Annotated in this window: 49 protein-coding genes and 3 pseudogenes; 23 read left to right on the top strand and 29 right to left on the bottom strand. The window is 70.7% G+C overall.

Annotated features, from left to right (window positions below; translation table 11 throughout):
* Positions 1–167 precede the first annotated feature (167 nt).
* Positions 168–1,553 (top strand): IS1380 family transposase, encoded by a 1,386-nt coding sequence (locus KUTG_RS31590; RefSeq protein WP_043715283.1) that lies wholly within the window; start codon positions 168–170, stop codon positions 1,551–1,553.
* A gap of 125 nt (positions 1,554–1,678) precedes the next feature.
* Here the strand turns inward: KUTG_RS31590 and KUTG_RS31585 are convergent, their stop codons facing one another.
* Complete coding sequence (locus KUTG_RS31585) at positions 1,679–2,107, bottom strand: hypothetical protein (RefSeq protein WP_157494887.1); 429 nt, start codon at positions 2,105–2,107, stop codon at positions 1,679–1,681.
* A 151-nt stretch (positions 2,108–2,258) separates the two neighbouring features.
* On the opposite strand from KUTG_RS31585, the gene KUTG_RS31580 reads away from it, so the two are divergent.
* Both KUTG_RS31580 and KUTG_RS31575 read left to right on the top strand, forming a co-directional pair.
* Complete coding sequence (locus tag KUTG_RS31580; RefSeq protein WP_043721932.1) at positions 2,259–4,748, top strand: glycosyltransferase; 2,490 nt, start codon at positions 2,259–2,261, stop codon at positions 4,746–4,748.
* On the top strand, positions 4,741–5,826 hold the full coding sequence (locus tag KUTG_RS31575) for a glycosyltransferase family 4 protein (RefSeq protein WP_043721930.1): 1,086 nt from the start codon (positions 4,741–4,743) through the stop codon (positions 5,824–5,826). Before KUTG_RS31580 ends, KUTG_RS31575 begins: the two co-directional genes overlap by 8 nt.
* A 510-nt stretch (positions 5,827–6,336) precedes the next feature.
* Here KUTG_RS31575 and KUTG_RS31570 read toward each other — a convergent pair.
* Positions 6,337–7,020: pseudogene (locus KUTG_RS31570) on the bottom strand (NAD(P)-dependent oxidoreductase); the annotation flags it as partial.
* A 4-nt stretch (positions 7,021–7,024) separates the two neighbouring features.
* Entirely contained in the window at positions 7,025–8,017 is a 993-nt protein-coding gene (gene rfbB / locus KUTG_RS31565) for a dTDP-glucose 4,6-dehydratase (RefSeq protein ID WP_043721929.1), read from the bottom strand.
* Between the two features lie 160 nt (positions 8,018–8,177).
* Between rfbB and KUTG_RS31560 the strand changes: the two genes are divergently transcribed.
* Genes KUTG_RS31560 through KUTG_RS31550 form a run of 3 tightly spaced genes read left to right on the top strand, consistent with a single transcriptional unit; the run spans position 8,178 to position 11,589 of the window.
* Positions 8,178–9,707 (top strand): LCP family protein, encoded by a 1,530-nt coding sequence (locus KUTG_RS31560; protein WP_043721928.1) that lies wholly within the window; start codon positions 8,178–8,180, stop codon positions 9,705–9,707.
* A 9-nt stretch (positions 9,708–9,716) separates the two neighbouring features.
* Positions 9,717–10,868 carry an LCP family protein gene (locus KUTG_RS31555; RefSeq protein ID WP_052395623.1) on the top strand — a complete coding sequence of 384 codons (1,152 nt, stop codon included), beginning with the start codon at positions 9,717–9,719 and terminating at the stop codon, positions 10,866–10,868.
* A 10-nt stretch (positions 10,869–10,878) separates the two neighbouring features.
* Positions 10,879–11,589 (top strand): TIGR03089 family protein, encoded by a 711-nt coding sequence (locus KUTG_RS31550; RefSeq protein ID WP_043721927.1) that lies wholly within the window; start codon positions 10,879–10,881, stop codon positions 11,587–11,589.
* 7 nt (positions 11,590–11,596) lie between these two features.
* Here the strand turns inward: KUTG_RS31550 and KUTG_RS31545 are convergent, their stop codons facing one another.
* The 9 genes from KUTG_RS31545 to KUTG_RS31505 form a co-directional block, all read right to left on the bottom strand.
* Positions 11,597–12,031, bottom strand: a complete 435-nt coding sequence (locus tag KUTG_RS31545; protein WP_043721926.1) for a DoxX family protein — start codon at positions 12,029–12,031, stop codon at positions 11,597–11,599.
* Between the two features lie 305 nt (positions 12,032–12,336).
* Positions 12,337–13,500 (bottom strand): acyl-CoA dehydrogenase, encoded by a 1,164-nt coding sequence (locus KUTG_RS31540; protein WP_043721923.1) that lies wholly within the window; start codon positions 13,498–13,500, stop codon positions 12,337–12,339.
* A 54-nt stretch (positions 13,501–13,554) separates the two neighbouring features.
* Positions 13,555–14,040, bottom strand: a complete 486-nt coding sequence (purE, locus tag KUTG_RS31535) for a 5-(carboxyamino)imidazole ribonucleotide mutase (RefSeq protein WP_043731280.1) — start codon at positions 14,038–14,040, stop codon at positions 13,555–13,557.
* 23 nt (positions 14,041–14,063) lie between these two features.
* On the bottom strand, positions 14,064–15,257 hold the full coding sequence (locus tag KUTG_RS31530) for a 5-(carboxyamino)imidazole ribonucleotide synthase (protein ID WP_043721922.1): 1,194 nt from the start codon (positions 15,255–15,257) through the stop codon (positions 14,064–14,066).
* Between the two features lie 7 nt (positions 15,258–15,264).
* On the bottom strand, positions 15,265–16,176 hold the full coding sequence (locus KUTG_RS31525; RefSeq protein WP_043721919.1) for a hypothetical protein: 912 nt from the start codon (positions 16,174–16,176) through the stop codon (positions 15,265–15,267).
* Complete coding sequence (locus tag KUTG_RS31520) at positions 16,173–17,033, bottom strand: hypothetical protein (RefSeq protein ID WP_043721916.1); 861 nt, start codon at positions 17,031–17,033, stop codon at positions 16,173–16,175. Before KUTG_RS31520 ends, KUTG_RS31525 begins: the two co-directional genes overlap by 4 nt.
* Positions 17,030–17,866 carry an ABC transporter ATP-binding protein gene (locus KUTG_RS31515; protein WP_043721914.1) on the bottom strand — a complete coding sequence of 279 codons (837 nt, stop codon included), beginning with the start codon at positions 17,864–17,866 and terminating at the stop codon, positions 17,030–17,032. The genes KUTG_RS31520 and KUTG_RS31515 overlap by 4 nt, the downstream gene beginning before the upstream one ends.
* Positions 17,863–18,249 carry a GntR family transcriptional regulator gene (locus tag KUTG_RS31510; protein WP_043721912.1) on the bottom strand — a complete coding sequence of 129 codons (387 nt, stop codon included), beginning with the start codon at positions 18,247–18,249 and terminating at the stop codon, positions 17,863–17,865. Before KUTG_RS31510 ends, KUTG_RS31515 begins: the two co-directional genes overlap by 4 nt.
* Positions 18,250–18,413: 164 nt before the next feature.
* Positions 18,414–19,214: a hypothetical protein gene (locus KUTG_RS31505; RefSeq protein ID WP_052395622.1), complete on the bottom strand. Its 801-nt coding sequence runs from the start codon at positions 19,212–19,214 to the stop codon at positions 18,414–18,416.
* Between the two features lie 71 nt (positions 19,215–19,285).
* On the opposite strand from KUTG_RS31505, the pseudogene KUTG_RS64115 reads away from it, so the two are divergent.
* Positions 19,286–20,035, top strand: a pseudogene (locus KUTG_RS64115) (RNA polymerase sigma factor); the annotation flags it as partial.
* Between the two features lie 242 nt (positions 20,036–20,277).
* Here KUTG_RS64115 and KUTG_RS64110 read toward each other — a convergent pair.
* Positions 20,278–20,547 carry a hypothetical protein gene (locus KUTG_RS64110; RefSeq protein ID WP_232241062.1) on the bottom strand — a complete coding sequence of 90 codons (270 nt, stop codon included), beginning with the start codon at positions 20,545–20,547 and terminating at the stop codon, positions 20,278–20,280.
* Positions 20,548–20,594: 47 nt separating this feature from the next.
* Between KUTG_RS64110 and KUTG_RS64105 the strand changes: the two genes are divergently transcribed.
* The 3 genes from KUTG_RS64105 (at position 20,595) to KUTG_RS31490 (ending at position 22,808) form a co-directional block, all read left to right on the top strand.
* Complete coding sequence (locus KUTG_RS64105; protein WP_232241061.1) at positions 20,595–21,578, top strand: COG1361 family protein; 984 nt, start codon at positions 20,595–20,597, stop codon at positions 21,576–21,578.
* Positions 21,579–21,757: 179 nt separating this feature from the next.
* Positions 21,758–22,252, top strand: a complete 495-nt coding sequence (locus KUTG_RS31495; protein WP_084581400.1) for a GtrA family protein — start codon at positions 21,758–21,760, stop codon at positions 22,250–22,252.
* A 46-nt stretch (positions 22,253–22,298) separates the two neighbouring features.
* A complete protein-coding gene (locus KUTG_RS31490; RefSeq protein ID WP_052395621.1) occupies positions 22,299–22,808 on the top strand; it encodes a GtrA family protein in 510 nt (169 codons plus the stop codon).
* 95 nt (positions 22,809–22,903) lie between these two features.
* Here the strand turns inward: KUTG_RS31490 and KUTG_RS31485 are convergent, their stop codons facing one another.
* The 3 genes from KUTG_RS31485 to KUTG_RS31475 form a co-directional block, all read right to left on the bottom strand.
* Positions 22,904–23,506 (bottom strand): DUF3800 domain-containing protein, encoded by a 603-nt coding sequence (locus KUTG_RS31485; protein WP_043721908.1) that lies wholly within the window; start codon positions 23,504–23,506, stop codon positions 22,904–22,906.
* A 105-nt stretch (positions 23,507–23,611) separates the two neighbouring features.
* Entirely contained in the window at positions 23,612–24,892 is a 1,281-nt protein-coding gene (locus KUTG_RS31480) for an ATP-binding protein (RefSeq protein WP_043721906.1), read from the bottom strand.
* Positions 24,893–24,896: 4 nt separating this feature from the next.
* Positions 24,897–25,571, bottom strand: a complete 675-nt coding sequence (locus KUTG_RS31475) for a response regulator transcription factor (RefSeq protein ID WP_043721904.1) — start codon at positions 25,569–25,571, stop codon at positions 24,897–24,899.
* Positions 25,572–25,603: 32 nt separating this feature from the next.
* Here KUTG_RS31475 and hisN point away from each other — a divergent pair, with 32 nt between their 5' ends.
* Positions 25,604–26,386 carry a histidinol-phosphatase gene (hisN, locus tag KUTG_RS31470; RefSeq protein WP_043721903.1) on the top strand — a complete coding sequence of 261 codons (783 nt, stop codon included), beginning with the start codon at positions 25,604–25,606 and terminating at the stop codon, positions 26,384–26,386.
* On the opposite strand, the gene KUTG_RS31465 is transcribed toward hisN, so the two are convergent.
* The 3 genes from KUTG_RS31465 to KUTG_RS64100 are packed head-to-tail and all read right to left on the bottom strand — an operon-like array spanning position 26,383 to position 27,616.
* Positions 26,383–26,706 (bottom strand): hypothetical protein, encoded by a 324-nt coding sequence (locus KUTG_RS31465; protein ID WP_052395620.1) that lies wholly within the window; start codon positions 26,704–26,706, stop codon positions 26,383–26,385. The two genes, hisN and KUTG_RS31465, sit on opposite strands and share 4 nt — an antisense overlap.
* Positions 26,703–27,440, bottom strand: a complete 738-nt coding sequence (locus KUTG_RS31460; protein WP_052395619.1) for a TNT domain-containing protein — start codon at positions 27,438–27,440, stop codon at positions 26,703–26,705. The genes KUTG_RS31465 and KUTG_RS31460 overlap by 4 nt, the downstream gene beginning before the upstream one ends.
* Complete coding sequence (locus KUTG_RS64100; protein WP_043721900.1) at positions 27,437–27,616, bottom strand: hypothetical protein; 180 nt, start codon at positions 27,614–27,616, stop codon at positions 27,437–27,439. Before KUTG_RS64100 ends, KUTG_RS31460 begins: the two co-directional genes overlap by 4 nt.
* A gap of 991 nt (positions 27,617–28,607) precedes the next feature.
* Here KUTG_RS64100 and KUTG_RS31445 point away from each other — a divergent pair.
* Positions 28,608–28,868 carry a hypothetical protein gene (locus tag KUTG_RS31445; protein WP_043721897.1) on the top strand — a complete coding sequence of 87 codons (261 nt, stop codon included), beginning with the start codon at positions 28,608–28,610 and terminating at the stop codon, positions 28,866–28,868.
* A gap of 6 nt (positions 28,869–28,874) precedes the next feature.
* On the opposite strand, the gene KUTG_RS31440 is transcribed toward KUTG_RS31445, so the two are convergent.
* Both KUTG_RS31440 and KUTG_RS31435 read right to left on the bottom strand, forming a co-directional pair.
* Positions 28,875–29,186: a hypothetical protein gene (locus KUTG_RS31440; RefSeq protein WP_052395618.1), complete on the bottom strand. Its 312-nt coding sequence runs from the start codon at positions 29,184–29,186 to the stop codon at positions 28,875–28,877.
* Positions 29,183–29,632 carry a YbaB/EbfC family nucleoid-associated protein gene (locus KUTG_RS31435; RefSeq protein ID WP_232241059.1) on the bottom strand — a complete coding sequence of 150 codons (450 nt, stop codon included), beginning with the start codon at positions 29,630–29,632 and terminating at the stop codon, positions 29,183–29,185. The genes KUTG_RS31440 and KUTG_RS31435 overlap by 4 nt, the downstream gene beginning before the upstream one ends.
* 87 nt (positions 29,633–29,719) lie before the next feature.
* Between KUTG_RS31435 and KUTG_RS31430 the strand changes: the two genes are divergently transcribed.
* Both KUTG_RS31430 and KUTG_RS31425 read left to right on the top strand, forming a co-directional pair.
* Positions 29,720–30,157 carry a MaoC family dehydratase gene (locus KUTG_RS31430; protein WP_043721894.1) on the top strand — a complete coding sequence of 146 codons (438 nt, stop codon included), beginning with the start codon at positions 29,720–29,722 and terminating at the stop codon, positions 30,155–30,157.
* A gap of 86 nt (positions 30,158–30,243) precedes the next feature.
* Positions 30,244–31,419: a serine hydrolase domain-containing protein gene (locus KUTG_RS31425; RefSeq protein WP_043721892.1), complete on the top strand. Its 1,176-nt coding sequence runs from the start codon at positions 30,244–30,246 to the stop codon at positions 31,417–31,419.
* Here the strand turns inward: KUTG_RS31425 and KUTG_RS31420 are convergent.
* The 7 genes from KUTG_RS31420 to KUTG_RS31390 form a co-directional block, all read right to left on the bottom strand.
* Positions 31,400–31,996, bottom strand: coding sequence for an adenosylcobinamide amidohydrolase (locus KUTG_RS31420; protein WP_043721889.1), 597 nt, complete (start codon positions 31,994–31,996; stop codon positions 31,400–31,402). The genes KUTG_RS31425 and KUTG_RS31420 overlap by 20 nt on opposite strands.
* On the bottom strand, positions 31,993–32,589 hold the full coding sequence (locus tag KUTG_RS31415) for a GNAT family N-acetyltransferase (RefSeq protein ID WP_043721886.1): 597 nt from the start codon (positions 32,587–32,589) through the stop codon (positions 31,993–31,995). Before KUTG_RS31415 ends, KUTG_RS31420 begins: the two co-directional genes overlap by 4 nt.
* Positions 32,586–33,515 carry a hydroxymethylglutaryl-CoA lyase gene (locus KUTG_RS31410; RefSeq protein ID WP_043721884.1) on the bottom strand — a complete coding sequence of 310 codons (930 nt, stop codon included), beginning with the start codon at positions 33,513–33,515 and terminating at the stop codon, positions 32,586–32,588. The genes KUTG_RS31415 and KUTG_RS31410 overlap by 4 nt, the downstream gene beginning before the upstream one ends.
* Entirely contained in the window at positions 33,512–34,039 is a 528-nt protein-coding gene (locus tag KUTG_RS31405; protein WP_043721882.1) for a PH domain-containing protein, read from the bottom strand. The genes KUTG_RS31410 and KUTG_RS31405 overlap by 4 nt, the downstream gene beginning before the upstream one ends.
* A 44-nt stretch (positions 34,040–34,083) precedes the next feature.
* On the bottom strand, positions 34,084–34,890 hold the full coding sequence (locus KUTG_RS31400; RefSeq protein ID WP_043721880.1) for a biotin--[acetyl-CoA-carboxylase] ligase: 807 nt from the start codon (positions 34,888–34,890) through the stop codon (positions 34,084–34,086).
* A 73-nt stretch (positions 34,891–34,963) separates the two neighbouring features.
* Positions 34,964–35,425 carry a hypothetical protein gene (locus tag KUTG_RS31395; protein WP_043731266.1) on the bottom strand — a complete coding sequence of 154 codons (462 nt, stop codon included), beginning with the start codon at positions 35,423–35,425 and terminating at the stop codon, positions 34,964–34,966.
* An 11-nt stretch (positions 35,426–35,436) separates the two neighbouring features.
* Positions 35,437–36,060: a hypothetical protein gene (locus KUTG_RS31390; RefSeq protein WP_043721879.1), complete on the bottom strand. Its 624-nt coding sequence runs from the start codon at positions 36,058–36,060 to the stop codon at positions 35,437–35,439.
* Between the two features lie 187 nt (positions 36,061–36,247).
* Here KUTG_RS31390 and KUTG_RS31385 point away from each other — a divergent pair, with 187 nt between their 5' ends.
* The 5 genes from KUTG_RS31385 to KUTG_RS31365 are packed head-to-tail and all read left to right on the top strand — an operon-like array spanning position 36,248 to position 41,137.
* Positions 36,248–36,655: a hypothetical protein gene (locus KUTG_RS31385; protein ID WP_157494886.1), complete on the top strand. Its 408-nt coding sequence runs from the start codon at positions 36,248–36,250 to the stop codon at positions 36,653–36,655.
* A gap of 54 nt (positions 36,656–36,709) precedes the next feature.
* Complete coding sequence (locus KUTG_RS31380) at positions 36,710–38,347, top strand: acyl-CoA carboxylase subunit beta (protein ID WP_043721875.1); 1,638 nt, start codon at positions 36,710–36,712, stop codon at positions 38,345–38,347.
* Complete coding sequence (locus KUTG_RS31375; protein ID WP_232241057.1) at positions 38,344–38,562, top strand: acyl-CoA carboxylase subunit epsilon; 219 nt, start codon at positions 38,344–38,346, stop codon at positions 38,560–38,562. Before KUTG_RS31380 ends, KUTG_RS31375 begins: the two co-directional genes overlap by 4 nt.
* 59 nt (positions 38,563–38,621) lie before the next feature.
* Positions 38,622–40,451 (top strand): Xaa-Pro dipeptidyl-peptidase, encoded by a 1,830-nt coding sequence (locus tag KUTG_RS31370; RefSeq protein WP_232241056.1) that lies wholly within the window; start codon positions 38,622–38,624, stop codon positions 40,449–40,451.
* Between the two features lie 53 nt (positions 40,452–40,504).
* Entirely contained in the window at positions 40,505–41,137 is a 633-nt protein-coding gene (locus KUTG_RS31365) for a Maf family protein (protein ID WP_043721871.1), read from the top strand.
* Here the strand turns inward: KUTG_RS31365 and KUTG_RS31360 are convergent.
* Positions 41,132–41,833, bottom strand: a complete 702-nt coding sequence (locus tag KUTG_RS31360; protein WP_157494885.1) for a hypothetical protein — start codon at positions 41,831–41,833, stop codon at positions 41,132–41,134. The two genes, KUTG_RS31365 and KUTG_RS31360, sit on opposite strands and share 6 nt — an antisense overlap.
* 168 nt (positions 41,834–42,001) lie before the next feature.
* Between KUTG_RS31360 and KUTG_RS31355 the strand changes: the two genes are divergently transcribed.
* The 4 genes and pseudogenes from KUTG_RS31355 to KUTG_RS61865 form a co-directional block, all read left to right on the top strand.
* Positions 42,002–43,789 (top strand): acetyl/propionyl/methylcrotonyl-CoA carboxylase subunit alpha, encoded by a 1,788-nt coding sequence (locus tag KUTG_RS31355; protein WP_043721867.1) that lies wholly within the window; start codon positions 42,002–42,004, stop codon positions 43,787–43,789.
* A gap of 50 nt (positions 43,790–43,839) precedes the next feature.
* Positions 43,840–44,373: a DUF1707 SHOCT-like domain-containing protein gene (locus tag KUTG_RS31350; RefSeq protein WP_043721865.1), complete on the top strand. Its 534-nt coding sequence runs from the start codon at positions 43,840–43,842 to the stop codon at positions 44,371–44,373.
* Between the two features lie 16 nt (positions 44,374–44,389).
* Positions 44,390–44,629, top strand: coding sequence for a hypothetical protein (locus tag KUTG_RS31345; RefSeq protein WP_043731262.1), 240 nt, complete (start codon positions 44,390–44,392; stop codon positions 44,627–44,629).
* 10 nt (positions 44,630–44,639) lie between these two features.
* A pseudogene (locus KUTG_RS61865) lies at positions 44,640–44,931 on the top strand (GNAT family N-acetyltransferase); the annotation flags it as partial.

Here is a 44,931-nt window from a genome sequence, read left to right as displayed (position 1 = left end):
GAGCAGCTTCCGGCGGTTCACGCCGCCACCTTCTTAGCCTCGATCCACCGGTGATCTTGGTGATCTCGGGCCGCGAGGTGTGGCGTGAACAGGGAAATGCCCTCCAGGTGAGGATAATCGGTCTTGCTGAAGGAACGATCCATCCCGACCGAGAGGGCATCTCCGAGGTGCGATTATGTCATAGCGCCGTGCGAGTGGGCGCGGTGTTCGATGATCCGAATCTGGTGGCGTCGGCCGGTGTCGTGCCAGTGATGCGACTGGCCGAGCAGGCCGGCCTGCACGACCTGGTCGAGGACCGGGTGCGGATACCGGAATCGGCAGGGGCGAACCCCGCGGCGAAGGTCGGCTCGATCGTGGCCGGGATGCTCACCGGCGCCGACAGCATCGACGACCTGGACGTGGTCCGGCACGGCGGGATGGGCCGGTTGTTCACCGGAGCACGCGCACCGTCCACAGTGGGCACCTTCCTGCGCGCGTTCACCTGGGGACACGCCCGGCAACTGGAGTCGGTGGCCCGACAGATCACCATCGGCCTGGCCTCGCGGACTCCGCTGCTGCCCGGCGCCGAACAGATGATGTTTCTCGATGCGGATTCGACGTTGGGTGAGGTGTTCGGGCACGCCAAGCAGGGCGCGGCGTTCGGACACGCGAAGGTGGGCGGCTATGTCGTGCGGTTACGGGGCTATCACCCGCTGATCGCCACGCTGTCCACCCCCACCGCGGCGCCAGTGATCGCCGCCACCCGGCTGCGAGCGGGCAACGCCGGCTCGGCACGGGGCGCGGCCAGCATGGCACGAGAACTGATCAGTGTGGCCCGTGGCTGTGGCGGCCAACCGGGACGGATGCTGTTTCGCGGCGATTCGGCCTTCTACGTCGGCGAGTTGATCACCGCCTGCCGGCAGGCGGGCGTGGCGGTGTCGGTCACGATCAACCAGTACCCCTCGGTGGTCGCCGCGATCGCCGGAGTCCAGGAGTCGGCGTGGATGCCGATCCGCTACCCGAAAGCGGTGTGGGACGCCCAGACCCAAGCGTGGATCAGTGACGCGGAGATCGCCGAGACCCCGTTCACCGCCTTCGCCGCGGACAAGCAGCACCGGGTGGTCGGACGGCTGGTGGTGCGACGGGTCCGCGACCAGAACCACCTCGACGCGTTGTTCCCGGTCTGGCGGTGTCACGCCTTTTTCACCACCAGCACCGCCGAGTTGGTCGAGGCCGAAGCAACCCACCGCCAGCACGCGGTCATCGAGCACGTCAACGACGACCTCAAACACGGCCCGCTGGCGCACTTCCCGTCGGGGTGCTTCGCCGCGAACGCCGCCTGGCTGACCTGCGCGGCGATCGCGTTCAACCTCACCCGCGCCGCTGGCTGCCTGGCTGGCGGACACTGCGCCAAAGCCCGCATCGCCACGCTGCGCCGTCAGCTGATCAACGTTCCCGCCCGCATCGCGCACCGGGCACGCCGGCTGATCCTGCACCTACCCCAGCACTGGCCCTGGGAACCGGCCTGGCTGGCACTGTCGGCAACCGCCCACGCCCCGCCCAGGACTGCCTGATCAGCATCCCGCCTTCTCAAGGCTCGACCGGAGACCCTGTCGTGGAAAGCTGGACAGACCAGCGGTTTCCGGCTGCCCACAGCCGCGAGCAAGATCGCTGACGCAGCCACTTCACGAAACCAAGATCACCAGCAATCTAGACCGGTGGATCGAGGCTTAGCGAACAGGGTGCGGACCGACGGCTGCATCGCGGCGACGAACAAGCCCACCAGCACCACGGCCTGGGCGCCCATCAGCGTCTCCATCCAGAGCGGGAACTGCCCGGTGCTGATGGCGTAGGCCAGGCCCAGGGAGCCGACCACGGCGATGACCACCACGCGGATGTAGGTGGCGCGGCTGCCGGCCCGCAGCTTGCGGGCGATGCCGACGTAGATCAGCGACACCAGGGACACCGCCACCGGGCGGATCCAGGTTGTGTTCTCGAACACGCTGTAGGCCTCCGCGCTGCCGTGCGCCTGGTAGGCGACGAGCTGGGCGTAGAAGACGAAGGTCAGCACGGCCTGGAGCAGCGCGAGTCCGAGATTCACGTACAGCAGGTTGATCACCCTGGTCATGACCCCTCCTTTGCTTGATTGAGCCGCTTCTTGCTCGGCTAAGCAAAACATAGCTCGGACGAGCATGGGGGAGCAATCGGGGTTTACCCTGATCTCGGCACGCACAGGTCCGTAGTGCAGGCTTGTGTCTCACGTACGGAGGGAGACAAGCGTGTCGGAGGGGGTAACCCAGCCGTCGGTGTCGGTTGTCGTCGTCAACTACCGCGGCGTCGAGGACACCCTGACCTGCCTGCGCGCGCTGCGCACGGAGCTGGACTACCCGGCCGACCGCCTCCAGCTGGTCTGCGTCGACAACAACTCCGGCGACGGCAGCGCCGAACGCCTGCGCGACGAGCCTGGCGTGACGTTCGTCCAGGCCCCCGACAACCTCGGCTTCGCCGGCGGCTGCAACCTCGGCGTCCAGCACGCGACCGGCGAGGTGCTGGCCTTCCTCAACAACGACGCCCGTCCGCACGCCGACTGGGTCGCCGCCGCGGTGGAGACGCTGCGCGCGCACCCGACCGTCGGCGCGGTCGCCAGCAAGGTGCTGGACTGGGAGGGCAAGCTGATCGACTTCGTCGACGGCGGCCTGACCTGGTTCGGCATGGGCTACAAGCGGTTCGCCGGCCAACCCGACGACGGCAGCCACGACGTGGCCCGGGACGTGCTGTTCGGCACCGGCTCGGCGCTGTTCGTGCGGGCCGACCTGTTCCGCGCGCTGGGCGGCTTCGACGAGCGTTTCTTCATGTTCTACGAGGACGTGGACCTGGGCTGGCGGCTGAACCTGCGCGGCTGGCGGGTGCGCTACGAGCCGCGGTCGGTGGCCTACCACCGCCACCACGCCTCCATGTCCGACGTGGACACTTCGCGTGAGTACTTCCTGTTGGAGCGCAACGCTCTCGCGGCGATGTACAAGAACCTCTCGGACGAGACCCTGGCCAGGGCGATGCCCGCGGCGATGGCGTTGGCCGTGCGCCGGGCCACGGCTCGCGGCGACATCGACGCCACCCAGCTGGAGATCACCAAGCGCCCGGCCGACCGCGCACAGGACGCGGAACCCGTTGCCGTGCCTCGGGAAACGCTCGCCGGCCTGCTGGCCATCGACCAGTTCGTGGAGCTGCTGCCCGCGCTGGCCGAGTCCCGCAAGGTCGAGCAGGCCGCCCGCGTGCGCACCGACAAGGACCTGGTTCCGTTGATGCGCAAGGCAATGGAGCCGGCCTACCCGCTGCCGCGCTACCTCGCCGCGCACGAGGCGCTGGTCGACGCGTTCGGCCTTGACGAGCCGTTCGGCCGGCCGCGGCGGGTGCTGGTGATCACCGGCGACGCGCTGTCCGAGCAGATGGCCGGCCCGGCCATCCGGGCCTGGCACATGGCCGAGACCCTGGCCGGCGAGCACGATGTGCGGCTGGTCTCCACCAACAAGCGCTGCGACCCGCCGGCCGCCCCCTTCCCTGTCGCCCAGTCCACGGTGCGCGGCCTGCTCGATCACGTCGACTGGGCCGACGTGATCGTGTTGCAGGGCCACGTGCTGGAGATGGTGCAGAGCCTCAAGCACCCGCGCTCGCCCAAGATCGTCGTCTGCGACGTCTACGACCCGATGCACCTGGAACTGCTGGAGCAGGCCAAGGGCGGCAACGACGAGAAGCGGGCCAAGGACGTCGTCGGCGTCACGGCCGTGCTCAACAACCAGCTCAAGCGGGGCGACTTCTTCCTGTGCGCCTCCGACCGGCAGCGCCACTTCTGGCTCGGCCACCTGGCCGCGCTGGGCCGGCTCACCCCGCAGGTCTATGACGCCGACCCGACCACCCGCTCGCTGATCGCCGAGGTCCCGTTCGGGCTGCCGGCCAAGCCCGCGCAGCGCACCGCGCCGGCGATCAAGGGCGTGGTCGGCGGAATCTCCCAGCAGGACAAGGTGATCGTGTGGGGCGGCGGGGTCTACAACTGGTTCGACCCGCTGACCCTCGTGCACGCCGTCGACCAGCTGCGGGCCCGGCACGACAACGTGCGTCTGTTCTTCCTGGGCATGCGCCACCCCAATCCGGAGGTGCCCGACATGGGCATCGCCGGCCGCACCCGCAGCCTCGCCGCCCGGCTCGGTCTGGTCGGCACGCACGTGTTCTTCAACGAGCAGTGGGTGCCCTACGCCGACCGGCAGAACTGGCTGCTGGACGGCGACTGCGGCGTGACCACGCACTTCGAGCACGTGGAGACCACCTTCGCGTTCCGCACGCGGGTGCTGGACTACCTGTGGGCCGGGCTGCCGATCGTCACCACCGACGGCGACTCCTTCGCCGATCTCATCAGGCGGGAACGGCTCGGTGTGGTGGTGTCGCCGGAGGATCCGGGTGAACTGTCCGAGGCCCTGGAACGTGTGCTCTACGACGAGGAGTTCGCGGACGGGTGTCGGGAGCGGATAGCGGTGGTGCGGGAGCGGTACACGTGGGATGTGGTGTTGGCGCCGCTGGTGGAGTTCTGCCGCGCGCCGCGACCGGCCGCCGACCGGCTCGTCGCCGCCGGTCCGCTGGTGCGGGAGGAGCCGCTGGGCGCGGTCGGCACGCTGCGTAGGGACATCGGGTTGGTGCGGGAGTACCTGAACGCGGGCGGGCCGGTCGAGCTGGCTCGCCGCGCGGCCGGCCGAGTGATCCGGTTGACCCGTGGCTGACCGACTCAAGGTGCTGCTGGACGGCACGCCGCTGCTCGGGCAGCGCACCGGGATCGGCCGCTACACCTCGGCGCTGGCCGAGGAGCTCGCCTCCATGCCGGACGAGGTGGACGTGCGTGCCGTGGCGTACACGTTCCGCGGCTGGCGTGGGCTGCGATCCGTGCTGCCGCACGGAGTTCGGGCCCGGGGCATGCCCGTGTCGGCCCGGCTGCTGCGCAAGAGCTGGCTCAGGTCCTCGTTCCCACCGGTGGAGATCTACGCCGGGCTCGCGGACGTGGTGCACGGCACCAACTTCGTGCTGCCGCCCGCGTTGATCGCCGGCGGCGTGATGACCGTGCACGACCTGGATTTCCTCGACGCCGTCGACGAGTTGCCGCCGAGCGACCGCGAACTCCCCGAGCTGGTGCGGAAGTGCGCCCGCCGGGCCGCCGTCGTGTGCACGCCCACCCAGGCCGTCGCCAACGTCGTCACCGAGCGCCTCGGCGTGCCGGCCGACCGCATTGTCGTGACGCCACTTGGTGTCGACCCCGCTTGGTTCGCCGCCCGGCCGCCGAGCGACTCCCTCCAGACCCGCTTGAAGCTGCCCTCCGAGTACCTGCTTTTTGTCGGCGCCGACGGTCCTCGCAAGGGTTTGCCGACGCTGCTGGCGGCCCACGCCGCCACTCCGTCGCTCCCCCCGCTGCTGCTGGTCGGCCCCGGGCACCACGCCGACGGGGACCGGGTGCGGACCACCGGCTACCTGTCCGATGTGGACCTTCGCAGCGTCGTCGCCGGCGCCGCCGCCCTGGTCCTGCCCTCCCGGGACGAGGGCTTCGGGCTGCCGGTGCTGGAAGCCTTGGCCTGCAACGTGCCCGTGGTCTGCTCCGACGTGCCGGCCCTGCGCGAGGTCGCCGGCGACCAGGCCCACCTGGTGCCGGTCGGCGACTCCGAGGCCCTGTCCGCCGCCCTGGTCACGGCGCTGGAGGACCCGCCGTCCCCCGACGTGTCGGCCGCCCGCCGCACCCACGCCTCCGCCTTCACCTGGCGCAACTGTGCCGAGCGCACCCTCACCGCCTACCGCCAGGCCGCCCACCGCTGAAGCTGTGAAGGGACCTTTCCTCTTGTTGAACGTCAGGAAGGGCCCAGGGTACGCACGGAAAGCTTGTTGTGTAGAGCGCAAGACGCACCGTCGGTTTTCTGTGCAGAACGTTTGAAACGTTACTGACAACAATTATACACGAGGGGGAGCGTGACCTATTCATTGGGGGTTTGTACAACGGCGAAAGAGGTCCACTTGTGCTTAGTTCCATGACCAGTAAAGACAGAAATTAATAACTCTTGATGCTCTGTGCCCTCACTGTATGAGCTTGTTGAAGACAAGACTAGCGCTGATAACTGTTATGTTGCTTTTGAGCCAGTATCACCCCTGTCATTGTTCAATACGGGCTGGACTGTCGCCCTCCATAGGCTGACGAGATGAGCCCTCTACTTTCACAGGTACAAGCATTACGACTCGTTAGCGCACGACATAGGTGCTGCATGGGTCCCCCAAATTTCCCCAATATAATGGCCGAAGTTAAAAAACGGTAACACTTTCCCAACATAACGGTTTGCCGGCGTTGGTGCCGTGCAGCACCCGCTGCGACGGCGCGTTGTCGCCGACGACGGCCGACGCCAGCTCCAGCAGGCCGGCCGCGAGGTCGGCGGACCAGGTCGGCGAGCCGCGCTGATCGTCCACGACGGACAGCGTCTCCCGCTGCCCCTCCAGCCTGGCCATGGTCTTGACGAAGTTGCCGCCGGTCGCGCCGTACACCCACGCGGTGCGGATCACCCACGTCTGCTCGCCGGCCCCGAGCACTTCCTGCTCGCCGGCCAGCTTGCTCTTGCCGTACACCGACTTCGGCCCGGTGGGGTCGCCCGGCTCGTACGGCCGGGTGCCGTCGCCCGGGAACACGTAGTCGGTGGACACGTGCAGCATCGGCACGCCGTTGGCCACCGCCGCCTTGGCCAGCTGCCCGGCCCCGGTGGCGTTGATGGCGTAGGCCCGCTCCGGCTCGCCCTCGGCCGCGTCCACGGCGGTGTGCGCGGAGGCGTTGACCAGCACCGGCTTCAGGCCGGCGTCCCGCGCCGCGAGGGCGAAGGAGGACACGGCGTCGTCGACCGCGCCGACGTCGGTGACGTCGAGCTCGGCCGAGCCGGGGGCATGCAGCAGCCCGACCCGGTCGGCCAGCGCGGCCAGGTCACTGCCCAGCTGGCCGCGGCCGCCGGGCACCAGCAGGGCGAGGCGGGTCACCGGCTCAGCCCGTCGGGAGGGCGGCGCGGGCCTTGAGCGGCTCCCACCAGGCGCGGTTCTCGCGGTACCAGGCCACCACGTCGGCCAGGCCCTGCTCGAACGGCACCTGCGGGGCGTAGCCCAGCTCGGTGGAGATCTTGGTGATGTCCACCGAGTAGCGGCGGTCGTGGCCCTTGCGGTCGGCCACGTGCTCCACGTAGCTCCAGTCGCGGCCGGTGGCCTCGATGAGCTGCTCGGTGAGCTCCTTGTTGGTCAGCTCGGTGCCGCCGCCGATGTTGTAGATCTCCCCCGCGCGGCCGGACTCGGCCACCAGCTGGATGCCCCGGCAGTGGTCGTCGACGTGCAGCCAGTCGCGCACGTTGAGGCCGTCGCCGTACAGCGGCACCTTCTTGCCGTCGATCAGGTTGGTGACGAACAGCGGGATGACCTTCTCCGGGAAGTGGTACGGCCCGTAGTTGTTCGAGCACCGCGTGATGCAGACCGGCAGGCCGTGCGTGCGGTGGTAGGAGCGGGCGATCAGGTCGGAGCCGGCCTTGGCCGCGGAGTACGGCGAGTTCGGCTCCAGCGGGAACGTCTCGGGCCAGGAGCCCTCGTCGATGGTGCCGTACACCTCGTCGGTGGAGATGTGCACGAACTTGCCGACGCCGGCCTCCAGCGCGCCCTGCAGCAGGGTCTGCGTGCCCAGCACGTTGGTCAGCACGAAGTCGGCCGAGCCCAGGATGGAGCGGTCGACGTGCGACTCGGCGGCGAAGTGGACCACCACGTCGGTGCCGGCCATCAGCTTGCCGACCAGCTCCGCGTCGCAGATGTCGCCGCGGACGAACCGCAGTCGCGGGCTGTCGGCGACGGGGGCGAGGTTCGCCTCGTTGCCGGCGTAGGTCAGCTTGTCCAGCACGACGACCTCGGCGTCGGCGTAGGCCGGGTACTGGCCGCCGAGCACCTTGCGCACGTAGTTGGACCCGATGAAGCCGGCCCCGCCTGTGACCAGGATTCGCATGCCGCCCACAGTACAAGGGGCCGCTCGAAGGCCATGAGGAGGTACGTCTCAGTCTCTAAGAATCTTTGCATCTGTGATACATACACCCGTCCGTGGGCGGTTCACGGCGAGCCGACGCAGGTCCGGCTAATGTCGATCTCCGGCATTGGGGAGGATCGCGATGCGTGAGCCGGCGGACAGATCGCGCGCGGCAACGGCCGGAAAGATCACCGGCCGGACCCTCGTCGCACTGTTGTCCACGGTCGTGCTGGCCGCCAGCGGCTACGGCTGGGTCGAGGTCAACAAGGTCCGCAACGGCATCACCACCACCGACGTGTTCGGGTCGCACCAGCCGCTGGCCGGCTCGGCCACGACCACCACGGCCGTGCCCGGACTGGACGGCCCGCAGGACATCCTCGTCGTCGGCCTGGACAGCCGCACCGACGCCCAGGGCAACCCGCTGCCGCAGGCCGTGCTCGACCAGCTGCACGCCGGTTCCAACGACGGCGAGCTCAACACCGACACCATGATCCTGCTGCACATCCCGGCCGACGGCCGCAGCGCGGTGGCGATCTCCTTCCCCCGCGACTCGTACGTGCAGCTGGCCGGCGGCTACGGCAAGCACAAGCTCAACTCGGCCTACGCCTACGCCCGCAACGACGCCTACTCGGACCTGTCGGCCCAGGGCGTGAAGGGCGCGGACCTGGAGCAGCAGGCCGCGGTGGCCGGCCGCAAGAACCTGATCAAGACCGTTGAGGACCTCACCGGCGGCGCGGTCACGATCAACCGCTACGCCGAGGTCAACCTGGCCAGCTTCTACGAGATCAGCCAGGCCATCGGCGGCGTCACGGTGTGCCTGAACCAGCCGGTCAAGGAGTACCGCTCCGGCATCGACCTGCCGGCCGGGCAGCAGGTGATCAGCGGCGGGCAGGCGCTGGCCTTCGTACGGCAGCGCTACGACCTGCCGCGCGGCGACCTGGACCGCATCGTGCGGCAGCAGGCCTTCCTGTCCGGCATGGTGCAGAAGGTGCTGTCGGCCGACACCCTGGTCAACCCGTCCAAGCTCAACGCGCTGATCGAGGCGATCAAGAAGTCGGTGGTGATCAGCTCCGGCTGGGACCTGCTGACGTTCATGCAGCAGCTGCAGGGCATCGTCGGCGGCAGCGTGCGTTTCGAGACCATTCCCACCGGGCAGAACGTGATCTCCGCGGAGGGCCAGTCGGTCACCGTGGTCGACCCGGATTCGGTGCGTGACTTCGTCACCGGCCTGATCGGGGCCGGCGGGTCGTCGAAGACCACCACCTCCGGCACGGCCGCCACTACCCCCGGCAACGACCGGATCACTGTGGACATGCGGGACGGCGCGGGCGCCCCCAACCTCGGTGCCTCCGTGCTGGACGAGCTGGTGCGCGATGGTTTCCGCCGCGGCGAGAGCCTGACCATCGCCACCATGCCCATCTCGGCCGTGCACTACGGCCCGGGCGCGTCCGCCGACGCCGACAAGGTCGCGTCCGCGCTGGGCGGAAAGGTCGTCACCGAGCCGGATTCCGCGGTGCCGGCCGGACACATCCGGGTGTATTTGGGCCAGGACTACACCGGTCCCGGGGCGCAGGGTTTCGGCATGGCGCCCAGGTACGTGATCCCGACGACAGCCGTCACCACCCCCACCAGTCCGTCGATTACCGCCGGGGGCGTGCCCTGCGTCAACTAGTCTGACCGCATGGGCAGCCGTGGACGCAAGATCGCACTGGTGTGCGGTCGCACGTCTGTGGCGCTCGCGTCCGCCTTGGTATTGGCCGCGGCGGCGGTCGCCCGCAACGCGCATGACCAAGTGCAGCAAGGCATGACCACGACGCCGGTGCTGTCGCAGGTCGCCACGGCCACCAACGCCCCGCCCAAGGACGACGGCGCCACCGACATCCTGCTCGTCGGCGACGACCGGCGGACCGATCTCCAGGGCAATCCGCTGCCCGCCTACATCCTGCGTCAGCTGCGCACCGAGGCCAACGACGGTTTCAGCACCGACACGCTGATCCTGTTGCGCATTCCCAAGGACGGCAGCCGCAGCTACGCGGTGTCGATCCCGCGTGACACCGAGGTGCCGATCGAGGGCTACCGCACCGACAAGATCAATTCCGCCTACGGCGCGGTGAAATACCTTACGGCGCAACGGTTGCGGGCGGCCGGCGAGCACGACGAGGCCAAGGTCGAGCGGGATTCCGACGCCGCCGGGCGGCAGGCGCTGGTGACCAGCGTGCAGCAGCTGACCGGGCTGACCGTCGACCACTACGCCGAGGTCAGCCTCTACGGCTTCTACCTGCTCAGCCAGGCCATCGGCGGCGTGCCCGTGTGCCTGCTGCACGCGACCAGCGATCCCAACTCCGGGGCCAGTTTCCGGGCCGGGGCGCAGAACGTGTCCGGCGGCAACGCGCTGTCGTTCGTGCGGCAGCGGGAGAACCTGCCGCACGGCGACCTGGACCGGATCGTGCGGCAGCAGGTGTTCCTGGCCTCGGCGGCCAAGAAGGTGCTGTCGGCCGGCACGCTGCTCGACCCCGACCGGATGGGTGCGCTGACCGCCGCCGTGCAGAAGTCGGTGGTGATCGACCAGGGCTGGGACGTGCTGGGCTTCGTGCAGCAGGCGCAGAGCCTCACCGGCGGCAACGTCGAGTTCGTGACGATCCCGGTGGTCAATTCCAACGGCCGCAACGAGCGCGGGCAGAGCGTCGTGGTCGTCGACCGCGATGCCGTGAAGCGCTTCGTCGCCGGATTGGCGTCCGGTTCGCCGTCCGGTTTCGCCGCCCGTGGGCCGGTGCGGTTGAACGCCGCCGAGCCTGCTCCGATCACCGTGAACGGCACCCGCTGCGTGAACTAGGCTGGCGGACATGAGCGTCACAGAACGGCTGTTCGCCCCGCTGCTGTCGATGCCGGCCAAGCCGCTGGTCACCCACTACGACGACGCGCTCGGCAGCCGGATCGAGCTGTCCCGGGCGACCGCGGCGAACTGGGCGGCCAAGACCGCGAACTGGCTGCGGGACGAGCTGGACGTCGAGGTCGGCAGCCCCGTTTCCGTTGACCTGCCGGCACATTGGCAGACCATCGGCGTCCTGCTCGGCGCTTGGTGGTGCGGGGCCCACATCGTCGGCTCGTCCGAGGGCGCCGCCGTCGCCTTCGTCGGTCCGGAGGGTTCCGCCGCCGGTGCCGATGCCGTGGCCGTTGTCGCCCTGGATCCCTTGGGGCGTGGGCTTTCCGGCGACGCGCCCAACGGCGGCCTGGACTACCTCGTCGAGTCCCGCATCTTCGGCGACGACTTCATCGCGTACGACAAGGTCTCCGGCGACGCCCCGGCCTTCCACGGCTCCACCGTGGACGAACTCGTCGCCGCGGCCGCCGATCGTGCTGCCGCACTGGGGATCGGCCCCGAGGACCGCGTGCTGTCCACTCTGGACTGGTCCACTTCGGACGGGCTGGTCGACGGCCTGTTGTCGGTACTGTCGGCCGGTGCCTCGCTCGTGCAGTGCAGCAACCTCGATGTCGCCGCCCTGCCCAAGCGCCGCGAGTCCGAGCGCACCACGATCGACCTGATCAAGCAGTAGCAGCCGGTCAGGCCGAGGCCGGCTCCAGCGTGACGGCGTCCTTCTCCTTGGCACGGAACAAGAACCGGTCCAGGCTGTAGGCGCCGCCCGCGAAGCCGGCCAGCAGGCCGCCCACCAGCAGCACCAGCTCCAGCTGGCCGCCGGCCGGCGAGATCAGCGGCGCCCCCATCTTGGCGAACACGAACGCGCCGGCCATGTCGATCGCGATCAGCAGGCCCACCACCGGCAGGCCGATGCCCACGATCAGCGCCGCGCCGCCGACCACCTCCACCGTCGCCGCGAAGACCGCCGAGACGCCCGGCAGCGGCACGCCCATCTGCACGAAGCTCGCGGTCGTGCCGGAGATGCCGTACTCGAAGAACTTCTGCCAGCCGTGCATGATCAGCACGATTCCGACGGCGACGCGGGCCAGCAGTCCGGCGATGTTGCGCCCGTGTTCCACAGTGGACTCCTTACGAGTTGGTGATGACCCCTCGTAACCAGGACACCAGCGTCGTCACCACCCTTGCAACGTTCAGCCGATGACTCTGATGAACCTTCAAGGGCGCGCTGAGTGAACACCGAGCGGCCCGAATTCTCCCAAACGCCCCGTCGCCCGGCGTCCCGGTACCTACCGTCGAGCCATGGTGGAGGGGGTGGCCGAGGGCTGCCTGGGTTGCGCGGGCGAGCTGGCCCGAGGAGCCCCTCGGGAGTGAAGCGACGCCCGCCCGGTCGTCCGGGACCGGGCAGGCGCCACGAAAGGATGGATCAGCCGCGCAGGAGGGCGCGGGACATGACGACGCGCTGGATCTGGTTGGTGCCCTCGTAGATCTGGGTGATCTTGGCGTCGCGCATCATGCGCTCGACCGGGAAGTCACGGGTGTAGCCGGCGCCGCCGAAGAGCTGGACGGCGTCGGTGGTGACCTCCATGGCGACGTCGGAGGCGTAGCACTTGGCGGCGGCGGTGATGAAGCCGATGTTGGGCTCGCCCCGCTCGGCCTTGGCGGCGGCGACGTAGACCATGTGCCGGGCGGCTTCGATCTTCATGGCCATGTCGGCCAGCATGAACTGCACACCCTGGAAGTCGCCGATGGCCTTGCCGAACTGCTTGCGTTCCTTGACATAGCCGATGGCGGCCTCAAGTGCGCCCTGGGCGATGCCGACGGCCTGGGCGCCGATGGTGGGGCGGGTGTGGTCGAGGGTCCGCAGCGCGGTCTTGAGGCCGGTGCCGGGCTCGCCGATGATCCGGTCGGCGGGAATGGAGCAGTCCTCGAAGTAGATCTCCCGCGTGGGCGAGCCCTTGATGCCGAGCTTGCGCTCCTTGGTGCCGACCGAGAAGCCGGGGTCGTCCTTGTGCACGACGAAGGCCGAGATGCCGTTGGACGGCTTGGCGGCGTCGGGGTCGGTCACGGCCATGACGGTGTACCAGGTGGACTCGCCGGCGTTGGTGATCCAGCACTTGGTGCCGTTGAGCACCCAGTGGTCGCCGTCGAGCCGGGCCCGGGTCTTCATGGACGCGGTGTCGCTGCCGGCCTCGCGCTCGCTCAGCGCGTAGGAGGCCATGGCCTCGCCGCTGGCGATCGAGGGCAGCACCTGGCGCTTGAGCTCGTCGGACGCGGCCAGGATGATCGGCATGGTGCCGAGCTTGTTCACGGCCGGGATCAGCGAGGACGAGGCGCAGACGCGGGCGACCTCCTCGATGACGATGCAGGTGGCGACCGAGTCGGCGCCCTGCCCGTCGTACTCCTCGGGCACGTGCACGGCGGCGAAGCCGGACTTGACCAGGGCGCCGAGCGCCTCGCGCGGGAACCGCTCCTGGTCGTCGACCTCGGCCGCGAACGGCGCGATCTCCTTGTCCGCCAGGGCACGGATCGCCTGTCGCAGCTCCTCGTGCTCCTCGGCCAACTGGTAGGTGCCGAAGTCGGGGTTCACCGCACGCCTCCTGTTACCAACGAGTAGCAACGTTGCTGACAGGCATGTTAGCGGTCATTCACCTAGCTGCGCCTGTGCCTTGCGTCGCAGCGCGTCGTCCTTCTCCAGCACGAGCTGCTCCAGGTCGGCCTGGAACCTGGCCATCCGGGCCTGCAGCGCGGGGTCGGCGGCGGCCAGGATCCGCACCGCGAGCAGGCCGGCGTTGCGCGCGCCGCCCACGGAGACGGTGGCCACCGGCACACCGGCCGGCATCTGCACGATGGACAGCAGCGAGTCCATCCCATCGAGGTACTTCAGCGGCACGGGCACGCCGATCACCGGCAGCACGGTCGCGGAGGCGACCATGCCGGGCAGGTGCGCGGCGCCGCCGGCGCCGGCGATGACGACCCGCAGACCACGGCCCGCGGCGTCGCGGGCGTAGTCGAGCATGCGCTGCGGCGTCCGGTGCGCGGACACGACGCTGACCTCGTAGGGCACGTCGAACTCGGCCAGCGCCTGCGTCGCGGCCTCCATGACGGGCCAGTCCGAGTCGCTGCCCATGATCACGCCAACCAGCGCCACCGCTACTTACCTCCGTGGATGTCGTACCCGTCGGCCCACTCGGCCTCGGCCAGCCAGCCGGCGGCCAGCGTCGCCCGCCGCCGGCACTCGGTCATGTCGTCGCCGAGCACGGTCACGTGCCCGACCTTGCGGCCCGGCCGCTCGGCCTTGCCGTACAGGTGGACGTGCACGTCCCGGAACCGCGCGAACAGGTGGTGCAGCCGCTCGTCGACGCCCATCTTGGGTGCGGCGGCCGCGCCCAGCACGTTGGCCATCACCACGGCCGGGGCGACGTTGTCGGTCGCGCCCAGCGGGTAGTCCAGCACGGCCCGCAGGTGCTGCTCGAACTGCGAGGTCCGGGCGCCCTCGATGGTCCAGTGGCCGGAGTTGTGCGGGCGCATCGCCAGCTCGTTGACGAGCACGCCGTCACGGGTGTCGAACAGCTCGACGGCCAGCACCCCGACCACGCCGAGCGCGTCGGCGATGCGCAGGGCCAGCTCCTGGGCGGCCTCGGACTCCTCGACCGGCACGTCCGGCGCGGGGGCCAGCACCTCGACGCAGATGCCGTCGGACTGCACGGTCTGCACCAGCGGCCAGGTCGCGCCCTGCCCGAACGGGGAGCGGGCGACCAGCGCGGCGAACTCCCGGCGCATCGGCACGCACTGCTCGACCAGCAGCGGCGTGCCGGCCTCCAGCAGCTCGGGCACCACGTTGTGGGCGCTCTGCGGCTGGTTGAGCATCCACACGCCGCGGCCGTCGTAGCCGCCGCGGGCTGCCTTGAGCACGCAGGGCCAGCCGTGCGCCGCGCCGAAGCTCAGCACGTCGCCGACCGAGTTGACCTCGGCGAACGGCGGGATCGGCAGCTCCAGCTCGGCCAGCTTGCGGCGCATCACCAGCTTGTCCTGGGCGTGCACCAGGGCGTCCGGGCCCGGGAACACCTTGACGCCCTCGGCCACCAGGACGCGCAGGTGCTCGGTAGGCACGTGCTCGTGGTCGAAGGTGAGCACGTCGCAGCCCTTGGCGAACTCGCGGAGCGCTTGGAGATCGGTGTGATGGCCGAGCATGACGTCCGGCGTGACCAGCGGGGCCGGTTCGTCCGCGGTGACCGAGAGCACACGCAGTGCCTGGCCGAGCGGGATCGCGGCTTGGTGCGTCATCCTGGCGAGCTGGCCGCCGCCCACCATGCCGACGACGGGGAGACCGGTGCGAGAGTCCACGGTTTGGTCAGCCTACCCGTGTGGTGCGGCGCACTCGTGCCCAGGCCAGTCCGGCCAGTCCGACGGTCAGCACCGCGTAGGCGATCACCTCCGCCCACTTGAGCGTGCCGAGCCGGTCGAAAGGCTGGTAGTCGACGTAACTGTGCTGCGCGCCGTGCTCGGTCAGACACTGCTGATCGCCGCAGACCACGGACGGCGTGATCGGGTTGCCGGCGGCGTCCAGGTAGCCGTTCGACACCTGGCCCGCACCCGACGGCAGGGCCGCGGCGTCCCCGATGCCCACGACCATCCGCTCCGCCGGCAGCCACCGCAGCACCGTGGTGGCGATGGCCAGCCGGACCACCAGGAACAGGGCCAGCGTGGTGCCCATGGCCAGCAGCGTCCGGCGCAGCAGCACGCCGACTGCCGCGCCCAGGGCCAGCCCGAACAGCGCGTGCATGACCTGGATCGGCGGCCACAGCTCAAGCGTCTGGTACGGGCCGACGTTGCCCCACACGCCGCTCACCCGCATGGCCCCGACCAGCAGCCAGCTGATCGCCGCGAGCGGCACGGCCAGCAGCAACGTCGCCCCGGTGAGCAGCGCGGCGCGGCTGCCGAGCCACCGCTCGGGCGACACGTCCTGGCCCCACGCGACGAGATAGGTGCGCTGCTCGTACTCACGGGAGAGCATCGGCGCGCCCCAGAACACGGCGACCAGCCCGGCCAGGACCGGCGGCCCGTAGGTGAGCACGCTGTCGATGTGCCCCAACTGGCCGCCGAGCGCGCCAGCCACGCCGATCCAGCAGTCGTGCTCGCCGCATGCGGCGTTGAGCTCCTGCACGGACGACCAGAACGTGATCATCAGCAGCCCCAGCGCGACCACGAACACCGCCGCGCCGATCAACGCGGCCCGGTGCTGACGCCAGGTGAGCCAGGTCATCGGGTGGTCTCCCGTCGGCGCAGCACCAGCCAGGCCGCCGCCAGCAGCGCAATGGCAAGCACCGCGTAGCCCCCGAACTCGACGAGCCGGAGGTCGGTGAGCCGGCTCGCCGGCTGGATGTCGACGAACGAGCGCACGATGCCGTGCGCCACCAGGCACTGGTCCTGCGCGGCGATCACCGGATGCTCGCCGACGCACACCGACTGCACGGCCGACGCCGCCAGCTCGTTGCCGTCACGGTCGAGGTATCCGCCCGCCACGAACATCACGTCCAGCGGCCGCACCTTGTCGAGCAGCCGCAACGGCGGCAGCAGATGGGGCCGGGCGATCACGCCGACGTACAGCCGCAGCGCGGCGTAGGCGACGAGCGTGATTCCCATCGACAGCACCACGTTCCGCGTCAACACGCCGACGAGCACCCCGAGCGCGAACCCGGCGATCACGGTGGCCAGCTGCAACGGCAGCCACAGGTCGTAGTCGGGCATGGCCTGGATTGCCGTGCCACGCATGCGATCCAGCGTCAGCCGCGCCACCACGTTCACGACGAACATGAGCACCACTACCGGAAGCAGCAGGTGTGCCACGCGCAACGCCAACCACCGCGTCGCCGGGCGATCCTGGGACCACAGCACAAGGTGTGTGCGTTGCTCGTATTCACGCGCCACCAGCGGCGCGCCCCAGAACACCGCCACCACAACGGCAAAGGCCGGCGGGCCGAGCGTGAGGGCCACCCGCGCGCCGGTCATGGTGACCGGGCCGTTCACGTTCAGGGTCAGCAGCACGGCCGCGGCGATCAGCACCAGCGCCGCGCCGACGAGCACCTTGACGCGCTCGATCCGCCACGTCAGCCAGGTCATGCCGCCACCGTCCAGCCGGCGGACAGCCGGGCCAGCACCACTTCCTCCAGCGTGGCCGGCCGAACCGTCCACGGCTCGTCCACGGGCGCGTCGCCCTGCAGCACGAACGTGGACTGGCCGCCGGCGTGGCTGGCCTGCACGATCCGGCCCGGCACCGGCGGCTCCGGCGACCGCGGCCCGATATAGACGCGATGCTCGGCCAACAGGTCGTCGACGTCGCCGGACATCAGCAGCGCGCCGTCCGCGAGCAGCAGCAGGTGATCGGCGACGCCGCTGAGCTCGGCCACCACGTGCGTGGACATCACCATCGTCATGCCGGTGTCCGCGACCTCGGTCAACAGCTCGTTGATGACGGCGCGACGGGCCAACGGGTCCAGATCGGACAGTGGCTCGTCCAGCACCAGCAGCGAGGGCCGGGAGCCGACCGCCACCGCGAACGCCACCTGCGCCTGCTGCCCGCCGGACAACTTGCCGCAGGGCCGGCCCGGCGGCACGTCGAAGCGGGTCAGCCAGTCGATCGCGCGCCCCTGGTCCCACTGGCGGTTCAGCTTGGCGCCGACGCGAAGCATGTCCAGCGGCGTGAAGTTGCGGTAGAGCGGCTTGTCCTGCGCCACGAACGCGACGCGGCCACCGCGGGGCAGCCGCACCTCGCCCTCGGTCGGCTGGAGCAGCCCGGCGATCATGGTGAGCAGCGTCGTCTTGCCGGCGCCGTTGGTGCCGACCAGCGCCGCCACCCGCCCCTCGGGCAGCTCGAACGAACAGTCCCGCAGCGCCCATGTGGCGCGGTAGCGCTTGCCAAGCCCGTGGGCGGCCAGCGCGAGGCCGTCGGTCATTCCCTCTCCCTGTCCGGGTCCAGAGCGGTACGCAGCAGCGCGTACACGTCCTCGTCCTCCAACCCGGCCTGGCGGGCCCGGCTCAGCCACCCGGCCAGCTCCTCGTAGAGCTGGCCGAGCGCCTCGCGGTCGCCCGTGCCCAGACCGGCCTTGACGAATGTGCCGGCGCCCTGCCGGGCCTCCACCAGCCCGGCGAACTCCAGCTCGCGATACGCCTTGAGCACCGTGTTCGGGTTCACCCCGCTGGTGGCGACCACCTCGCGGACCGCGGGCAGCCGGTCGCCCGGCGCCAGCCAGCCCAGCCGCAGCGCCTCACGCACCTGCTGCGCGATCTGGAGGTACGCCGGCAGGCCACTGCCCCGGTCCACCCGGAACTCGACCACGTCGCATCCCCTCGTGCCCGATATTGTGTCACTCGACTAACACACTAACACGCTTGGGCGCGCAGAAAACCCGGCTCGGCCGAGGGCCGAGCCGGGCTGGGACGTGCCAGGGACCACGCGACCGGACGTGACAGGGAGCTTGACGTCCGGTCGCGCGGGGCCTTTCAGCCGCCCAGGTGGGCGAGCAGCTCACCGGCCTCGAGATGGCACTCGGGCAGCATCTCCGGCCACACGCTGGGGGTTCCGACCTCGTGCAGGTGCGGGTCGACGGACAGTCTTCGGGCCAGTAACCAGCGCACTCTGGCCAGGCGGGTGTTCATCCGCCCGTCGCGCCGGGCCAGCACGCCCGCCACCGAGGGACCGATCAGCGACACGGTCTCGCCGCCGGGGAAGACCTCGCGCAGCACCTGGGCCACCAGCACCATCGCCACCGACCGGGTCCAGCCCTCGACGGCGGACAGGTCAAGACCGACCAAGAGGAGCACGTGGTCGTCGGCGGCGTCGTCGCGGTACACCTCACCGAGGCGGGTACGCAGGTAGCAGGTGGTGGTCATGCCGGTCATGGCGTCGACGGCCTCGCGGGTGCCGAGCTGGTCGGCGGCGGCGTCGGCCCAGCCGAGCGCGGTCGCCCGCAGCAACTTGGACGGGGTGGCATCGGGGTCGGGAGAGACCAACGCCTCCCTGGACGTGAGCACGGCGTGCAGCGCGGCCAGGTCGAGCAGCGTCTCGTCCAGACCGGCCCCGGACTTGGCCCGGGCCCGGCCGAGCGCCGGCGCCACCTCGATCAGGTCGGCCCCGGTCACCACCGCCGCGCACACCTCGTCGACCTCGGCCAACGCCCAGTCGCTCGGGAACGGCCACCCGGACGCCAGGCTCGCGGAGCGCCACCGGGACCGTAGTGTGCACAGCGCGTCACGGTGATCGTCTCGGCCGATCAGTGACGAGGCAGCAGAACGCGCAACCACTCGCCGCGCTCCTCTCTACTCCGGACGGGTCGTCCGTCGACCCGATGTTGTGACGGTCCGCGAACCGGGGCATGACGCGGTTCCCCTCACCCGAATTGGTTCCCGGCGTGACGGCGGGCCCGGGATTCCGTCACACTGTGTCCCCTCAGCAGGGATGGAGGCGGGGACCGGTGGCAACAGCTCCTCTGAATGTGCCTGGTCCCAGCGACGCGGAACTGATCGACTCGGTCCGCGGCGGGAACACGGAGGCGTACGGCTCGCTGTACGAGCGGCACGTCGGCGCTGCCTACAACCTGGCCCGCCAGCTCACCCGTTCGACGGCAGAAGCGGACGACCTGGTGGCCGAGGCGTTCGCCAAGGTGCTGGACACGCTGCGAGACGGCCGCGGCCCCGATTCGGCGTTTCGCGCCTACCTGCTGACCGCCCTGCGGCACACGGCTTACGACAAGACGCGGCGGGACCGCAAGCTGGAGCTGGCCGAGGACGTCACCACGGTGGCCAGCCCCGAGGCCATCAGCGTGCAGTTCAAGGACACCGCCGTGTCCGGGCTGGAGCGCTCGCTCGCCGCGAAGGCGTTCGCCCGGCTGCCCGAGCGCTGGCAGGCCGTGCTGTGGCACACCGAGATCGAGGGCATGTCGCCCGCGGACGTCGCCCCGCTGCTGGGGCTGACCGCGAACGGCGTGTCCGCGCTGGCGTACCGGGCGCGTGAGGGCCTGCGGCAGGCGTACCTCCAGGTGCACCTCGCGGAGAGCACTGCCGACCGGTGCCGCGCGACCGTCGACCGCCTCGGCGCGTGGACGCGTGGCGGCCTGTCGAAGCGTGAGACGGCCCAGGTGGAGACGCACCTGGACGAGTGCGAACGGTGCCGTGCCCTCGCCGCCGAGCTGGCCGATGTGAACGGTGCCCTGCGCGCGGTCATCGCGCCGCTGGTGCTGGGCGTCGGCGCCGCCGGCTACCTCGCCACCATCGGCGCCTCCACGGCAAAGGCCGCGACCGTGCTCGCCGCCGGTGCCGGCGCTGCTGGTGCGGGCGGCGCTGCCGGTGCTGCGAGCTCCGTGCCGCGTCAGATGATCGGTGTCGGCGCCTCCGCCGCCGCGCTGGTCGCGGTTGTCGTGCTGGCGTTGACGTCGGGGCAGAGCACGCCCATCACCGCCAACGCCTCGTCACCGCCGGTTTCCCCCGACTGCGACGACCGCGCCGGTCTCGCCGACTCAGCAGCCGCCGCCTCCGCCGCCGTCGTCGACCACGTCGCCGCCGCCGTCTTCGACAACGCCCAGCAGTCCGTCGTCGCCGCCTCCGGTCGTTCCGCCGCCGACCACGACGACTCCCGCACCGAAGGCGGACCTCGTTCCGTCCGTCCCCGGGCAGCCGATCAGCCTCGTGCCAGGCGGGCCGTCCGTCGAGCTGCCGGTCACCGTGACCAACAACGGCAACGGCCCGTCCGACCCGGTCACGGCGACGCTGAACCTGCCGCCCGGCGTCACCGCCGCGCCCGGCGGCCCGCAGTCGTTCGCGGCCAGGGACCTGCTCGCCGCCGACGGCAAGCAATCCATCAGCTGCACCGGCGGCACCGGCACCATCAGCTGCGCCACGGCCGCCGGGCTGGCGCCGGGCGAGACCGTGACCTTCCGGTTCCAGCTCAGCGCCGGGCTCGACGCCACCGGCGGCCAGATCACCGGCTCGATCATGGCCGGCACCGGCATGGCCATCCAGCTCACCGACGTGGTCGTGCAGGTCCGTCAGCTCGACGACCTGGACCTCACGGCGCAGGTGTGGCACCACGACTTCTGGTCGCCGCGGGTGGACGTGTCCGTGACCAACCGGAGCACGCACGCCGGCGCCGCCACCGTGACCGTGAACGCGCCGAAGGACGGCTGGCTGTTCACGCTCGCTCCGTGCAAGCAGGACGGCGAGCAGATCAACTGCCAGTTCGACCTGGCGCGGGGGCAGACCACGCGGTTCAGCGTGTGGGTGTTCCGCTGGCACCACCGCGACGACGCCCTGGAGATCGCCGCGTCGCTGGGCAGCGCGCACAAGGTGATCAGCGTGCCGCTGAACTGCGACCCCGGTGGCGAGCTGCCGCCGGTGCCGCTGCCGCCCGGCGACCCGGTGACGCCGACGACGTCCATGACGCTGCCGACGATCCCGTCGACGACCACCAAGTCGCCGACGACCACCAAGCCGCCCACACAGACGACCAAGCCGTCGCCGCCGCCGTCTCAGACCACCGTGCCGCCGCCCCGGACGACGACCACCACGCCGCCGCCGGAGACGACGAGCCCGTCATCCAGCACGCCGCCGCCTCCGCGCAGCGATCCCGGGCTGTGTCTGCCGCTGCTCGACCCACGGTGGCCGTACTGCTGACGGACGGGTCCGACAGCACGCCGACAGCCTGCCCAAACGGCCTCAATCGGGCACTGAGGGTGACCGGATGAACCCTCTCAGGCGGCTGTTCGTACACTGCGGTCGTGTCGTCCGTCGTGCGGTTCGTGTTCAAGTTCTTCCCGGCGCCCCTGCGCGCGTTGATCATCAAGCACCGCGAGATGGTGCGCTTCGCCATCGTCGGCGGCACCACGTTCGTCATCACCAACGTGGTCTGGTACGGCCTCAAGCTGACCGTGCTGGACACCAAGCCGATCACCGCGCAGGCCATCGGCATCGTGGTCGCCACGATCGTGTCGTACGTGCTCAGTCGCGAGTGGTCCTTCCAGACCCGCGGCGGACGTGAGGGAGCCCACGAGGCCGCCCTGTTCTTCCTGGTCAGCGCCATCTGCGTGGGCATCAACCTGATGCCGACCCTGGTCTCCCGCTACGTGTTCGGGCTCCAGGTGCCGGCCGTCAGCATGCCGGTGCAGGAGCTGTCCGACTTCTTCTTCGGCTCCATCGTCGGCACCCTGCTGGCCATGGTGTTCCGCTGGTGGGCGCTGAAGAAGTTCGTCTTCCCCGACGCCGACGTGCGCCCCGAGCGGGGCGGCGGCGTCGCGCACCTGCGTGCCGTCAAGGACGACGAGGACGGCCGGTCGTCGCAGGTGGCCTAGCCCGGTCGGGCGGACACCTGCGGTTTTCGTCCCTACACTCGGCGACGTGTCCCTAGGCGAAACCCTCATCAGGCGCGTGCCGGAGCCGTTCCGGTCGTTCGCGCTCAAGCACCGCGAGCTGGTGAAGTTCGCCGTGGTCGGCGGCACCTGCTTTGTCATCGACACGGCGATCTTCCTGGGGCTCAAGACCACCGTCCTGGCGACCCACCCGGTCACCGCGAAGATCATCGCCACGCTGATCGCCACCATCGTGTCGTACATCCTCAACCGCGAGTGGTCCTTCCGCACCCGAGGCGGCCGCGAGCGCCCGCACGAGGCCGCCCTGTTCTTCCTGGTCAGCGGCGTCGGCGTGGCCCTCAACTCGGTGCCCCTGTGGGTGTCCCGCTACGTCCTGCTGCTCGACCACAACCACCTCACCCCCTTCGGCGTCCAGGTCGCCGACTTCGTCAGCGCCCAGATCGTCGGCACCCTGCTGGCCATGGCCTTCCGCTGGTGGGCCTTCAAGAAGTTCGTCTTCCCCGACGCCAACGCCCGCCCTCGGTTGGTGAAGGACTAGGGCGTTTGGGGTATTGTCGGGGGTGGGAGTTCGACGTCTTGGGCGTCGGGCGAGACGCAGAGCCAGGTGACCTGGGGCATACCGGGAGCCTGGCTCTACGCATGTCCGCACCCGGTGTCGATCGTGATCTCGTACAGGCAGTTGTCCAGCAGGTCACGCGGAGCCGGCCGGCCCAGTCGATGGGCGCGGACCGCGCCGGCCACCATGTCGGCGGCCCACAGCAGCGGATCCACCGCGCCGAACCGGTGGCTGACCCGGAACTCGGGGCGGTCGGTCAAGCCGTAGCGAGCGCCGATCACCGTATGCACGTCGCGCCGGTTCAGCTCCGCCTCGCGGGCCTCCATGACCAGCTCGGTCACGCCGAGGCTGTGTAGTTCACCGACCAGCCGGGTCAGGCAGATCGCACGGGCCCGTTCCTGCCGCCGCTGCGGCACGGGCGTGCCGACCGTGACCACGTGGAAGCCCTCGATGTCGGCGACCTGCTTGGCCGCGGCTTCCTGCTGGTACGGATCGAGATGGTTCCAATGCAGCTTGTCCGTGGCTCGGCGGCTACGCAGCCTGCTCCGTAGTTCCAGCATGGTCTCGCGCACCTGGTCATGGATGGCGGGCGGGAAGACGGCGGCGGCGAGCACGTAGAAGCCGTGGACGGGGTCCTCCTGGAAGGACTCGTCCGCGAACGCGGTCAGGGCGACGGACACCCGATGAGGCTAAACGGACTAACCGACAACATCTTTCGGGCCAATGTGCTCAAGTCCCTGCCCGAAACCGTATTTCGGTGTGCCGGAGAGCGTGACTCGCGGGGGTCAGCGGGGGCCGGGGTCGGCGCGCCAGCCTACGCCGGCCAGGACGTCGTCGGGTTTGGGGACGGGGAGGAAGATCAGGAAGGTGGCGGGGCGGGGGGTGGCCAGCTGCATGCGACCACCGTCGGCGTCGACGAGGGCACGGGCGAGGGCCAGGCCGACGCCGGTGGAGCCGTGGCCGGAGACGCCGCGTTCGAAGATGTGGCTGGCGAGCTCGTCGGGGACGCCGGAGCCGTTGTCGGTGACCTCGATGACGGCGGTGCCCTCGCCGGTGCGGGCGGTGAGGGTGACGGTGCCGCCGCCGTGCTGGAGGGCGTTGTCGAGCAGGACGCCGATGGCCTCGCGCAGGCGGGCGGGGGTGGCCCGGACGACGAGGGTGTCGGGCACCTTCATGCGCAGGAAGCGGCCGTCGGCCCGGAGGCGCTGACGCCACTCCTCGACGATGGTGGGCAGCTCGGTGGCCAGGTCGAGGGGCTCGGCGCCGAGGGCACGGGCGGCGCGGGCGGCGGCGAGGAGCTCGTCGAGGACCTCGGCCAGGCGGTCGGCCTGCTCAAGCGCGGCGCCGGCCTCGGCGGCGGTCTCCTGGTCGGGGTGCATGGCCAGGGCCTCCAACCGCAGCTGGAGGGCGGTGAGCCGGCTGCGCAGCTGGTGGGAGACGTCGCCGACGAGTTCACGCTCACGGGTGACGAGCTGCGCGAGGGCGGCGGCGGAGGTGTCGAGGGCCTCGGCGAGGGCGTCGAGCTCCTGCACGCCGTGGCGGCGGGCGTCGGGGCGGAAGTCGCCGGCGCCGAGGCGGGTGGCCCGCTCGGCTACGTGCTGGAGGGGCTCGGCCAGTCGCCGGGCGGTGAGGGTGGCGACGACGGTGCCGATGCTGACGGACAGCACGAGCAGCAGCAGCACCAGCCCGCCCTCGCTGAGCTGGGTGCTGCGCATGTCGCTGTCCGAGATGGACAGTTCGACGGTGCCGGCCGGCACGATGCTGGAGGACGCCGAGATCTGGCCCCCGCTGATGGGCGAGCGCAGGGTGCTGACCTTGCCGTCGGGGCCGGTCAGCCGCACGTAGGCCTGTTTCTGCACGGCGATCTCGATCGCCTTGAGGTCGAACGCCCGCGACTTGGCCCACTGCTCGTCGAGCAGGTCGGCGACGCGGGCGGCGTTCTCCTGCACCTGGGCCCGCGCGTTGCCCTCGACGAGCAGCACGGTCGTGTAGACCAGCGGGCCGCCCAGCGCGAGCCCGGTGACGGCGACCGCGAGCAGGATCGCCTGGAGGATCTTCTTGCGCATGCGGCTACTCGGAGTTGAAGCGGAACCCGACGCCGCGCACGGTGGCGATCCGGCGCTCGGCGGCCTTGGGCGAGCCGTCGCCCAGCTTCCGGCGCAGCCACGACATGTGCATGTCGAGGGTCTTGCTGCTCTTCAGCTCGGGCCCGCTCCAGACGTCGGAGAGGATGTCCTCCCTGGTCACGACCTGGCCGGCGTGCTGCATGAGCACCCGCAGCAGCTCGAACTCCTTGTTGGCCAGCTGGAGCTCACGCCCGTCCACGGTGACGCGCCGGGCGGCCAGGTCCATGCGCACGCCGTTGACCTCGACGGTGCCGGGGGCGCGGCGGCGCAGCAGGGCCCGGATCCGGGCCAGCAGCTCGGCCAACCGGAACGGCTTGGCCACGTAGTCGTCGGCGCCGGCGTCGAGCCCGACCACGAAGTCGACCTCGTCGGCCCGGGCGGTCAGCATCAGCACCGGCACGCTGCGGCCGCCGGCACGCAGTCTCCGGCACACCTCCAGCCCGTCCATGCCGGGCAGCCCCAGGTCCAGCACGAGCAGGTCCACGCCGCCGGCGGTGGCCGCGTCCAGCGCTGCCGGCCCGTCCCCGACGACGTGCACGGCGTAGCCCTCGCGGTTGAGGGCACGCGACAGCGGATCGGCGATCGCCGGGTCGTCCTCGGCCAGCAGTACCACGCTCACGTGCTCAGCCTAGGCGTGACAACATCCAACCCGTGTCAACCTTTGGTGCTGATTTGGCGCTGGCGTTGCGCCTGGCGGACGCGGCCGATGCGATAACACTGTCCCGGTTCCGGGCTCGGGACCTGCGCGTAGAGCGCAAACCGGACCGAACGCCGGTGACCGACGCGGATATCGCCGTCGAGGACGCGGTGCGGGAGCTGCTCGCCGCTGAGCGCCCGGACGACGCGATCCTGGGCGAGGAGCGCGGCGGCAGCGCCGGACCTGGGCGGACGTGGGTGCTGGACCCGATCGACGGCACCAAGAACTTCCTGCGCGGGGTGCCGGTCTGGGGCACGCTGATCGCGCTGGTGGTGGACGGCCTGCCGCAGGTCGGCCTGTGCAGCGCGCCGGCGCTGGGCCGCCGCTGGTGGGCGGCGGCGGGCGAGGGCGCGTGGACGTCGGACCCGCTGGCCGAGCCGCGAAAGATCTCCGTCTCGGGCGTGTCGGACCTGGCCGACGCCTATCTGACGACGACGGACCTCGGCGCGTGGACGCAGTACCACTCGCGGGAGGCCTACCTGCGGCTGGCCGACGCCTGCTGGGAGAGCCGGGCGTTCGGCGACTTCTGGTCGCACTGCCTGGTCGCCGAGGGCGTGATGGACGTCGCCGCGGAGGCCATCGTCAATCCGTGGGACGTGGCGTTCGCGCAGATCCTGGTCACCGAGGCGGGTGGCCGCTTCACCGACCTGTCGGGCAAGCCGGACTATTCGGCCGGCTCGGCGCTGAGCACGAACGGCGTTCTGCACGACGACGCGCTGCGGCTGCTGGCTCGCTAGGCCGGAGTGGGCGGCGCCTGCTCGGCAGCGGGCGCCGCCTCGGCCACGGCCGGCAGCACGCCCACAGCCCCTCGGGCGACCTGGGCCCAGGTCAGGCGGCCGAACAGGTAGTGGCACGCCACCTGCTCGTTGGTGAAGCGGGCCCAGTCGTAGCGATTGCCCTGCTCACGCCAGAACACCTCCCAGGTGACGGCGTTGTCCTCGCCGACGGGCTCCTCGCGCAGCAGGCACCAGGCGTTGTCGGCCTCGGTGCCGACGGAGATCACCTCGGCGGGCACGCCGACGGTCTCGAGCCACGTGGTGATCGACTCGACGTTCATGCGACAGCCTCCAGAAAGCCCAGCGCGACGAGGTCGGCGGCGGGATAGACGGACCGGTAGCGGACGCCGCCGCCGGTCTGGCCGAACCAGGCGGCGCTGATGGTCTGCCACATGGGCAGCGGGGCGAGCACCCGGTACCGGCGGTAGCCGGCATCGAGGTGCTCGGGCGGCAGCGAGCGCTGGGTGAACGGGGTGCCCTCGGCGCCGAAGACGCGTCCCTCGGGCGTGCCGAAGCGATCGATGACCACGCCGGGTTCGAGCACCACGGCCTCGCCGGCGTCGCAGCCGCCCTCGGGGAACAGCTCGCCGGGCGGCCACGCGTACTCGGCGCGGCGGTCCTCCGCGCCGGCGCGGACGAGGAACCGGCGGTCCCAGTCACGTTCGTTCTCGCCGCCGAGCGGGTCGTAGCCCTCGGCCAGCTCGTCGCCGTCACGCGGTTCGGGCGCCTCGGCCCGCGTCGAGCCGAGGGCCTGGATGAGCCCGGACTCGGGGTGGTCGTGCGGCGGAAACCGCAGGCCAGCGGCGTAGTCGACCTCGGCCGCCGGTGGCGGCAGCTGGCGCGCGGGTCGCGAGCTTTTATTGGGCATGTGCCCGATAGGGAACATGTAGACCAGGAACAGCCCGGGCGCGACGGTCGGCTTCCTCACCACAGGCTTCATCACGGCCGCGGCCGCGGCGCGATGGTCGTCGATGTAGACGCCGGCGACGTCGCCGGGACGCCGCGTCGTGTTCACGACGGCAGCGGCCCCGGCGGCGTTTCCGGGCTGCTGCGCATAGCCAGCACCAGCGCCGGACTGGCCGGCACCGGGCTGACCAGCGACAACACCACCGGCGGCACCCCCAGCGCCGCCGGCGACCGAACCCCCGACAGCAGGCCCGCCGGCCACAGGACCGCCCGGAACAGCACCACCGGGAGCGCCAGGCTGGATCACCGCGGGCTGCCCCGGAGCCCCGGGAACGCCCGGCTGACCGAAGGCCGGCGGCACGGTCCCTCGGGTCACCGGCATCCCCGGCGGCGGCGCACTCTGTGCCGGCCCCGAGCCGATGCTGGGCGAGTTGTCCGCGGCCGGCGGCGTCCAATAACTGCCCCCGCCACCGGTAGATGGCGGCTGGTACGTGGGCGCCTCGGGCGCCGGCGGGCGAGTAGACGGGCGCGGCGGCGGACTGCACGGTCGTCCCCTGCGGCGCGTGTGGCGGCGGCACGTGCACCGGCCCGGTCGGCGTGGGATCCGAGTAGACGGGCGGCGGCGAATACCCGCCGCCGTAGTTCGGAGCAGGCGCGGCGGCGTCGATGACGTGCCGCGGCACGGGCCCGGTCGGCGCGGCCGAGTTGTCCGGCGGCGGTGCCCCGGCCGGGCCGGTGTTGACCGGGAACTGCCCGGTCTTGACCGGGAACTGGCCGGTCGGCGAGTCGTCGTCCGATCCCGGCAGCATCGGCAGACCGGTCTTCGGGTCGATCACGTTGCCGGTGGTTTTGTCGACATAGTGACCGGTCGACGGGTCGTACTGCACCTGCGACGGGTCGACCTGGGCGCCCGGCGTGATCGAGTCGACGTCCGGCAAGCCGGCGGACAACCCCAGCAGGCCGCCGTCCGGCCCGACCGTCTTGTCCTTGCCGGTGAGGGCCGCCGGCGCATCGGCCGACACCACGGGCGCAGCCAGCACGGCGGGATTCACGTCGGAGGTCAGGGTGCCGAGAATGCCGTTGATGTCCGCCCCGGCCCCGGACAGGAGCGTGTTCAGGCCGGCCTTCGACACGTCGCCGGGCGCGGCGTTGGCCGCCCCGGCGTGCTGCGACACCGCCGTCAGCTTGCGGACGATGTCCACCTTGGCCGCGCCGATCTTCTGCGCGGCCTGCTCCAGCCGGTCGGCGGCGGACCAGACAGCCCTTCACGGCCTGCGTGAACTTGGCGTTCTCGCCATGCACGAACCTGCCCCAGAAGTCGTCGGCGGCGTCCGCGGCCTGGCCGCTCATCGCCCCGAACGCGTCGCTGGCGGTCCGGTCGGCGTCCTTGGCCAGCGTCGTCAGCTTGGTGGCCGCGGTCCGCCAGGCCTGGGCGGCGGCGTGCATCGCCGTCTCGTCGGCCTGCGGCCACTGCACGCCGACCTGCCCGGCGATCTCGGCCAGGTCGGCCGGCAGGGTGATCCCCATGACTGGTTGAGTCCCCTCAGTCCGAACGTCCGGTGGCGATGGCCGTGTCGACCGCCCGGTGGATGTGCGCGTGCTCGGTCAGCCGCCCGCCGACGTCCGTCAGCTGCCCCGGGAACGCCTTGACCAGCTCGAACGTCGCCTCGGCGGCCTCGGTGTAGCCGCGGGCGAAGCTCTGCCCGACCTGGTCGCTCCCCCAGCACTCGCCGGCCGCGGCCAGCGCGTCGGACAGCTCGGTGAAGATCGACTGCGCGGTGCCGGACAGGCCGTCGAGCTGACCGGCCCGGTCCAGGACGCGGTCGACGTCGGTGCTGAAACCGCCGGTGTTCACATGTGGCTCCCGTCGCTCAGCCAGTTGCGGTTCTCGAAGCTGTCGTCCTCACGAGACTTTCGCACGGGCCGCTCCGGCTCCTGCGCCACCTCCGACTCGCTGACGTCGGCCCGACCGGACAGCACGGCCTCCGGGTCGGCGTCGGCCGGCAGCACCGGGGCCAGCTGCTCGTGCATGCGCTTGGTCGCCCCCGCGACCGCGACGTCGGTGGTGCGCACGATCAGCTCGGCCAGCTCCGACGGCCGCAGCCGCCGGTAGGCCTGCTCGTCGATGACCAGGTCGATCAGCGTGCCTCTGGGCCCGACCGTGACCGTGACCAGTTCGTCGTGGCTGGTCGCGGTTTCGCGGATGGCGGCCATGCCCCGCTGCACCGCTACCAACTGCTCCCGACTGCGCCGGTAGTCGGCCATCAGCTGGTCGACTTCGCCCTGGTGGTCAACTGGCACGCCGATCCCTCCACGCTGGTGAGCACGTCAGTGCTTCGGACGCCCGTTCGGCCCGTTCGGTTCCACTCCATCGGGTAGGAATGAGCAGTGATCGCCTATGAGGACCTTCCCACCGGCCGTGTGATCGAGCTCGGCAGCGCCGTCGTCGACAAGGACGAGATGCTGGCCTTCGCCGCCCGCTTCGACCCGCAGCCGTTCCACCTGGACGAAGAGGCCGGCAGGAACTCCGTGCTGGGCGGCCTGTGCGCCTCCGGCTGGTTCACCATGAGCCTGTGGATGCGCGCGTACGTGGACCACGTGCTGGCCGACTCCACCTCGCAGGGCTCGCCCGGCGGCAAGGACCTGCTGTGGCCGGCGCCGGTTTTCCCCGGCGACAAACTGGACTTCTCGCTGGAAGTGCTGTCCGCACGGCTGTCCAGGAGCCGGCCCAACCTCGGCCTGGTGGAGATCCGCGCCCAGGGCGACCGCGACGGGCAGCCGGTGCTGCGGTCCACGTTCACGGGCATGTTCGCCACCCGGCCCTGACGGGCACCCGTTGGTGCTTGAGCCCGGTCGTGGTCACGTGATTGCGTTCGACACGGATGTCCACGACAGCTCTAGGGGGAGCGCCCATGCGTTGGCTGCATCTGGTCACGGCGGTGGCGGTGGCGGCGGGCACGGTGCTGTGCCCGCCGGAGCAGTCCCAACTCCAGCGGCTGGCCGGCGAGTTGCTCAAGGCGGGGGCGCCGGGGGTGATCGTGCGCGTGGACGACGGGCACGGGCGGCCGGTGGAGATCGCGGAGCAGGCGGAGTGGACGAAGCGGGACCATCGGCTGGACGCGGACGACGGCTTCCGGATGGGCTCCAACACCAAGACCATGATGTCGACGCTGGTGCTGCAACTGGTGGCGGCCGGCCGGCTCGCGTTGACCGACCCGGTGGAGAAGTGGTTGCCAGGCAGGGTGCCCAACGGCGACGCGATCACGCTGAAGATGCTGTTGCAGCACACCAGCGGGCTGTTCGACTACACGAACGACGAGCGGCTGCTGCCGTCGGTGCTGGGGAAGGACCCGCACCGGTGGACGTCGGAGGAGCTGCTGGCCATCGGGGTGTCGAACCCACCGAAGTTCCCGCCGGGCGCCAAATGGGAGTACAGCAACACGAACTACGCGGCGATCGGCGCGGTGCTGGAGCGGGTCACCGGGCGTACGCTGGCCGATCTGGTGCGGGACCACATCGCCCGGCCGCTGGGCCTGACGCACACCTACTTCGCCTACGACGCAACGTGGTTCGGTCCGCACGCCCACGGCTACGAGCCGGATGCCGCGCACATGCCGCAGGAGGTGCCGCCCGAGGTCCGGGATCTGGCCGGCCCCAGGCGTGACGGCCATGTGGATGTCTCGGGCAGCAGCCCGAGCTGGGGCGGCGCGGCCGGGGCGATCGTATCGAACGCCGAGGACTGGTCGCGTTTCTACCACGCGTTGATGGGCGGGAAGCTGTTGCCGCCCAAGCAGTTGGCGCAGATGCGTGACACGGTGCCGGTGTTCCCGGACCAGCCGGACGGCCCGGGCTACGGGCTGGGCATCGACACCCTGAAGACGCCGTGCGGCACGGTGTGGCATCACGACGGCGGACTCCCGGGCTACCTCAGCGCCAACTTCACCGACGCGGCCGGGGACCGCACGGCATCGGTGCTGATGTCGACGGAGTTCTTCAGCGAGTTCGACGCCGAGCCGCAACTGACGGCGGCCTACAAGGCGCTGGCCGACGCCGCGGTGTGCGCGATGTTCAGCGCAAACCGGAGCTGACGGCTTCGTGCACGGCACGGGCCAGCGCGGAGCCGACACGGGAGCGGGGCCCGCCGTACGGTTCGGCGGGCCCGGAAGTGGGGCACAGCAGGACAATCGCGTCGGTGGCGGTGCCGGTGCCGTCGACGCCGGCCTCGAAAAGGGCCTGGGACTTGGCTTCCGTGACGGTGGCGACGGCGTTCACCAGCGCCGCCGGGCCCAACCGGACCGGCAGCCGGCACACGGCGTTGATGGTGCCGATGCGTTCCCCGGCGACATCGGGAGCGGCGGCCCAGGTCGGCACGCCGACCCCGGTGGTGACCTCGGCGGTCACGCCGCGTTCGGTCACGGAGACGACCTTGCGCACGTCGACGGCGGTCAGCAGGCCGGTCCCGGGCCCGGTCAGCCGGAGCTCGGCCGCGATCTCGGCGACGTGCTGGTCGGGGTCGAGGCGGTCGTAGCCGTCCGGCACGGTCGCGTTGAGCACCCAGCCGCGCTCCCCGACGCCGCCGCCGAAGGGCGCGGAGGAGATGGTCAGCCGGGGTGGGTCGAAACGCCACACGAGCACGGGTAACGAGTCGACGTAGGCGACGATCACCGGAGTTCTCGGCGCACCAGGGCCCGTTTGATGCCGCGGCGGCCGATGAGCTCGAAGCCGGCGTCCACGAACATCGACAGTGTTCCGTGGTACAGGGTGCTGACCTGCTTGCGTTCGCCTTCGGTGTCGGTGGGGTAGCCCTCGATGCACCGGGCCCCGTTCTCGGCCGCGTACGTCACGGCGGCGTCGAGCAGCGAGCGGGTGACGCCGGTGCCGCGGGCCGTGGCGGCGACGAAGAAGCACGTCACCGACCACACGTCCGACAGGTCCTCACGGGGATCGGGCGGCGCGGCGACGGCGGACCGGTCCAGGCGGATGTGCGCCAGGCGGGGCGCGACGGCGGCCCAGCCGACGGCCCTGCCGCCGGCGTCCAGGGCCAGCAGCCCGACGGGCTCGCCGGCGCTGACGAGCTCCCCCAACGCTTCCCGGTTGGGCTCGCCCTTGTTGCGCTTGAAGTCGTTGGCCGTGCGCCGGAACCACATGCACCAGCAGCCGCTAGCGCCGCCCTGCGGCCCGAGCAGCTCCTGCAGCGCGGGCCAGTTCTCCTCGGTCAGGGGGACAACGGTGACGTCGAGGCCGGTGCCAGCACTCATCCGGCCAGTGCCCGCACGACCCGGGACGGGCTCGGCCGCCCCAGCCGCTCGGCCATCCACGCGCTGGTGCCGACCAGCTTGTCCAGGTCGACCCCGTGCTCGATGCCGAGGCCGTCCAGCATCCACACCAGGTCCTCGGTGGCGAGGTTGCCGGTCGCCGACTCGGCGTACGGGCAGCCGCCGAGGCCGCCGGCCGAGGAGTCCACTGTGGTCACGCCGCAGCGCAGCGCGGCCAGGGTGTTGGACAGCGCCTGGCCGTAGGTGTCGTGGAAGTGCACAGCCAGGTTGTCAGTGGTCGGGAAGCCGCCGACGACCGCCTCGACCTGCCCCGGCGTGGCGACGCCGATGGTGTCGCCCAACGACAGCTGCGAGCAGCCCATGTCCAGCAGCCGGGCGCCGACCGACACCACCTGGGCCGGCTCGACGTGCCCCTCCCAGGGGTCGCCGAAGCACATCGACACGTACGCACGGACGTCCAGGCCCTCCTTGCGGGCCCGGGCGACGACCGGCTCGAACATGGCGAACTGCTCGTCCAGGGTGCGGTTGAGGTTCTTGGACGCGAAGGTCTCGGTGGCGCTGCCGAAGATCGCGATGTGCCGGACGCCGGCCGCGAGCGCGCGGTCGAGGCCGCGCTCGTTGGGCACCAGCACCGGATATGAGACGCCCTCACGTTGCTGGAGGCCGGCCAGCAGCTGCTCGGCGTCGGCCAGCTGCGGCACCCACTTCGGGTGCACGAAGCTGGTCGCCTCCAGCACCGACAGGCCGGCGTCGGCCAGCCGGTCCAGGAACTCCAGCTTCACGGCCACGTCGACCACGGACGACTCGTTCTGCAGGCCGTCGCGCGCGCCGACCTCCCAGATCGTCACCCGCTCCGGCAGGCCCTCGCCGCGCACCGTGCTGGGCAGGCCGACCGACCGGGCCGTCATCGCTCGCCCCGCGCCGGGTGCCCGGGGTGGAAGTCGTCGTTCGGGTCGTCGTTGATCTCCCGGTAGAGCAGCGAGTGCACGTACTCCACCTGGGGGATGTCGTCGAACTCCAGCGGCTCGTCCGAGGCCGACTCGATGATCAGCGTGCCCGCGCCGACCAGCCGGTCCAGCAGGCCGTGCCGGAACTGCACGCTGTTGATCCGGGACATCGGGATGTCGATGCCGGTGCGGGTGAGCACGCCCTCGCGCACCATCACCCGGTGGGTGGTGAGCACGAAGTGCGTGGTCCGCCAGCGGATGAGCGGGCCGAGCAGGATCCAGATGATCACGATGAGGGCGATCGCCCCGATCGCGATCCAGGCGTAGAGATGCCAGCTCTGGTTGCTGACCAGCGCCGCGAGGTAGGCGCCGGCGGCGACGGTGATCAGGAAGATCACGATCGGCCAGAACAGCATCTTCCAGTGCGGGTGCTTGTGGATCACGACGTGCTCGTCGTCGCCGAGCAGGTCGTCTGGATAGGCCACGGCGATTCCTCCCGAAGCTGGTGACGCCGCCACGGTACCGGTGGTCAGCCGGCGGCCGATCGGAGGTGCACCACGTCACCTGCGTGGACGCTGTGTCGCGACCCGTCGTCGGCCCGCACCACGAGCTGCCCGTCGGTGTCGATCTCCACCGCCGTGCCGACCAGCTCCCGGTCGCCCGGCAGCTCGATCCGCACCCGCAGGCCCAGCGTCGAGCAGTGCTGCCGGTACTCGGCGTGCAGGCCGGAGGCGATCGGGTCGCCCTGGTTCTCACGCCACGTGTTGTCGAGATCGGCGAGGTGTTTCAGCAGTTCGACGGCGATTTCCGTGCGGTCCGTGGTGGTCGCCCCCTGCTGCTCCAGGGACGTCGCCGGCAGGCCGCCCGCGCCCGGCGGGACGTCGTCCGGCAGGGCCGCCACGTTCAGGCCCATGCCCAGCACGATGGCGCCGTCGGCCTCGGCCAGCACCCCCGCGCACTTCGAGCCGTTGGCCAGCAGGTCGTTCGGCCACTTCAGGACGGCGTCGACGCCAAGACCGCGGGCCGTGCGGGCCAGGGCGATCCCGGCCAGCAGCGTGATCCACGGGATGCGGTGCGCCGGCACGGCCGGGCGGAGCAGGACGCTCACGTACAGGCCGGTGTAGGGGGGCGACACCCAGTTACGGGCCCGGCGGCCCTGGCCCGCGGTCTGCTCCTCGGCGAACAACACGGTCCGGTCCGCGCCGCCGGCCTGGGCCGCGGCGCGGAGGTCGGCGTTGGTGGAGCCGGTGCTCGCAACCACGTCGACGCGGGCGTACGGGCCGATCAACGCGGCCCGCAACCTGTCGACGTCGAGCGCTACCCGATCTGCGGTCACCGATCGAGCGTAGGCGATGGGCCGAAAGGGTATTTCCCCGGTCGGCGCCGACCGGGGAAATATCGGGCCGGGGTCAGACCGCCGGCACCCAACTCTGATCGGTCGGCAGCGGAATGTTTCCGTGCACGGCTCCGTGCTGGCCGTACACCGTGCCCGCATTCGGCCGGTGATGCCGCAGGACCGAGGAGAAAAGCTCGGTGAAGCTGCACGTGCCGTTCGGCGTGTCGGCCGATTCACAGGCCGAGATGTAGACGTTGCCGTAATAGCCGGCCGGGAAGATGTTCTCGGCGTTGTTCCACAGGTCGGCCGGATTCACCCAGAAATCGTGGTGCTCGTCGCCGATCACCGGGCCGCCGTCGTCGCCGACCGCGGCCCCGTGGGCGATGACGAACAGGTTCTCCGAGACGCCCAGCGCGGGCACGCGGGTCGCGAAGACCGCGTGGCAGGCGCCGTAGACCTGGGGATTGGCCGCCGACTGGGCCTGGCCCACGTGCAGCGTTCCGTTGTCGTCGTCGGTGCACACCGCGAGAATCATGACCACTCCTTTCAGCTGGCGCGCACGGTCCAGTTGTTGCGGGCGTCGAGCACGGCGGTCATCGCGAACGTCGAGTCGAACGGCACCTGGGCGGTGTTGCTGATCTCCTCGACGTCCAGCGCGACGCCCTGCTCGAAGGTGCCGGCCGCCACCCAGTAGGTGGGATGCGGCGTGAACACCAGGTTCTCGTTGGGCTGGGCCTGCACCGCGAACGTGCCGGACCCGGACATGCCGATGCCGACCGAGGCGGTGTCGGCCGGGATGTCGGCCAGCTCCCGGACGTACAGGCCGCCGCGCTGCGGGGTGCCCGCGGCCGCGCCGGGCTGGAACGTGAAGGCGCCCTGCTGGTAGTCGAACAGCACCTGGTTGGCGTTGGTGTCGCCGGGATCGGCCGGCCACGCCTGCGAGGCGCCGAACCGCACGCCCGGTTTCAGCACTCCCGTCTGCGACCAGACGAACGAGTAGTCGATCTGCCAGGTGAACACCTCCACCGTCGTCGGCCACAGCGGCACCGCCAGCCAGGCCAGCGACAGCGCGTCCCGCACGCCGAGATCGGGGCTGCGCTGATAGACGCAGAAATCCGCGAAGTGCGACGAATTGTTCACGACGGTGAGCGTGTACGTCGTTCCGGTCATTTGTAAAACCTCCCGATTAGCGATGGCCCCGAATTGGCCGCCCATCCAGTAGACGACCGACGATGGCGGCCGTCAAGACCGCACGCCATCACTCTTTCGATCGAAAGGGAGTTCCCTTTCGGCCCAGTGGCGCAACAATTGACGCGAAGGGTCGCGCGTTTCATATTCACAAGACGGAGACGAAAAAGTGACGGAAGAATTCACGGGCAATCCGGCGGGCTGTGAGCGGTGCGGCGGGCCGCTGCGCCCCCGGTCGGTGGGCCGCCCGGCCCGGTACTGCTCGGTCCGCTGCCGGCAGCAGGCCTACCGGATCCGCAGACGCCAGGCCGAACGCCTGCTGTCGGGCACGCTGAGCAGGCAGGTCCACGACCTGGCCAGGCAGCTGGAGGACAACACCAGGCTGATCAGGATCCTGGTGCGCGGCTGGACCCCGCCCGACCAGGAGCCGAACCTGGCCGAGCTGGGCCACACCGCCCGGGAGCTGGCGGTCGCGCTGTGCCGGGTCTGCTCGCGGCTGGACGGCGAATCCGTCACCGCGTCGTCGGCCGACGAAATCGACGAGGATGCGGTGCCGCTGCCACGCCGGGGCACGTGACATGGGCTACGTGTCAGTAACCTCCGGTTCCGGACCTGGTTAGAGTGCCTCGGCATGAGCAGTGCGACCGAGCCCGTGGGTGTGGCGCCGTCTGACGAGCCGGACATCCACACCACCGCCGGCAAGCTGGCCGACCTCTACCGCCGCAACGACGAGGCGGTGCACGCCGGCTCCGAGCGTGCGATCGAGAAGCAGCACGCCAAGGGCAAGCTCACCGCCCGGGAGCGGATCGATCTGCTGCTCGACCCCGGCTCCTTCATCGAGCTGGACGAGCACGCCCGGCACCGGTCGACCAACTTCGGCCAGGAGCGCAACCGCCCCTACGGCGACGGCGTGGTCACCGGCTACGGCACCGTCGACGGCCGGCGGGTGTGCGTGTTCAGCCAGGACGTGACCATCTTCGGCGGCTCGCTGGGCGAGGTCTACGGCGAGAAGATCGTCAAGATCATGGACCTGGCCATGAAGACCGGCAGCCCGATCGTCGGCATCAACGAGGGCGGCGGCGCGCGCATCCAGGAGGGCGTGGTCTCGCTCGGCCTGTACGGGGAGATCTTCCGCCGCAACACCCACGCCTCCGGCGTGATCCCGCAGATCTCGCTGATCATGGGCTCGGCCGCCGGCGGCCACGTGTACTCGCCGGCGCTGACCGACTTCACCGTCATGGTGGACAAGACCTCGCACATGTTCATCACCGGCCCGGACGTGATCAAGACCGTCACGGGCGAGGACGTGGGCTTCGAGGAGCTCGGCGGCGGCCGCACGCACAACACCAAGTCGGGCAACGCGCACTACCTGGGCAGCGACGAGCAGGACGCGATCGCCTACGTCAAGGAGCTGCTGTCCTACCTGCCGTCCAACAACCTCGCCGAGCCGCCGGTCTTCCCCGGCCTGGAGGAGGACGGCTCGGTGGCCGAGGTGCTCAGCGACACCGACCGCGAGCTGGACACGCTGATCCCGGACTCGGCCAACCAGCCCTACGACATCCACGAGGTGATCTCCCGCGTCGTCGACGACGGCGAGTTCCTCGAGGTGCACCAGCTGTTCGCGCCCAACATCGTGGTCGGCTTCGGCCGGGTCGAGGGCCACGCGGTGGGCGTGGTGGCCAACCAGCCCACGCAGTTCGCCGGCTGCCTGGACATCGACGCCAGCGAGAAGGCCGCCCGCTTCGTGCGCACCTGCGACGCCTTCAACATCCCGGTGCTGACCTTCGTGGACGTGCCGGGCTTCCTGCCGGGCACCGACCAGGAGTGGAACGGCATCATCCGGCGCGGGGCCAAGCTGATCTACGCCTACGCCGAGGCCACGGTCCCGCTGGTCACCGTGATCACCCGCAAGGCCTACGGCGGCGCGTACGACGTGATGGGCTCCAAGCACCTCGGCGCGGACCTGAACCTGGCCTGGCCGACCGCGCAGATCGCCGTGATGGGCGCTCAGGGCGCGGCCAACATCGTGCACCGGCGCACCCTCGCCGAGGCCAAGGAGCGCGGCGAGGACGTGGAAGCGTTGCGCGCCAAGCTGATCCAGGAGTACGAGGACACGCTCTGCAACCCGTACGTGGCCGCCGAGCGCGGGTACGTCGACTCGGTGATCCCACCCTCCTACACCCGCGGCTACGTCGCCCGCGCGCTGCGCACGTTGCGCGAGAAGCGGGAAGCCCTGCCGCCCAAGAAGCATGGGAACATCCCGCTGTGAGCGGCGAAACTGTGGGCGCCGAGCAGCCGCTGCTGAGGGTCGTCCGGGGCAATCCGGACGACACGGAGCTGGCCGTGCTGACCGCGGTGGTGGCCGCCGTCGCCGCCGCACCGGTCCAAACGGACGAACCCGTTGTGCCGTCCCGATGGGGCGCACCCCAGGTGCGGCAGCCTCTGCGGCCGGGGCCCGGCGCGTGGCGGTACTCCTTCCGCTGACCTGAGACCCGTCTATCGGCTCTACTGGATGGCGACGGCCGGTTCGTAACGTCGTTCCGGTGAAGGTGACACGGTTATCCACCCTGCTGACCGTCCTGATCGCCGGGGTAACTCTGCTCGTCGCCCCGGCATCAGCCGGCGCCGCCCCGCACGACAGCGGCAGCCAGCCGACGTACAACTACGCCAACGCGATCCGTGAGACCGCGTGGGTCGACACCGGGTTGAAAGACCCGGCCGGCAAGGCGGTCCGGGTCGCCGCGGACATCATCCGGCCGTCCGAGCTGACCGCCAACGTGCCGGTGATCATGGATGCCAGCCCGTACTACGCCTGCTGCGGGCGTGGCAACGAGAGCCAGCTCAAGACCTACGACTCGGCCGGCAAGCCGGTGCAGTTCCCGCTGTACTACGACAACTACTTCGTGCCGCGCGGCTACGCCATCGTGCTGGTCGACCTGGCCGGCACCAACCGGTCCAACGGCTGCGTGGACATCGGCGGCCCGTCGGACATCGGCTCGGCCAAGGCCGTGATCGACTGGCTCAACGGCCGCAAGACCGGGTACACCTCCGCGACCGGGTCGACCACCGTGAAGGCCGGTTGGACCAGCGGCAACGTCGGCATGATCGGCAAGTCCTGGGACGGCACCATCGCCAACGGCGTGGCCGCCACCGGGGTCGCCGGGCTCAAGACGATCGTGCCGATCTCGGCCATCTCCTCCTGGTACGACTACTACCGGGCCAACGGCGCGGACCTGGCCGCCGGCCAGCCGTCCGGGCTGTCGACGCTGGTGGAGACCTCGGCCGCGCAGAGCGGCTGCCGCAGCGTGCAGTCGGCCATCGACGCCGGCTCGCCGACCAACGGCAACTACACGTCCTGGTGGGACCAGCGCAACTACTACGCGCAGGCCGCCAACGTGCACGCCAGCGTGTTCGTCGCGCACGGCATGGAGGACGACAACGTCAAGCCCATCAACTTCGGGCAGTGGTGGGACGCGCTGGCCGCGCACGGCGTCGAGCGCAAGATCTGGCTGTCGCAGACCAGCCACGTCGACCCGTTCGACTACCGCCGCGCCCAGTGGGTGGACACGCTGCACCAGTGGTTCGACCACTACCTGATGGGCGTGGACAACGGCATCCAGAACGGCCCGCAGCTGTCGGTCGAGCGCACCCCGGACAACTGGGTCGACGCGGCCCAGTTCCCCGAGGCGTCCGCCGCGTCGGGCCTGAAGTTGAGCGCCACCACCACGAACGGCCTCGGCAAGCTCGGCAGCACCGCGCCCAAGGCCGGCGCCGTCGAGTCGTTCACCGACAACCCGAGCCCGAGCGAGACCAACTGGGCCACCAACCCGGACACGGCCAACAGCGCCCGGGTCGTTTTCAGCAGCGGCACGCTGGCCACCCCGGTGACGGTGTCCGGCACCAGCACGATCACCGTGACGGCCTCGTCCTCGGCCAGCAGCGGTCAGGTGTCGGCGGTGCTCGTCGACCTCGGGCCGGAGACCGTGCGCGACTTCGCCGGGCAGGAGGAGGGCATCACCACGCTGACCACCAAGTCCTGCTTCGGTTCCGGCACCACCGGCGACACCGGCTGCTTCCTGGACACCCAGGCCGACACCGTCAGCACCAACGCCCAGGTGATCTCCCGCGGCTGGGCCGATCTCGGCCACTACGCCTCGCTCAACAGCAAGGCCACGCTGACGCCGGGCAAGTCGTACACGATGACGTTCAAGCTGGCCCCGACCGACCACCAGCTGGCGGCCGGGCACCGGCTGGCGCTGATCGTGGGCGGCACCGACAACGGCTGGATCAACGCCGGCAGCGCCAAGCCGAAGATCACCCTGGACCTGACCAGGACCGCCATCCAGGTCCCGTTGGTGGGCTCGCTGCCGTAGAAGCCCCTGGGCCACGGGCGGTGTCGGCCGCCCGTGGCCTAGGGTTCGCAGCCGTGCGACTCGTGCTCGGATCCCAGTCCCCCGCCCGCCTCAACGTGCTGCGCCAAGCCGGTATCGACCCGGTGGTCCGGGTGTCCGGTGTGGACGAGGACGCGGTGGCGGCCGCGCTGACCGATCCCCGACCGGCCGAACTCGTCACGGCGCTGGCCGAGGCCAAGGCCCACGCCGTGGTCGAGGCGCTGGCCGGCGAGCTGCCCACAGAGCTTCTTAAAGAGGCAGTGGTGATCGGCTGCGACTCGATGCTGTCCATCAACGGCCGCATGGTCGGCAAGCCCGGCACGCCCGAGGTGGCGCGGGCCCGCTGGCAGGAGATGGCCGGCAAGACCGGCGAACTGCTCACCGGGCACGCGATTCTGCGGCTGTCCCAAGGCGTTGTCGACCGCACGGCATCGGGCGCGGAGACCACCACCGTCCGTTTCGGCACGCCCAGCGACCGTGAGCTCGACGCCTACATCGCCACCGGGGAGCCGCTGGCCGTGGCCGGCGGCTTCACCCTGGACGGCATGGGCGGCTGGTTCGTCGACGGCATCGACGGCGACCACTCCAGCGTGATCGGCATCAGCCTGCCGCTGACCCGGCGGCTGCTGGCCGAGGTCGGCGTCAGTGTGATCGACCTGTGGTCATGACGGGCACTCGACCAGCTGCATCGGCTGGGGCGTGACGACCGGCCAGCCGGGCAGCTGCTGCGAGTTGGCATAGCTGTTGGTGCAGCCGATCTCCTCGCCCGTCGCCTGGAAGACGGCCACCGCGACCTTTGTGCAGGAGGCGGGCGTGTTGCCGCCGCAGCGGCTCTGCGTCGTGACCACGTCGGGGATCGCGTCGCCGTCGACGTCGCGCAGCGCCAGGTAGCCGGCGTCCGAGCTGAACGGGGGCTGCGTCTGCCGCCAGGTGCCGCGGTCGTCGGTGAACACCTCGCCGATCAGGTCGTCGCCGTCCTTGCCCTGGAGCAGGCAGACCGAGGTCTTGCCCTCCTCGCACGTGATCGCCTTCGCGTCCACGGTGGCGATCTGCGAGCTGAACAGGACCGCACCGCGCTCGGAGGTGATGCGCAGCCGGGCGTCGTGGCCCTTGCCGTCGGCCAGCAGGTCCACGGTCTCCTTGAACTGGGGCATCGACACGCTGGTCAGCTTCACGCACGGCGTCTCGCCGCACAGCTGCACCGGCCCGGTCGGGGCCGTCGGCGCGGTCGGCTGGGTCCCGGTGGACGGCGTCGCCGCGGCGTCACGCAGCTGCCGCATGACCACCGTGGCGCCGATGGCGGCGACCAGCACCAACACCGCGACCACCACCGCGACGTACACCGGTCTCGACGCCCTGCTCACGCGCCGGCCCTCCTTCCCGTCTCGACCGCTCCAGCATGAGTCTGCACGTCAACCCGGGTCCAGCGCTCGTCGTGTCGTGAGCATGGTCTCCTCCCGCGCCGGGTTACTCGTCCGTAGACTGCTGCGAAACGCGCGCGTTCCGCTGGAAGTCGTACGAGGAGGTATGGCGTGCCAGAGTCGGCCGCAGACCTGGGACCCGTCACGCTGCACAAGGTCCTGGTCGCCAACCGGGGTGAGATCGCCGTGCGGGTGATCCGCGCCTGCCGTGACGCCGGCCTGGCCAGCGTCGCCGTGTACGCGGACCCCGACCGGGACGCGCCGTTCGCGCGGATGGCCGACGAGGCCTTCGCCCTCGGCGGCTCCACCCCGGGCGAGAGCTACCTGGTCATCGACAAGCTGCTGGACGTGGCCAAGCGGTCCGGCGCCGACGCCGTGCACCCGGGCTACGGCTTCCTGTCCGAGAACGCCGACTTCGCCCAGGCCGTGCTGGACGCCGGCCTGATCTGGATCGGCCCCTCCCCGCAGTCCATCCGCGACCTCGGCGACAAGGTCACCGCGCGGCACATCGCCATGCGCGCCGGAGCTCCGCTGGTGCCCGGCACCAAGGACCCGGTGAACGGTCCCGACGAGATCGTCGCGTTCGCGGAGGAACACGGGCTGCCCGTGGCGATCAAGGCCGCCTTCGGCGGCGGCGGCCGCGGCCTGAAGGTCGCCCGCACGCTGGAGGAGATCCCCGAGCTGTTCGACTCCGCGGTCCGCGAGGCCGTGTCGGCGTTCGGGCGCGGGGAGTGCTTCGTCGAGCGCTACCTGGACAAGCCGCGTCACGTCGAGGCCCAGGTCGTGGCGGACAAGCACGGCAACGTCATCGTCGTCGGCACGCGCGACTGCTCGCTGCAACGCCGGCACCAGAAGCTGGTCGAGGAGGCCCCGGCCCCGTTCCTCACCGACGACCAGCGGGCCCGGATCCACTCGTCGGCCAAGGCCATCTGCGCCGAGGCCGGCTACTACGGCGCCGGCACCGTCGAGTACCTGGTCGGCCTGGACGGGTCGATCTCCTTCCTGGAGGTCAACACCCGCCTTCAGGTGGAGCACCCGGTCAGCGAGGAGACCTCCGGCATCGACCTGGTGCTGGAGCAGTTCCGCATCGCCGCCAACGAGAAGCTGCGCTTCACCGAGGACCCGACCCCACGCGGCCACTCGATCGAGTTCCGCATCAACGGCGAGGACGCCGGCCGCAACTTCCTGCCGGCTCCCGGCCTGGTCGCCACGTTCGTCGAGCCGTCGGGCCCCGGCGTCCGCGTGGACGCCGGCGTGCGGTCCGGCGACGTGATCGGCGGGCAGTTCGACTCGTTGCTGGCCAAGCTGATCGTCACCGGCGAGACCCGCGAGCAGGCGCTGGCCCGGGCCCGTCGCGCGCTGGACGAGATGGTCGTCGAGGGCATGGCCACCGTGCTGCCCTTCCACCGTGCGGTCGTGCGGGATCCGGCGTTCACCGCCGAGGACGGCTTCACCGTGCACACCCGGTGGATCGAGACGGAGTTCGACAACACCATCCCGCCCTTCACCGACCCGGCCGTGGCCGAGGAGGAAGAGGGCTCGCGCCAGACCGTGGTGGTCGAGGTCGGCGGGCGTCGGCTGGAGGTGTCGCTGCCGTCGACCTTGTCGGTCGGCACGGCCGCCCCGGCCGCCGCGAAGGCCAAGCCGCGCAAGCGGGCGGGCAAGAACTCGGCGGCTGTCTCCGGCGACGCCGTGGCCGCGCCGATGCAGGGCACCATCGTCAAGGTCGCGGTGGCCGACGGCCAGACGGTCGAGGCCGGTGAGCTGCTGGTCGTGCTGGAGGCCATGAAGATGGAGAACCCGGTGACCGCGCACAAGGCCGGCACCGTGACCGGGCTGGCCGCCACTCCGGGCGAAACGGTCACGCAGGGCTCCGTGCTGCTGGAGATCAAGGACTAACTGACGGATGTCATGACGGGGGACCGTTGGTGCGCCGTACGATTGGCGACGTGAACGAGTCCCCCGAAATGCGGATCGGTGACACCGAACGCGAGCAGGCGCTCGCCGCGCTCGGGGAACACATGAGCGCCGGTCGGCTGACCATCGACGAGTACGGCGAGCGGTCGGCCAAGGTGACGGCCGCCCGCACCCGCGGCGAGCTGCTGGAGCTGTTCACCGACCTGCCCGACCCGAAGCCGGGGGCCGTGCCCCGGCCGCAATCGGCGGCCACCACCGCGCAGCTGCCGGTCACGGCGCCCGAGGCCAAGGTGGAGAAGCGCAGCAACGCGCCGCGCATCTCCATGGCGGCGATCGCCGCCGCCAGCTGGCCGGTGTGCATCGCGATCGGCCTGCTCACCGAGAAGTGGATCGTGATGGCGATCCCGTTCCTGCTGAGCTGGTTCATCGGCTCGCTGTTCGGCGGCCGTGGCCACCACGACGACCGCGACCACGGCCGTCGCGAGCGCGACCGTTTCCGCGAGGAGCGCCGCGCCATGCACGACGACATCCACCGCCGCCGCCGGGAACTGCGTGGACGCGACTAGGTCCACAGTGGACGGCATGCTCATCGTGCTGCCCGACCGCGAGGACGCCGAGCGGGTCGCCGGCGAGCTGGCCGAGCTGGGCTGGCTGCCGTGCGCCGTGCACAAGGAGCTGTTGGCCGGCGAGGACGACGCCGAGGACGCCGACTGGCTGATCGAGCTGGCCACTGCCCCGGACGGCACGCCCGCGAGCGGCCACGAGGAGTATCTGGCGGGACTGGCCGACCTGGCCGACGGGTTCGTGACCAGCATCAACTAGGTTGGCCGCCGTGGAACCGGTCGAGATCAACGCCGGCAGGTACTACCTGCGGCAGCTGCGCGCCGACGACCGGATCGACGACCGGCCGTCGATCCTGGACGCGTTCACCGATCCCATCAGCCGCCGCTGGATCAGCCACCGGATCCTCGACCTGGCCGGGGCCGGCGACTACGTGGCGCTGCGCGCCCGGCAGTGGGCCGACGACGAGCGGTGCTCGTGGGCGGTGGCCGACCAGAACAGCGGGGAGTTGCTGGGCGAGGTCGGGTTGAAGGACCTGAACCTCGACGGCGGCACGGCCGCCG

Origin of the sequence: Kutzneria sp. 744 (assembly GCF_000568255.1) — a bacterium.
Classification (GTDB): domain Bacteria; phylum Actinomycetota; class Actinomycetes; order Mycobacteriales; family Pseudonocardiaceae; genus Kutzneria.
Note: the sequence above shows the minus strand (reverse complement) of the source record. Positions and strands in the feature narration are given on the sequence as shown.

Excerpts from the sequence above, each read along its gene's own strand:
- KUTG_RS31525 (WP_043721919.1), bottom strand. The coding sequence starts at position 16,176 with ATGACCTGGCTCACCTGGCGTCAGCACCGGGCCGCGTTGATCGGCGCG.
- KUTG_RS31410 (WP_043721884.1), bottom strand. The coding sequence starts at position 33,515 with ATGACGGCCCGGTCGGTCGGCCTGCCCAGCACGGTGCGCGGCGAGGGC.
- rfbB (WP_043721929.1), bottom strand. The coding sequence starts at position 8,017 with ATGCGAATCCTGGTCACAGGCGGGGCCGGCTTCATCGGGTCCAACTAC.
- KUTG_RS31555 (WP_052395623.1), top strand. The coding sequence starts at position 9,717 with ATGGGCAGCCGTGGACGCAAGATCGCACTGGTGTGCGGTCGCACGTCT.
- KUTG_RS31560 (WP_043721928.1), top strand. The coding sequence starts at position 8,178 with ATGCGTGAGCCGGCGGACAGATCGCGCGCGGCAACGGCCGGAAAGATC.
- purE (WP_043731280.1), bottom strand. The coding sequence starts at position 14,040 with ATGGGCAGCGACTCGGACTGGCCCGTCATGGAGGCCGCGACGCAGGCG.
- KUTG_RS31380 (WP_043721875.1), top strand. The coding sequence starts at position 36,710 with ATGAGCAGTGCGACCGAGCCCGTGGGTGTGGCGCCGTCTGACGAGCCG.
- KUTG_RS31585 (WP_157494887.1), bottom strand. The coding sequence starts at position 2,107 with ATGACCAGGGTGATCAACCTGCTGTACGTGAATCTCGGACTCGCGCTG.
- KUTG_RS31345 (WP_043731262.1), top strand. The coding sequence starts at position 44,390 with ATGCTCATCGTGCTGCCCGACCGCGAGGACGCCGAGCGGGTCGCCGGC.
- KUTG_RS31515 (WP_043721914.1), bottom strand. The coding sequence starts at position 17,866 with ATGACCGACGGCCTCGCGCTGGCCGCCCACGGGCTTGGCAAGCGCTAC.
- KUTG_RS31550 (WP_043721927.1), top strand. The coding sequence starts at position 10,879 with ATGAGCGTCACAGAACGGCTGTTCGCCCCGCTGCTGTCGATGCCGGCC.
- KUTG_RS31415 (WP_043721886.1), bottom strand. The coding sequence starts at position 32,589 with ATGAGTGCTGGCACCGGCCTCGACGTCACCGTTGTCCCCCTGACCGAG.
- KUTG_RS31425 (WP_043721892.1), top strand. The coding sequence starts at position 30,244 with ATGCGTTGGCTGCATCTGGTCACGGCGGTGGCGGTGGCGGCGGGCACG.
- KUTG_RS31390 (WP_043721879.1), bottom strand. The coding sequence starts at position 36,060 with ATGACCGGAACGACGTACACGCTCACCGTCGTGAACAATTCGTCGCAC.
- KUTG_RS31395 (WP_043731266.1), bottom strand. The coding sequence starts at position 35,425 with ATGATTCTCGCGGTGTGCACCGACGACGACAACGGAACGCTGCACGTG.
- KUTG_RS31480 (WP_043721906.1), bottom strand. The coding sequence starts at position 24,892 with ATGCGCAAGAAGATCCTCCAGGCGATCCTGCTCGCGGTCGCCGTCACC.
- KUTG_RS31465 (WP_052395620.1), bottom strand. The coding sequence starts at position 26,706 with ATGAACGTCGAGTCGATCACCACGTGGCTCGAGACCGTCGGCGTGCCC.
- KUTG_RS31520 (WP_043721916.1), bottom strand. The coding sequence starts at position 17,033 with ATGACCTGGCTGACGTGGCGGATCGAGCGCGTCAAGGTGCTCGTCGGC.
- KUTG_RS31495 (WP_084581400.1), top strand. The coding sequence starts at position 21,758 with ATGGTGCGCTTCGCCATCGTCGGCGGCACCACGTTCGTCATCACCAAC.